We start from the raw sequence: 56,344 nt of genomic DNA on the forward strand, positions 1-56,344 counted from the left end.
CGGCGACGACCGGAGCGCGGACGGTGGCGCGGCGGCACTCGGGTGCGGGGTGCACTTCGTCGACCACTTGCCGGTGGCCGAGCGCCCGGCGGGACTGCGGCCGGTGCTGGACCTGGCCACGTAGCCCGAGGCAACCACCGGGTGGTGCCGCCCGCCTCGGACGATCCCCCGTGTCGCCCGAGGCAGACGGTAGCCGGAGCGGCCCTTGGGGCCCCTCCGTCTGCGCCGAGTATAGTTGGCTGGCAGCCAGTCAACGCAGGAGTACAGCATGTCCCCGCGCAGCGCCTCGGTCAATGAAGAATTGCGGCGGCGCTCGAAGGAGCGTCTCCTGCAGGCCGCCGTGGAGCTGGTCGGCGAGCGCGGGTACGAGGCGACCACGCTGGGCGACATCGCGGACCGGGCGGGCTCCGCGCGGGGCCTGGTCTCGTACTACTTCCCCGGAAAGCGCCAGCTGGTGCAGTCCGCCGTGCACCGGTTGATGCACCGCACCCTGGAGGAGGCCCTGGAGCGCGAGCCGCGCACCGCCGACGGGCGTGAGCGGCTGGCGCGGGCCGTCGACGCGATCCTGGGGCTCGCCCGGGACCGGCCGGTGCTCATGCGCCAGCACATGGCGGGCCTGCTCCAGGCGGAGGTGGGCTTCGTGCCGTGCCCGGAGCAGCGGAGGCTGGCGGAGCTGCTGCGGGACACGGTGGCCCGGCACGGCTCGCGGGACGTCGACCGCGACTACCCGATGCTGCGCGCACAGCTGATGGGCGCCGTCTTCGCCGCTCTCGTGCCCGGGGTGCCGATGCCGGTGCCGGAGCTGCGCGCCGAGTTGTTCGAGCGCTACCGGCTGGACTGGAAGCTGGGTGTCCCGCCGGACTCCGAAGCGCCCGGCGGGACGACGTGCGACCCGGACCTGTCGCGGTTCTTCGCGACCGGCGTGCCCGACCGGCGGGACCGGACGGACCGGAGTCCTCAGTCGAAGTAGTCCGGCTGCGTCTGCGTGTTCAGCTCCCGCAGGTGGACCCGCTTGGCCGGGTCGGTGCGCCGGTCGCTGAGCTTGAGGACGTCGAAGCCCTTGGCGATGTCGTTCGAGTAGATGTAGCCGTTGTAGTAGTACGCCGACCAGGAACCGCCGGTGGTCATCGTGTCGGTGGTCAGCGGACCCCGCTCGAAGTAGGCGATCTCCTTGGGCCGCGAGGAGTTCGTGAACTCCCAGACGGAGATGCCGCCCTGGTACCAGGCCTGGACCATGATGTCCTTGCCCCTGACCGGGATCAGCGAGCCGTTGTGGGCCACGCAGTTCTCGGTGTCCGCCTGGTGGCGGGGGATCTTGAAGTAGCTGCGGAAGACCAGCTTGCGGTGGTCGCCGCGGCCGACGATGTCGTAGATGCCGTCGGCGCCGCGGTTCGGGCCGATCTCCGCGTTGCAGGTGGCGGCGCCGCCGCCGCCCAGCTCGTCGGTGAACACGACCTTGTTCGCGCGCTGGTTGAAGGTCGCCGAGTGCCAGAACGCGAAGTTCACGTTGTCCTGGACGCGGTCGATGACCTTCGGGCGCTCGGGGTCCTTGATGGAGAACAGGATGCCGTCGCCCATACAGGCGCCGGCGGCCAGGTCCTCGGAGGGCAGGACGGTGATGTCGTGGCAGCCGGTGGTCTTGGAGACGCCCGGGTTGGTGGGTCCGCCCGGGTTGCCGCCGCCGTCGGGGCCCTCACCGGGGAACAGCACCGGGAAGCCCACGAGGGCCGCCCGCTCGGGTGCCTTGCGCGGCACCTTGATCACGGAGATCCCGTCGTGCGGCGGCTTGCAGTCGGGGTAGGCGGCGTTCGGCGAGTACGAGGAGACGTAGATGTAGACGTTCCTGCGCTCGGGCACCAGCGTGTGGGTGTGCGAGCCGCAGGCGGTCTCGACGGCGGCGACGTACTTCGGGTTCCGCTTGTCGCTGATGTCGAAGACCTTCATGCCCTCCCAGGAGGACTTCTCGGTCGCGGGCTGCGTGGTGCTGTTGCAACTGCTGTCGCTGCGCGAGGAGTCGGTGGACAGGAACAGCAGGTCCCCGGAGACGGAGATGTCGTTCTGCGAGCCGGGACACAGCACCTGGGCGACGGTCCTCGGCTTCTTCGGGTTCTTGATGTCGAAGATGCGGAAGCCGTCGTAGTTCCCGGCGAAGGCGTACCGGCCCTGGAAGGCCAGGTCCGAATTGGTGCCGGGCAGTGCGTCCTTGGGGATGTTGGCCAGGTGCTCGATGTTGTCCGAGTGGACGATCTCGTCCTGGCCGGGTATGTCACCGCTCTCGATCGCGTCGCGCACCTCGGCGCGCGCGCTCTTGGACACCTCCTTCGACGTGGCCGGAGCGTCCCCGGGGTCGGGGGTCGCCACGGCAGGGCCGGCGGTGAGCAGCGCGGACAGGAGTCCGGCGGCGGCAGCCGCGACTCCCAGGCGTCTGCGCCGCGTTCGCGGGTCGCTCAACAGGGTCACTGTTTCCTCCCAACGTCCGTTCCCGTCGGAACGGTTCACGCACCCCGCAGTATCGTCTTCGCCATGCACATACCAACAGGGGGCAACAAACTCGCAATGAAGTTTTTTGATCAGTGACGCGCGGAAGCGTGCTAGGACGGTCATCGCACCCACAAGGTGCGCCGCCTCCCTCCACCCAGAGGGGCACCCGCAGCCACCGGAGGTCGTTGTGTCCTTTCGCCCCGCGATGTCCCGCGCGTCACTTGTCACGGCCTCGCTGACCGCGCTGGCCGTGCTCGGGCTGGGAGCCTGCGACTCGGGATCGGACACCGGTTCGGCGGCCGCCGCCGGACCCTCGGTGATCGCGCCGGGCAAACCGGGCGAGGGCAACCGCACCCTGTCCGCCGAGGACGCCGAGAAGCAGCGCGCCGACGACGACTCCCCCAACTCCGCGGACGTCTCCTATGCGCGGATGATGATCCAGCACCACGCCCAGGCGCTGAAGATGACCGAACTGGCGCCGGAACAGGCCGAGTCCGGCCAGGTCAAGAAGCTGGCGGAACGGATCTCGGCCGCGCAGGGGCCGGAGATCAAGGCGATGGAGGGCTGGCTCGAGACGCACGGCGAGAAGGTGACGGGCGGCGGGCACGACCACGCCGCGATGCCGGGCATGGCGACCGAGGCACAGCTGAAGCAGCTGTCCGCGGCCGAGGGCAAGGCCTTCGACCGGCTCTTCCTCACGCTGATGATCACTCACCACGAGGGGGCGATCAGCATGGCCACGGACGTGAAGTCCGGGGGCAACAACGTGCTGATCGAGGAGATGGCGGACGACGTGGTCGCCCAGCAGACGAGCGAGATCTCACGCATGCGCGCGATGCTGTGACGACGCGGAGGCCCGGTGCCGGGACGCGCCCGCGCAGGTGTCTCAGCGGCGCGCGCGACGGGGCGCCAGGAACCCCTCGTCGCGCGCCTGGCCGATCAGCCTGAGCGACCTGCGCCTGCTGTGCCCGGTCGCGCGCATCACCGCGAGGACCGGATCGCCGCCCTCTTCCCGGGCCGTCCGGTACTCCTGGGCGACGAGTCTGCGCCCCTCCCGCCCGCGCGGCCACGCGGTCCGGGCCCGCCGCGGCGCGGCGGGCGCGCCACGCGCGGGGGCCGCGACGCAGGCCTCGAAGAGTGGATCCTCCAGCCACTCGGCCAGTACGGCCAGGTCGTCGAGGGACAGCGGCGGCCGGGCCCGTACGTCCTCGACCCGCACGTCCGCACCGGACAGCACGGCGAGCGCGTCCACCCGGGCGCCGTCGGCGAAGGCCAGCCGGACGTCGAACCACGAGGTCGTGGTGGAGCCCTCGCTCACCACCCAGGCGTGCCGCACGGACATCTCACCGTCGTCCGGACAGCGGTCGGAAAGCTGAAGAGAACGATCAACGAAGGATGCTTCGAGCACATACGCAACGTAACCGAATGATCACATTCCATACGAACGGAACACGCTTCGCTCATCGGGTTCGTTCATCGGGTTCGTTCATCGGGGTTCGTTCATCGGGGGTTCGGCACCCTGTCGGCGCAGCGGGTCGTGCCGGTCCGCGGCGGCCTGGCGGGCGGCCGCGGCCAGCAGGGCGTCGAGCAGCCCCGGGAACACGATGTCCAGATCGTCCCTGCGCAGGCCGTTCATCTTGGCCGTGCCCCGGTAGGTCTGCCGGATCACCCCGCTCTCGCGCAGCACCCGGAAGTGGTACGTGGTGGTGGACTTGGTGACCGGCAGGTCGAAGTGCGAGCAGGAGAAGAGTGCGCCGCTGTCGGCGGCGAGATCCCGCACGATCCGCAGCCGCACCGGGTCAGAGAGCGCGTGCAGCACCCCCTCCAGCCGGATCTCCTCACGCGTCGGATGCGGCAGCTCGCGGGTGCCGGCGGCAGTGGCGGCGGGGGTCACGGCGACTCCAGTTCGTCCGGGGGTCCCACCGGTCAGGAGGGGTTCCCATTGTACGAAGGACACCGTAGTTTGACACTCGACGTACTACGAGAGTTACCGTACGAGTCGTCCCGACCCGCCGCGACCCAGGAGCAGCCCGCGATGAGCACCCTCTTCGAGCCCCTCCGACTCCGTGACACCACGATTCCGAACCGGATCTGGATGCCGCCGATGTGCCAGTACTCCGCGGCACCGGAAGGCCCGTCGGCGGGCGTGCCCGGCGACTGGCACTTCGCGCACTACGGCGCCCGCGCGGTGGGAGGCACCGGCCTGATCGTCATGGAGGCCACCGGCGTGTCACCCGAGGGGCGCATCTCCCCGCAGGATCTCGGGCTGTGGAACGACACGCAGGTCGAGGCGTTCCGCCGGATCACCGGCTTCCTGCGCTCCCAGGGCACGGTCCCCGCGGTCCAGCTGGCCCACGCGGGGCGGAAGGCCTCCACCGCGCAGCCCTGGAAGGGCGGGGCGCCGGTGGGGGCGGACGCGTACGGCTGGCAGCCGCTGGCCCCGAGCGCGCTCGCGTTCGACCAGCGGCATCCGGTACCGACCGAGCTGACGGCCCCGCAGATCCAGGAGGTCGTCGGCCAGTTCGCGGACGCCGCGCGCCGGGCACTGGCCGCCGGATTCGAGATCGCCGAGATCCACGGTGCCCACGGCTACCTGATCCACGAGTTCCTGTCGCCGCACTCCAACCACCGCACCGACGCCTACGGCGGCTCGTACGAGAACCGCACCAGGTTCGCCCTGAAGGTCGTGGACGCGGTACGGGAGGTCTGGCCCGACGACAAGCCGCTGTTCTTCCGCGCCTCGGCGACCGACTGGCTGGAGGAGGGCGGCTGGACGCCGGACGACACCGTCCGCTTCGCCCGCGACCTCGAGGCCCACGGCATCGACCTGCTCGACGTGTCCACCGGCGGCAACGTCCCGCGCGTCCGGATCCCGACCGGGCCCGGCTACCAGGTCCCGTTCGCCGCGCGCGTGAAGGCCGGGTCCACGCTGCCGGTCGCCGCCGTCGGGCTGATCACCGAGGTCGGTCAGGCCGAGAAGATCCTGGCCAACGGCGAGGCCGACGCGGTGCTGCTGGGCCGCGAGTTGCTGCGCAATCCGTCCTGGGCCCAGCACGCGGCGCGGGAGCTGGGCGTGGACGCCCGGATGCCGGACCAGTACGGCTGGGGCATGTGAGGCGGACTGCCGCCCGAGCCGTTGACTAGAAAGCGCTTACCCTCTACGGTCCGTTCATCAGCATGACCGTCGCGAACGCTGCGGCCCCACCCTCCCCACACGTGCGGCCGCGCGTTCGCGTTCTCGGTCATGGTGACGCTCGACGTTCACGTACATGTTCCGTTCCACCCCCACTCCCTATGGAAGGGACCAGAACATGACCCCTGTGACACGACCGCGGGCGCGGCGCGCGGTGACCGGCGCGCTGGGCGCGCTCAGCCTCTCGGTTGGCATGCTCATGACTTCCGGGGCGCCCTTGGCCCAGGCCGCCACCTGGCCGACACCCAACGGCAGCGAAGGCGTCTCCTCCACCATCTCGGTCTCCGGCACCAAGGACTACGGGATGAAGCGCCTGTACGGCACCGGCGACCTGGGCTCCGGCGGCCAGGACGAGGACCAGGGCCCGATCCTGGAACTGGCCCCCGGCGCCGTCCTGAAGAACGTGATCATCGGCGCCCCGGCCGCGGACGGCGTGCACTGCAAGGGCAGTTGCACGCTCCAGAACGTCTGGTGGGAGGACGTCGGCGAGGACGCGGCGACCTTCCGGGGCTCCTCGTCGTCGAACGTCTACACGGTCTCCGGCGGCGGCGCCAAGGAGGCCGACGACAAGGTGTTCCAGTTCAACGGCGCCGGAACGCTGAACATCTCCGGCTTCGCCGTCAAGAACTTCGGCACCTTCGTCCGGTCCTGCGGCAACTGCTCGACGCAGTACGAACGGACCATCAACCTCAGTGGCATCGAGGTCAACTGGAAGGGCGGCCGGATCGCCGGCATCAACACCAACTACGGCGACAGCGCGACCCTGCGCGACATCACGATCGTCGGGGACGGCGGCAAGAAGATCGTCCCGTGCCAGAAGTACATCGGCAACGACGACGGTGACGAGCCGGACTCGAACGGTTCCGGCGCCGACGGCACGTACTGCAAGTACTCCTCGTCCGACATCACCTACGAGTGACCCCTCGGGTCCGGGTGCCGCCGTGCGCCCGGACCTGCCCGGACTGCTCCCGCTGATAGCGCGCGTAGGCGTCCCGCAGGGCCGTCCCCGGCCAGTCGGGCGGCAGCAGCTCCGGGGGCAGTACCGGGTCGGCGAGCAGGTGCCGCACGACGGCCGCGAAGGCGGTGAGCCGCCCGGCCGGGCGCCGGGCCCGGTCGACCTGGGCGAGCAGTACCCGTGCCGTGTCCGCCCAGGAGTCCAACGGCCACAGCCGGGCGGCCAGTTCACGGGCGGGGGCCTCGGGGCGTGAGACGAGCCGCTCGGTCACCCGGTCGAGAGCGGCGGGCAGCGGGCGGTCGAGGTTGGCGGGCCGCAGCCAGACTCCCTCGCGCAGTTCGGCCAGACGCAGGGCGGTCAGCCCGGTGCGCAGCTCGGCACGGGCGGCGGGACCGCGCCCGGTGGCGGTGACCACGAGCACCTCCCAGTCGCCGTCCCACGCGCGCGTGTGCGGACGCACCGCCTCGTCCTGGCGCCGCTGGCGCTCCAGCAGCCGCTCGCTGAGCCGGTAGCCGGTGTCCGTGCGGCGCAGGTCCCCGGCGGCGGCCATCCGGCTCAGCGCCGCGCGCGCGGTGGAGGCGCCGACGTCGAACCCCGCCACGAGCCGCACCAGGTCCCGCGCCGGCAGTTCCGGCGGGTGGGTGCCGAGCAGCAGGCTCAGGACGACCGACCGCGCGGACAGCGGACGCAGCTCCTGAGCGCCGGGGGCCTCGGAACCGGTCATCCGTGCGCGGGGGTGTCGTTCGTCCACATGAGCACGTACTGTACGTGCGCCCCCCGTGTTGCACTATTGCTGCGGTCGCAGAAATGGTGCAACACTCGGGGTATGACGACACTCGCGCAGGAGCCGCCGTACGAGTCCTACGAGCCGTCCGAGGAGCCCTGGGGCCGCCCGGAGGGGTATGCGACGCACGACGTCATCAACCAGCCCCCTCCCCTGGCCCCCTACGACGCGTCCGACGACACGGTCCTGCTGGAGGGCCTGCGACGGGAGGGCGCCGGCTGGGCCGAGGACGGCTTGCGACGGCTCGGCCGCCGGGCGGGCAGCGCGGAGGCGCAGGACTGGGGCGACCTCGCGAACCGCCACGAGCCCGTGCTGCGCACCCACGACCGGTACGGCAACCGGGTCGACGAGGTCGAGTACCACCCGAGCTGGCACCACCTGATGCGGGTGGCCGTCGGCGAGGGCCTGGCCGGCGCGCCGTGGGCCGACGAGCGTCCGGGCGCCCACGTCGCGCGGACCGCCGGCGGACTGGTCTGGAGCCACACCGAGGCGGGGCACGGGTGCCCCACCTCGATGACGTACGCGGCCGTCCCGGCGCTGCGCGCCCAGCCGGAACTGGCGGAGGTCTACGAGCCGCTGCTGACCTCCCGGGAGTACGAACCGGGGCTGCGGACGCCCACGGACAAGCGCGGGCTGCTGGCCGGCATGGGGATGACCGAGAAGCAGGGCGGCTCGGACGTCCGGACCAACACCACGACGGCCACCGCGACCGCCGAGCCCGGCGTCTACACGCTGCGCGGGCACAAGTGGTTCACGTCGGCGCCGATGTGCGACGTGTTCCTCGTGCTGGCCCAGGCGGCCGGAGGGCTCTCCTGCTTCCTGGTGCCCCGCGTGCTGCCCGACGGCACCCGCAACACCTTCCGCGTCCAGCGCCTCAAGGACAAGCTCGGCAACCGGTCCAACGCCTCCTCGGAGCCCGAGTTCGACGGGACGGTGGCCTGGCTGGTCGGGCCCGAGAGGCAGGGCGTCAAGACGATCATCGAGATGGTCAACTGCACCCGGCTGGACTGCGTGATGGCCTCGGCGACGCTGATGCGCAAGACCCTCGTCGAGGCCGGTCACCACGTACGGCACCGCAGCGCGTTCGGCGCCCGGCTGGTGGACCAGCCGCTGATGCGCAACGTCCTGGCCGACCTCGCGCTGGAGTCCGAGGCCGCCACCACCCTCACCCTGCGGCTGGCCGGCGCGGCCGACCGCGCCGTGCGCGGCGACGAGGGGGAGGCGGCGTTCCGGCGGATCGCCACCGCCGCCGGGAAGTACTGGGTGACCAAGCGGGGGCCGGCGTTCACCGCGGAGGCCCTGGAGTGCCTGGGCGGCAACGGCTACGTGGAGGAGTCGGGCATGCCCCGCCACTACCGGGAGGCACCGCTGCTGTCGATCTGGGAGGGCTCGGGAAACGTCAACGCCCTCGACGTGCTGCGGGCGCTGGGCCGCTCCCCCGCCGCCACGCACGCGCTCTTCGGTGAACTGTCGTTGGCGCGCGGGGCGGACGCCCGGCTGGACGCGGCGGCGGACCGGCTTCGGACGGGGCTCACCGAGGCGTCCGAGACCGGTGCCCGCCGTCTGGTGGAGCTGATGGCCCTCACCCTCCAGGCCTCCCTCCTGGTCCGGCACGCCCCGCCCGCCGTCGCCGACGCCTTCTGCGCCACCCGGCTCGGCGGCGACTGGGGGCACGCCTTCGGCACGCTGCCGGACACGGCCGACCTCGACGGGATCCTGGCGCGGGCCCTTCCGGGCGAGGGCTGAGCGGGCGGCGGCAGGAAGCCGCTCCGGACCCGACACCACCGTCCTGACCTGCGCCGACACTCCTTCCGGGGGTGACTGTCAGTGCCTGGGTGCAGACTGGCCCGTGTCCGAGACGAAGGCGTCGACGAGGACGCCGCGGAGGTGATCGGCATGACCGAGATTCTGCTCGCCGTGGGCACCCGCAAGGGCCTGTTCATCGGGCGCCGGCGAGGTGGCACCTGGGAGTTCGACGAGAGTCCCTACTTCAACGCACAAGCGGTCTACTCGGTCGCCCTCGACACCCGTGGCGACACCCCGCGCCTGCTGGCCGGCGGCGACAGCGCGCACTGGGGGCCGTCGGTGTTCCACTCCGACGACCTGGGCCGGACCTGGACCGAACCGGCCGCGCCCGCCGTGAAGTTCCCCAAGGACACCGGCGCCTCCCTGGAGCGGGTGTGGCAGCTGCACCCGGCGGCCGCCGAGCCGGACGTGGTGTACGCGGGCACGGAACCGGCGGCGCTGTACCGCTCGGAGGACCGCGGTGAGAGCTTCGAGCTGGTCCGCCCGCTGTGGGAGCACCCCACCCGGTCGAAGTGGGTGCCGGGCGGTGGCGGCGAGGGGCTGCACACCGTCCTCACCGACGCGCGCGACCCCAGGTCCGTGACGGTCGCCGTCTCGACCGCGGGCGTCTTCCGCACCACCGACGGCGGCACGAGCTGGGCGCCGTCCAACTCCGGCGTCTCCGCCGTCTTCCTGCCGGACCCCGACCCGGAGTTCGGCCAGTGCGTGCACAAGGTCGCGCGCGACGCGGCCACGCCCGACCGCCTGTACCTCCAGAATCATTGGGGGGTGTACCGAAGCGACGACGCCGGAGCGCACTGGACGGACATCGGCGAGGGCCTGCCCTCCACGTTCGGTTTCGCGGTGGCCGCCCACCCGCACCGCGGCGACACGGCGTACGTCTTCCCGATCAACGCCGACGCCGACCGGGTGCCCGCGGACCACCGCTGCCGGGTCTTCCGCACGTCGGACGCGGGCAGGAGCTGGGAGCCGCTCTCGGCGGGCCTGCCCCAGGAGGCCCACTACGGCACGGTGCTGCGCGACGCGCTGTCCACGGACGACGCGGAGCGGGCGGGCGTGTACTTCGGCAACCGCAACGGCGAGGTGTTCGCGTCGGCCGACGACGGCGACAGCTGGCGGCAGTTGGCCTCCCACCTCCCCGACGTGCTGTGCGTGCGGGCAGCGGTCGTCGGGTGAACCGGACCGGGGGGACCGGCCTTGGCCACCGGTTGATCGGCGTCACCCGTGCGGCAGTAGGGTGACGCCCGTGGCACCACGACCCTTGAATGAAATCGTCGAAGCGGGCTGGGCGAAGGCCCTGGAACCCGTCGCCGGACGGATCACCTCGATGGGTGAGTTCCTGCGCGCGGAGATCGCCGCCGGACGCACCTACCTCCCGGCGGGGGCGAACGTCCTGCGGGCCTTCCAACAGCCCTTCGACGACGTCCGGGTCCTGATCGTCGGACAGGATCCCTACCCCACTCCGGGGCACGCCGTCGGACTGTCGTTCTCCGTCGCGCCCGAGGTACGCCCGCTGCCCGGCAGTCTCGTCAACATCTTCCGGGAGCTGAACACCGACCTGAATCTCCCGCAGCCCGCCAACGGGGACCTGACGCCCTGGACGCAGCAGGGCGTGCTGCTGCTCAACAGGGCGCTCACCACGGCCCCGCGCAAGCCCGCGGCCCACCGCGGCAAGGGCTGGGAGGAGGTCACCGAGCAGGCGATACGCGCGCTGGCGGCACGCGGCAAGCCGATGGTGTCCATCCTCTGGGGCCGCGACGCCCGCAATCTGCGGCCGCTGCTCGGCGATCTGCCGGCCCTGGAGTCCGCGCACCCCTCCCCCATGTCGGCCGACCGGGGCTTCTTCGGCTCCCGTCCGTTCAGCCGGGCCAACGACCTGCTGGTGCGCCTGGGAGGTCAGCCGGTGGACTGGCGCCTGCCGTGAGCACCGGCTTCCTGGCCGTGGACTCCGGTGGCTCGGGGCTGCGCGTCGTCGTCGGCGCCGTCGGCGACAGCGGCGGCGGTCACGGCCCGCTCGGCCGGCGGGTCTCGCGGGAGCCCGTCCGCACCGGTGCGCGCGGGATCGACCCCGAGCACCTCTTGGGGCAACTGCTTCCGATGGCCAGGGCGTTGACCGCCGAAAGCGGCGTCACCCGGATCGACACCGTTGTCGTCGGGGCCGCCGGGCTGGCCACGCTGGGCGACGCGCTGCGCGCCGAACTGCCGGGCGCACTGGCCCGGGAGCTGGGCGTGCGGACGGTCGCCCTGGCCGCCGACGCCGTCACCGCGTACGTGGGCGCCCTCGGGCCACGGGCCGGAGCGGTGGTGGCCGCCGGTACCGGTTTGATCGCGGTCGGCACCGACCTGACCCGCTGGCGCCGGGCGGACGGCTGGGGGCATCTGCTGGGCGACTGCGGCGGCGGTGCCTGGATCGGGCGGGCCGGTCTGGAGGCGGCGCTGCGCGCCCACGACGGGCGGGAGGGCGGCTCCGCTCCGCTGCTGGCCCGCGCCGAGGAGCGTTTCGGCCCGGCGGCGGGACTGCCCGGACAGGTGTATCCGCGGACCGACCGTCCGGCCGTCCTGGCCTCCTTCGCACCGGAGGTGGCGGCATGCGCGGCCACCGACCCCGTCGCGGCGGAGATCCTCGGGGCCGCCGCCCGGCACCTGGCCGACTCGGCCGCCGCGGTCTGTCCGGCCGCCGGCGAGCCCCTCGTCGCCGTTACCGGCGGGCTGACGCGGATGGGCGATCCGCTCCTCGTACCGCTGGGGGACGAGCTGGCGAAGCGCCTGCCGCAGGCGCGGTGGACGGCCGCCGAGGGTGATCCGCTGGACGGCTCGGTCCGGGTCGCGACCGACCTGGCAAGCGATTCGTTCACGCTTCCGAGTGGCGACAGGATGCTGTGGGTGACGACCGTGCCGGACGGCTGAGAACCGGTCCGCCGACGAGGTGAATCATGCCGATGTCGGCCGATCCGTACATCACTCATCAGACAAAACCGGACGGATACCGCTCACCTGCACCCTCCCCGAACAGGGAAACCCCGGAAACCAGTAACATGCGGCGCCATGAGCTCCCCCACTGGGCCCGCGTCCGGCCTGCCCGTACGAATGCCGCGCCCCCGCCAGCCCGGACGGCACCGCCGTCCCGAACCCCTGGTGGCTCCCGAGGGCGCGCCTGCGCTCGTCCTCGCGGTGCCGGGGACGCCCAGCAGCGCCACCCGGGGCCTCGCCGACGAGGTCATCAGCATCGCCCGTTCCGAGCTGCCCGGGCTCGACGCCCGGATCGGCCACCTCGACGGGGACGACGAGGCCGAGTTCCCCTCCCTGACCACCGTGCTCGTCCGGGCCGCCGAGGAGCGCGCCGCCCGCTTCGAGCAGGCGCGCGCCGCCGGACTGGACGTGAAGGAGCCGGAGGGCCCCGTCGCGGTCGTCGTGCCGCTGCTCGCCGGGCCGGACAACGCGCTGCTGCGCCGGATCCGGCAGGCCGTGATGGACAGCAAGATCGCGGCCGAGCTGACCGACGTTCTCGGGCCGCACCCGCTGCTCGCCGAGGCGCTGCACGTGCGGCTCTCCGAGGCCGGTCTCGCCCGGGCCGACCGCGCCCGGCTGTTCACCGTGGCGACCGCCGCGGACGGCATCATCCTCGCCTCGGTCGGCGGTGACGAGGCCGTGCAGGCGGCCGGGATCACCGGCATGCTGCTCGCCGCGCGCCTGGCCGTGCCGGTGATCGCGGCGGCGCTGGACGAGGAGGGTTCGATCGCGTCCGTCGCCGAGCAGCTGCGCTCCTCGGGCTCCCAGCAGCTGGCGCTCGCGCCGTATCTGATCGGTCCGGAGATCGAGGCGTCCGTGCTGGAGGAGGCGGCCAAGGAGGCGGGCTGCTCCACCGCCGAGCCGCTCGGCCCGTACCCGGCGATCGGCAAGCTGGCGCTGGCCAAGTACACGACGGCACTCGGGATCTCGCCGCAGCAGGCGCAGGGGGCGCCGGTTCGGTGAAGGGCGCGTGCGCTTGCTTTTCCAGGCCTGTGTGAAGGGGCCCGCTCCTGGTGAGGAGCGGGCCCCTTCGGCGTGACCGCGGGGCACGGGGCGGCGCTTGCGGGGCACCTGCCAGGCCGTTCGGGCACTGGGGGAGGCACGACTGCCCGCGAGCTGGGGCGGGACGGCTGCCTGCAGTTACGCGGGGGCGAAGATCACGCAGGAGGCTGCTGGGACCGCGAGGGTGCCGGTGCGGCGGGGGATGCCGGTGGTCGGGTCCAGGGCGAACCAGGTCACGTCTCCCGAGCGCTCGTTGGCCGCGTACAGGAAGCCGCCGGACACGGCGATGTCGCGGGGCCAGTGCCCACCGCATGGCACGGTGGCGGACAGCCGCAGGCCGTCCGGTTCCACGACGAGCACGGACAGGACGTCCTCGCCGCGGGTCGCGGTCCACACGAAGCGGCCGTCGGGCGACACGGCGATGCCGGACGGGTAGGCGTCGCCCGCCGGGGCCCCCGGCAGCAGCGGCACCTCGGTGAGGGGCTTGAGCACGCCGTCGTCGGCGTCCCAGTGGCAGACGGTGACGGTGGGCGCCAGTTCGTTGACGACGTAGGCCTGGGAACCGTCCGGATGAAAGGCCAGGTGCCGCGGTCCCGACCCGGGCCGCAGCGCGACCTCCCGGTGCACGGCGGGGGCACCGTCGGTCAGGGTGCAGATCCGCACGGAGTCGGTGCCGAGGTCCACGCTGACGGCCCAGCGCCCGCTGGGGTCGGGCCGCACCTGGTGGGCGTGCGGTCCCTGCTGACGCTGGGCGTGCGGGCCGGAGCCGGTGTGCCGCAGCACGCCGGACGCGGAGCGGGCGAGGGTGCCGTCGGCGCGGACCGGTACGGCGGTGACGGTGCCGGAGCCGTAGTTGGCGGTCAGCACGTGCCCGGCGTACAGGCTGAGGTGGGTCGGTCCGTCGCCCTCGACGGGCACCGGCCGTCCGATGGGCTCGGGCCGGTCCCCGCTCACCCGGTAGGCGGCCACCGCGCCCTCGGCCGTCTCGCTGACGGCGTAGAGCGTGTCCCCGTCGGGCGCCAGGGCCAGGTAGGAGGGGTCGGCCAGACCGTCCGTACCGCTCACGACCGTGAGGGCGCCGCTGTCGGGGGCGACGGTCGCCGTCAGGATCCCCGGGCCGCCGGCCGCCGTGAACGACCCGATGTATGCCCGCCGCTGCCGCCTGCCGCCGTCCGTCACCGCTGCCCCTCTCGTCCTGCTTCGTCTGCCTGCTTCGTCTGCCTGCTTCGTCCTGCGCCGCGTCGAGTGCCGTCCCGGTCGCCCGGCCTGATCGTCCGCCCGGGAGCGACGGTAGCAGTCGATCACGCGCGGTCTAGACCAAACGGGTGTCGCGGGGGCGGCGGGCGAGCCGGGTCAGGCGCCGGCCAGGCGCGAACCGGACGGGGTGCGCAGGGGCGCGGCGAGTTCGGCGAGGGCCTGTTCCAGGTCGTGGAGGTGCGCCAGCGCGGGTTCGGCGGCCCGCGGCCCGCCCGCACGGGCGGGGACCGCGCCGCCGCCGGTGAGTGCCTCGACCGCGGCCTCGACACGCCAGCAGGCGGCGGCCAGCCGTGCGTCGTGGGAGGCTTCGGGGTCGGCGGCCACGGCGACCAGGCCGCGGATCTCCCGGGCGCAGTCGTCGAGCAGGTCCAGGACCCGGCGGGCCCGCCGCCTGCGGCCGGGCATCGGGCTCAGCGGGTGCACGAGCGGGGCGACCGACAGCCGTACCCGGCCCAGCAGCTGCTCCAGCTCCGCCACGCGCGGCGCCGGATCGGCGCCCTCGGTGCCGGCGAGCCGTGCGGCGGCCTCCGCGGTGCAGGCGTGCACGCAGCGCAGGGCGCGCTGGATCCACACGTCGGTGACGGCGTGCGTGGTGACGGGCAGGACGAAGAGCACGGCGAGCACGGCGCCGAGCGCACCCACGCCGGTCTCGGCGATCCGCAGCGCGAGCAGGCCGGGGCCGAGGACGCCCAGGAGGCCGTAGAGCAGCTCGGCGAGCAGGGTCACGCAGAGCATCATCCAGGTGTAGGAGACCGCGGCGGTGTAGAAGATGCCGAAGACGCAGGCGGCGGCGAGTACGGCGGTGGGCACCGGCGCTCCGGCCACCGGCACGGCGATCAGGAAGCCCAGGCCGATGCCGACGACCGTGCCGAGGACCCGGCGGAAACCGCGCACCAGCGTCTCGCCGCGCGAGGTGGTGTTGACGAACACCCACCAGGCGGCGCCGACGGCCCAGTACCAGCGGTCGCCGGACACCAGCTGGCCCACGACCAGGGCGAAACCGGCGCCGCCGGTCGCCTGCACGGCCTGCCGGGTGGTGATGCGGGCCAGTCGGGTGCCGGCGGGCGGCGCGGGGACGGCGGGCGCGGGGCGGCGGCGCTCGTAGCACCACAGGCCGAACCGCACCGTCGCGGCGGTGGCCACGGACAGCAGGACGGCGGCGAACATCTCGGGCAGCCGGTCCGTGGTGGCGTGCAGGAACTGGGCGATGAAGAAGGTCATGAAGGCGAAGACGCCGAGGCTGTGCCCGCGTGGGCCCCAGCGACGCGCGTACACACCGGCGCCGACGACGGCGAGGAAGGTGAGGTCCCGGGCCACCGGGAGGTCGTGCAGCGCGGCGGCGGCGGTGAGCACCGGCAGCCCGGCGACCGGCAGCAGCGCGGTGGTGACGGCCTGGCCGCGCACGGTGGCGTCGGTGACGGTGAAGAGCGCGAGCAGGGCGGCGAGGCCCCCGATGATCGCGCCGACCAGGGAGGTACCGGCCAGCCCGCACACCACGACGGCCAGCCCGATGCCGAGGACGGCCCGGGCGGCGAACCGCAGCCGGGACCGTCCCGGGTCCGGGCTCACGAACACCTTCTTCAGCACTGATTACCGCCCCCTCGCTCGCTCACACCCACCGGCGCGGAAGTCACCGCACGCAAAAGGCGCCGCGGGGTCCGCAGCGCCATCGACACCTCTATAGGAGCATCTCGGCCGCCAGTGGCTCAACAGGCTGCCACCGGAGTGGGCCATTGGTACTGTGATCACGGCATGCCTGCGGCCACCGGAGAGCCAATGGCCGACTGGAAGGGGCCGGACCCGCGATGGCCGTCGACGAACTCGACACCCGCATCCTGCGGCTGCTGCTGGAGCAGCCGCGCACCAGCGTGCGCGAGTACGCCCGCGTCCTCGGGATCGCCCGCGGCACCCTCCAGGCCCGCCTCGACCGCCTGGAGCGGGACGGCGTGATCACCGGTACCGCTCCGTCCCTCTCCCCCGCCGCCCTGGGCCACCCGGTGCTCGCGTTCGTGCACATCGAGGTCACCCAGGGCCATCTGGACGAGGTGGGCGAGGCGCTGGCGGCCGTGCCGGAGATCGTCGAGGCGTTCTCCATCACGGGTGGCGGGGACCTGCTGACCCGCGTCGTGGCCCGCGACAACGCGCACCTGGAAGACGTGGTGCAGAAGCTGATCAGCCTGCCCGGCGTGGTCCGCACCCGCAGCGAGGTGGCGTTGCGCGAGCGCGTGCCGCACCGGTTGCTGCCGCTGGTGGAGTCGATCGGGCGCTCGGCCGGCAGGTGATCCTTGGCATCCTGGACACCATGAGCACCAAGGGCCCGCTGGGCGGCATCTCGGTCATCTTCGATCTCGACGGAACGCTCGTGGACAGCGAGCCGAACTACTACGACGCGGGCCGGCGCACCCTCGCCGAGTACGGCGTCCCGGACTTCACCTGGGCCGACCACGAGGCGTACGTGGGCATCAGCACCCAGGAGACGGTCGCCGACTGGAAGCGGCGGTACGGGCTGCGGGCCACGGTCGAGGAACTGCTCGCCGTGAAGAACCGGCACTATCTCGGGCTCGCCCGCACCTCGGCGCGCGCGTATCCCGAGATGCGGAAGTTCGTCGAGCTGCTGGCGGGCGAGGGCGTACCGATGGCGGTGGCTTCGGGTTCCTCGCCCGAGGCCATCGCGACGATCCTGGCGCGCACCGGCCTGGACGCACACCTGCGCACGGTCGTCTCGGCCGACGAGGTGGCGCGGGGCAAGCCCGCCCCCGACGTCTTCCTGGCGGCCGCCCGCCGGCTGGGCGCGGAACCGGCCCGCTGCGTGGTGCTGGAGGATGCCGCCCCCGGTGCCGCGGCCGCACACGCGGCCGGGATGCGCTGCATCGCGATTCCGTACGTCGCGGGGCAGGCGGACGCACCGGAGTTCGCCACCGCGGAACTGCTGGTGCGCGGTGGCCAGGAGGAGTTCACCGCGCGGGCGGCACACGACTGGCTGCGGACCGGCGGAAACGATAGGAGGGAAACAATATGAGCGAGTGCTCGAAACGGTGATCAGATCGCTGCTCGTATCCGTATCTCCTGGTGTCCGAGCCTGTCTTCGCCCCAGGAGGCACGATGCGCATCACGCGCACCACGGCAGGGACCGCCTTCGTGGCCGGTGCCCTGGTCCTCACCCTCACCGCCCTCGCCTACCCGGCCATGCTCGGGGTACAGAACGCGGGCAGTGACCAGGCCCGGGTCGTCACCAACACGCGGTACGGGCCGCTCACCGAGCAGGACCGGGACTTCGTGGTGAAGGTGCGTGCCGCGGGGCTGTGGGAGCACCCGCTCGGGCTGATGGCCATGGAGCGGGGGACGACACCGGAGATGCGGGAGGCCGGTGAGCACCTGGTCGTCGGCCACTCCCGGCTGGACGACACCTGCCGCAGGATCGCACCGGAGCTGGGCATCACCCTGCCCAACCTGGCCTCACCGCAGCAGCAGCAGTTCGTCTCGACCGTGAACGGGACGACGGGCAAGCAGTTCGACACCACCGCGGTCAACATCATGCGGATCACGCACGGCCAGATCTTCCCGGCCATCGCCAAGATCCGGGCCAACACCAAGAACTCCCTGGTGCGGCAGCTCGCCGACCAGGCCAACGACACCGTCCTCGACCACATCACCGTGCTGGAGAAGACCGGGCTGGTCAACTTCGACCAGGTCAACTTCCAGCAGACCGCACCCCCGAACCTGCCCAAGGCGCAGCTCACGCCGCCGGCCCCGCAGCCCGGCGAGCCGGTGCTCTCGCTCACCGCGCCGCCCGGGCTCGAGGTCAACACCTCCGCACCGACGCCCAGTCCGACGGTCCGCTGACGCGCCGGGGGCGGGCGACGGGTCGGCCGTGGCCGGTCTGCCGAGGACCGGCGGTGGCCGGCCCGCCGTCGGGGTCAGCGCTGACGGGGCCTGCCGCCGCGTCCGCCGCCCTTGCCCTTGCCGCCGCTCGCGCCCCGGTGGCCGCCGCCGGTGCCGCGCCGGGCGCTCCCGGTCTGCTTCCCGCCGGTCTTGCCGCCGGCGGCTCCGCCCGTCCTGCTGCCCGCGGCTCCGCCCGTCCTGCCGCCCGCCTTCCCGGCCGCCGGTTTGCGATGCGCGGAGGGGGTCCCTTCGGTGCGCCCGCCCTTGGAGCGCGCCGGTTCCGGCTGTCGGCCCCGGGTGCTGTTGACGGTCCGGCCCCGGACGATGCCGATGAAGTCCTCGACGCGGTCCGTGTGCGCGTCCTCGGGCCAGGACAGGGCCACGCTCGACTCCGGGGCGTCCGTGACCGTGCGGTACGTGAGGTCCTTGCGGTGGTGCAGGCGGGCCAGCGACAGCGGCACGAGCAGCACCCCGATCCCGGCCGCCACCAGTTCGACGGCGTCCGCGGTGGTGGCCGGGCGTTCGAGCGCGGGCCTGCCGGGCAGCCGCTCCCAGTCGAGGACGTCGTCCAGGGGGTGCAGCACGATCTCGTCGGCGATGTCCCCGACGCTCACCTCGTCGGCCGCGGTGACGAGATGGTCCTTGGGGACCAGCACGACCGTGGTCTCGGTGTAGAGGGGGATGGCGCTGAGCGCCGTACGGTCGACGGGCAGGCGTAGGAGCCCGGCGTCGGCGCCGCCGCCCAGCAACACGCCGGCCGCTTCGGCGGCGGGGACCTGGGTCAGGGCGAGGGGGACGTCCGGCAGCCGCTCGTTCCAGATGCGCACCCATTTGTCGGGCGTCACCCCCGGGACGTACGCGAGCCGGAACGAAGGGGGAGCTTCCGAGCCTGTCACCCGGCCAGGTTACCGGGCGTGGTCGGGAGCCACTCACACGATCGATACCCTTGGGCGCATGACGTCGCACCAGAACACCCAGACCATGAAGCCCGCGACCGCGGCGAAGAAGCTGGGTGTGTACCTCGAGGCCACACCCGCCGAGTTCCGGGAGGGCGTCGTCACGCGTGCCGAGCTGAACGCGCTCCAGGCCGACCCGCCCGCGTGGCTGCGCGAACTGCGGCGCGACGGTCCGCACCCGCGGCCGGTGGTGGCGGCGAAGCTGGGCGTCTCCATCGCGGGTCTGCACCGGGGCGGGGTCGCCGAGCCGCTCACCACGGAGCAGATCGACGCGCTGAAGCAGGAGAGCCCGCAGTGGCTGGAGCGGGAGCAGGCGGTCCAGGCCGACGTGCGCAAGGAGACGGCCCGGGTGAAGAAGCTCCACGCCGAGCGGGCCGAGCGGACGGAGCGCGCCGAGCGCGACTGACGGGCGGCCCGGCCCGGCGGCCACCCGGTCATTCCTCGGCCTTCTGTGCCGTCAGGCTCCACGCGTACTGCAGCCAGTCCGACACCACGACCGCGCTCAGGCCCGCGCACACCAGCCGCGCCGCCCTGGGCGCGACGGCGTAGGTGCCCACGAGCCCGCCGGCCACCCAGGCGGAGGTGCAGAACGGGCAGGAGATCAGGTCGCCGACGGCACGGCGCAGACCGGTTCCGCGCCCGGCGTCCATCACCTCGTTGGCGTTTCCCTCCCGTTCGCGGCGGGTGAAGGGGGCCCGCAGGAAGCTGGTGACCTTGTCCTTGGCCAGCAGCCGGGAGGCCTTGAACGTCGCCGTTCCCAGCAGGACCACGTCCCAGGCGGGGACGGAGGCGGGCAGTCGGACCCCACGGCGCCACGCCGTCACCGTGAACGCGCCGGCACCGGCCGCGAAGGTCGTGGCGAGCGCCGCGTATCCGAGGAGGGGTGTCTCCTCCCCTTCGGCGTAGCGCTGCTCAACGTCCGTCATGGGTGTCTCCTCGGTCTCGGTGGCCTGTCTCCGAGGCCCGCTCTCAGTGGGGTGCCGGGCCGCCGAAGAGGTCGGCGCAGTCGGCGGGCAGGCGGGCCAGCAGCCGGTCGACGCGTTCGCGAGGCACGGCCTCGGCGAGGGTGGACAGCACGGCGCCCGCGTCCCACTCGGCGGTGCGCGGCCGGGCGCCGGTCTGCTGGGCCACCCGCCGGAGGAACTCCTCGCGCCCGAAGGTCTCGGGGCGCCCGCGTTCCAGGCGCAGCGCGTCGTCCAGGGGTGCGGGCAGGTCGCGGGCCAGGTCGGCGGCCTCACCCGGTGGGATGCGGGACGCGACCACCCACAGGACGGCCGTGGCGACCTGCTCGGCCTCGTCGTCGCCGTGGAACTCACCGCGGTCGCGGACCCTGGTGAGGAAGTCGTCGAGCCGCACGGCGTCGCCTCCTTGTGCCGGTTCGCGCCCCGGGCGGGTGCCCTGTGCGCGTCCGGGAAAACGGACGGGCTCTCCCCCTCGGTCGACCCCTCGGTCGCCCCCTCGGTCGCCCTTTCGCTCCCCCGTGCTCGCGGCGCTCTCTCACCGCCGTACGCCCGCACGTGCGGCGTCGGCGAGGTCGGTCACCCGTGTCAGGGCGTCCGCGTTGCCGGTGAACAGAGCGCGTCCGGCGGCGATCCGCCGGCGCCGGTCCCGGCCGGGTGCGGTGAGCCGCGCCAGGGCTTCGAGCAGCGCGGTCCGGTCCTCGGCGACCTCGGAGACGCCCAGCGCGGCCATCCGCCGGACGCCGTCCGCGCCGTGACCGGGTATGGGGCGGTGGCCCACGACCGGCAGTCCGGCCGCGAGCGCCTGTACGGCGGTCTGACCGGCCGCGTTGTCGATCAGGGCACGAGCGGCGTGCAGCAGGCCCGGCATGTCCGTCACCCAGCCCAGGGCGAGGACGCCGGGTGTGCCGGACAGCGTGCGGCGCAGCCGCTCGTTGTCGCCGCAGAGCACGACCGGCAGATAGCCGTGGTCCGCCAGCAGCCGGACGGTGGCGTCCAGGTGCGAGCCGACGCCCCAGGCACCGGCGGACAGCACCACGGCGGGCCGCCCGGGGCCGAGCCGGTCGAACGTCTCCCGCCACTGGGCCGCCCCCGGAACGTGGCCGGCGGAGAACTCGGGCGCCACGACGGGACCGCACGTACCCGCCGGAGTGCCGGTGCTCCCCCTCACTTGGCTCGCCGCTTCCTCGGTGAGACACAGGCAGTGGTCGTTTCCGGGGTGCAGCCACTGCCGGTGGAGCTCGAAGTCGATCACGAGGACGACGCTGGGCACGGGCAGCAGCCCGCGGTCCCGGAGGTGGCCGGTGAGCTGGGCGCCCAGGTGGAAGACGGGCACGACCACGTCCGCGCCGGTGCGTGCGGCCAGCTCGCGCAGCCGGTCTCCGGCGAGCCGGGCCAGGGGCGTCCCGCTCGGCCGGCGTCCCGCGCCGGGCCGCAGGAAGAGGCGGTACAGGGCGGCGTACGCCCACGGGAAGTGCCGTACGGACCCGCGGTAGAAGCACCTGAGGACCGTGCCCAGGCCATACGGCAGGAGGGCGAGGACGTCGACGGTCTGGGCGGTGTCGCCGCGTTCCCGGGCCCGCCGGACCAGTTCGGCGGCGACCGTGTCGTGGCCCGCGCCCATGCTCGCGCTGATCACCAGCAGGCGTCTGCCGCCCTGTGGGCCGCGCGGGGCGCCGGGGCGCCGGGGCACTGATGAGCTGCGAGGATGCACGACGGGCCAAGTTGCCGATGCCACGGGTTCCAAACCATCGCACAAGCGGGCGTTTCGGGCGGGCCCTGGGGGATACTCCGTGACCGCCCGTCCGGCCGGACGCCGGAGCCCGACCGTCAGGTCGGCCGCTTCCCGGTGCCCGCCCCGAGCCAAGGTGGTCCCCATGGTCCATGCGTTCTCCCGTCCCCGGTCCGTCCCCGGACCGCAGGTCGTCGCACCCGACGCGGACCACGCGAGGCCCCGGCGGCAGCCCGTAGGGCTCCGGGACCCGCGGACCCGTACGGCGCTCGTGACGGGGGCGTCCTCCGGCATCGGCGCGGCCGTGGCCCGCCGCCTGGGCGACGAGGACGGCTGGCGGCTGGTGCTCACGGGCCGTGACCCGGTGCGGCTGCGCCAGATCGCCGACGACACGTCGGCCACCGCGTTCGCCGCGGACCTCACCCTCCCCGGCGCCGGCCGGCAGCTCACCGACTTCACGCTGGCCACGGCGGGCCCGGTGGACCTGCTGGTGGCGGGAGCCGGGGTCGGCTGGGCCGGGGAGTTCCTGGACATGCCCCCGCGCACCATCGACGAGGTGCTCGACATCAACGTGCTGGCCACGTTGCGGCTGGTGCGGCTGCTGCTGCCGGGGATGGTGGCGGCGGGGTCGGGGCGGGTGGTGCTCATCGGCTCGCTGGCGGGCAGCGTCGCGGTGCGCGACGAGGCCGTGTACTCCGCCGCCAAGGCCGCGATAGGCGCCTTCGCGGACTCGCTGCGCTACGAGTTGCGGGGCACGGGCGTCGGCGTCACACACGTGGTGCCGGGCGTCGTCGACACCCCGTTCTTCGAGCGCCGGGGCGCCCCCTACCGGCGGTCCAGGCCGCGCCCGGTGCCTCCGGAGCGCGTGGCCGACGCGGTGCGGACCGCGGTGCTGCGGGGCCGGGACGAGGTGTACGTGCCCTCGTGGCTGCGCCTGCCCTGCCGGGTGCGGGGCGCGGCCCCGGGACTGTACCGGCGGCTGGCCGCACGGTTCGGATGACCGGGAGCACGCCGCGGTGAGTGTCCTCACCGTCGTCCTCGCCCTGTTCGCGGCGCTGTCCAACGCGGCGGCGTCGGTACTGCAGCGCAGGGCCGCGGCGCAGGACGAGGACCGGGCGGGGGCCCGGCACACGATGCTGCGCTCACTGCTGCGGCTGGTGCGCGACCGGTACTGGGTCGGCGGGGCGGCGCTGCTCGCGCTGACGACGGTGCTGCAGGCGGCCGCGCTGGCGGTGGGCAGTCTGGCCGTCGTCCAGCCGCTGATGGCCACCGAACTGCTGTTCACCCTCGTGGTCGGCAGTGCGGTCTTCCACCGGCGTCCGGACTCGCGGACGTGGCTGGCGTTCGTGGCGCTGGCCGTGGGGCTCGCGCTGTTCCTGGGCTCGGCCGCCCCGGCGCCCGGTCACGACACCGCCACCGGGGGCCGTTGGGTCTGGGCGGGCCTGGCGCTGTTCGTCCTGATGACGGTCCTCGCCTCGGTCGGCAGCCTGGTGCACGGGGCGCCCCGCGCGGCGCTGTTCGGATCGGCGTCCGCGGTGGGGTTCGGCGGTACGGCGGCGCTGCTCAAGGAACTGACCGGGCGGCTCTCCCAGGGGGTGGGCGAGGTGCTGACCCAGTGGCCGCCGTACGCCACGGCCGTCCTGGGCGTGGCCAGCTTCCTGCTGCTGCAGAGCGCCCTGCGGGCGGGGACCCTCGCGGCCTCGCAGCCCGCGCTGACCCTCGGCGACGCGCTGACCAGCGTCGCCCTGGGCTGGGCCCTGTTCGGCGAGGAGATCCTGCTCGGGGTGCGGGTGCTGCCCGAGCTGATCGGCGTGGCGCTGATCGGCATCGGCAGCGTCGGGCTGGCCCGGGCACCGTCGGTGCACGGCGCCTGGGACACGGCCCCGGCGGCTCGGGACGGTCCCGCGCGGGCCGGGAAGCGGTGAGCGGCGGCACGAGCGAGGACGTAGTGCACGAAGACGTAGCGCAGGAAGACGCAACGCACGAGAACCTTGAACGAACCAGGACCTTGAACGAACCAGGACGGAGCACAGTGAACAGACCGGAGGCACCACGGATGCGTCACGGGTTTCCCACCGGCCGGGCGGTGTACGCCGTCGCTCCGGTCGTCGCCGTCGCGCTGGCCCACATCGGTCCGGCCGCCACCTGGCTGCCGGAACTGCGCCGCCGACGGTTCCCCGGCCTGGCCGGCCGGGGCAGCCCCGGCCACGTGGCGCTCACCTTCGACGACGGCCCGGACCCGGCGTCCACGCCGCAATTCCTCGACGCGCTGGACGGCCTGGAGGTACGGGCCACGTTCTTCGTCCTGGGCGAGAACGCCGTACGCCACCCCGCGCTGACCCGTGAGCTGGTCCGGCGCGGACATGAACTCGCCGTCCACGGCTGGACGCACGACCGTCCCTGGTGGCCGTCGCCGGCACGGGACACGCGCGAGTTGCTGCGTGCCGTCCGGGTGGTGGACGAGGTGTCCGGACGTGTGCCGCGCTGGTACCGGCCGCCCTACGGGATCCTCACCTCCGGTCGCTGGGCTGCCGCCCGGCGGGCCGGGCTGCGGCCCGTGCTGTGGACGGCGTGGGGCAAGGACTGGCGGCACGACGCCACGCCCGCCTCGGTACGCGCGAGCGTCGCGGCCGATCTGTGCGGGGGTGGCACGGTCCTCCTCCACGACACCGACCACGCCTGCGCCCCGGGCAGCTGGCGGGCCACGCTCGGCGCGCTGCCGGACATCGTGCGCGACTGCCGCGAGGCGGGGCTGTCGGTGGGCCCGCTGGGCGAGCACGGCGGGGACCGCTGGGACGGCGGCGTCGTTTCGGTCACCGGCGCCGGGATAGCCGTAGCGTCATGAACGACAGCGACGATCGGCGCACGGCGGCACCGGACACGTCCTGCCCGCCCTGGGCGCTGCGCGAGTACGCCGTGCTCGCCGACGGTGAACGAGGTGCGGTCCTGGATCCCCGGGGCCGGATCGTGTGGCTGTGCGCCCCGCGGTGGCACGACGACGCGGTGTTCTCCGCGCTGATCGGCGGGGCCGGGCACTTCACGGTGGAGCCCGCGGACCCCTGGCACGTCTGGGGCGGCTCCTACGAGGAAGGCACGCTGATCCGGACCAGCCGGTGGGTGACCGCCGACTGTGTGATCGAGTGCCGCGAAGCGCTGGCCCTGCCGGCCCGCACGGACCGGCTCGTGCTGCTGCGCCGCATGCGGGTGGAGCGGGGCGAGGCGCGCCTCAACCTGGACCTGGACCCGCGGCCCGGCTTCGGGCAGGTCCGGATGCGCGGCCCCCGGCGGGAACACGGGGTGTGGACGGCCGGGGCGCAGGGGCTGCGGATGCGGCTCGCCGGGGCCCCGGACGCGGTGTGGCGCGACGAGGCGGGGCTGTGCGGCGAATTCCGGCTGCGCGAGGGCGAGAGTCACGACCTCGTCCTCGAACTGTCCGCGGGACCGGAGACCGAACCGCTGGACGCCGACGCGCTGTGGGGGGCCACGGAACAGGAGTGGCGGCGGGCCGTGCCGGACTGCTCCCGGCTGGTCGCGCCCCGCGACGCCCGGCACGCGTACGCCGTCCTGCACGGGCTGACCAGCGTCTCGGGCGGCATGGTCGCCGCCGCGACCACGTCCCTGCCGGAACGCGCCAACAGCGGGCGCAACTACGACTACCGCTACGCGTGGCTGCGCGACCAGTGCTACGCGGCTCTCGCGGTCGCCGCGCACGGGCCGCACCCGCTGGTCGACGACGCCGTGCGCTTCGTCGCCGAGCGCATCCTCGCGGACGGCGACCGGGTGCGCCCCGCCTACACGGTCGACGGGCGGCCGGTCGGGAAGGAGCGTTCCCTGCGGCTGCCCGGCTATCCCGGCGGCAACGACCACGTCGGCAACGACGCGGGCGCCCAGTTCCAGCTGGACACCTTCGGCGAGGCGCTGCAGTTGTTCGCGGCGGCGGCCGCGCACGACCGCCTGACCGACGAGGCGGAACGGGCCGCCGCCGTCGCCGTGGACGTCGTCGAGCGGCAGTGGCTGAAGCCGGAGGCCGGTCTGTGGGAGCTGGAGGACCGGTGGTGGACCCACTCCCGGCTGAGCGTGGTGTGCGGTCTGCGGCGGATGGCCGAGGTGCTGCCCGGGACCGCGGGGCGCCGGTGCGCCGACCTCGCCGACACGGTGCTGCGGGAGACCCGGCGCCGGTGCCTGCACGCGGACGGCCGCTGGCGGCGGGCCGAGGACGACGACGGGCCCGAGGCCGCGCTGCTGGTGCCGATGGCCCGCGGCTGCGTCTTCGGGGACGACGGCGACGCGGCCACCCGCGCGTATGTCGAGTCCCGCCTGTCCGAGGACGGATACCTGTACCGCTTCGAACATCCCGGGGTGCCGCTGGGCGAGGCCGAGGGCGCCTTCCTGCTGTGCGGCTTCGCCATGGCGCTCGCCACGCACCGGGTCGGCGACCGGGTGGACGCGTTCCGCTGGTTCGAGCGCACCCGGGCGGCCTGCGGGCCGACCGGGCTGTTCGCCGAGGAGTATGACGTGCGCCAGCGCCAGCTCCGCGGCAACCTCCCGCAGGCCTTTGTGCACGCCATGTTGCTGGAGTGCTCGGTGCGCCTGGCCGGCGAGTCGGCGCTGCCCTGAGCCTCCTTCCCGGGCGACTGCCCTGTCGGATTCCTCAGGCAGCCGCCTTCCCTTCTTCAGGCAGCCGTTTTCCTCGCCTTCTCCTCGGGCGGCCGCCCCGTCGCCTCCCGGTGGATCGGTGCCGCCCCGCCGGTCAGCGGGACGCCCGTACCGCCACGGCGGGCCGCGACGATCTCCGCCGCGATGGACAGGGCCGTCTCCTCGGGGGTGCGGGCGCCGAGGTCGAGGCCGATCGGTGAACGCAGCCGGGACAGCTCGTCCTCGCTCAGGCCGGCCTGGCGCAGCCGGCGGTCGCGATCCTCGTGGGTGCGGCGCGAGCCCATCGCGCCGACGAACGCGACCGGCATCCGCAGCGCCTCCGCCAGCAGCGGCACGTCGAACTTGGCGTCGTGGGTGAGCACGCACAGCACCGTGCGCCCGTCGGCCGGGGTGTCCCGCAGGTAGCGGTGCGGCCAGTCGACGACGACCTCGTCTGCCTGGGGGAAACGGGCCCGGGTGGCGAAGACGGGCCGGGCGTCGCACACCGTGACGTGGTACCCGAGGAACTTCCCGGCCCGCACCAGCGCCGCGGCGAAGTCGACCGCGCCGAAGACGATCATGCGGGGCGGCGGCACACTGGTCTCGACCAGCAGGGTGAGCCCGCCGGGGCAGTGCGAACCGTCCTGCGAGAGTCCGACCGTGCCGGTGCGCCCGGCGTCCAGCAGGGCACCGGCCTCGGCGGCCGCGGTGCGGTCCAGGTCGGGGTGACCGCCCAGGCCTCCCGTGTGCGAGCCGTCGGGCCGGACGAGCAGGGCCCTGCCCAACAGCTCGGGCGGACCCTCGACGACCCGGGCGAGGGCCGCGGTCCCGCCCCGGGCGGCGGCGGCCAGCGCGGCCCCGAGCACCTCGCGCGAGGGCGCGTCGGCGCCGACCGGCGTGACCAGTACGTCGACGATCCCGCCGCAGGTCAGACCGACCGCGAAGGCGTCCTCGTCGCTGTAGCCGAAGCGTTCGCGCAGCGTCTGCCCGGTGCGCAGGGCGTCGGCGCACAGGTCGTACACCGCGCCCTCCACACAGCCGCCGGAGACCGAGCCGATCACGGTGCCCCCGCTGTCGACGGCGAGGGCGGCGCCGGGACCGCGCGGCGCGCTGCCGCCCACGGAGACGACGGTGGCGACGGCGAACTCCCGGCCCTCGGCGAGCCAGCGGTCCAGCTCCTCGGCGATGTCAAGCATCCGCCGCTCCCGCGCTCGCGGGCACCGCCGACAGCACCCGGTCCGGCCGGATCGGCAGGTTGCGGTGGCGGACGCCGGTCGCGTGCCAGACGGCGTTGGCGACGGCCGCCGCGGCGCCCACGATGCCGATCTCGCCGACGCCCTTGATACCGACCGGGTCGTCGGGGTCGGGGTCGTCCACCCAGTCGGCCTGGACGTCGCCCACGTCGGCGTTGGTGGCCACGTGGTAGCCGGCGAGGTCGGGGGCGTAGAGGCCGCCGCTCGACCGGTCCCGTACCGCCTCCTCGTGCAGGGCCATGGAGATGCCCCACACCATGCCGCCGACGAGTTGGTTGCGGGCGGTGAGCGGGTTGACGATCCGGCCGGCCGCGAAGATGCCGAGCATGCGGCGCACCCGCACCTCGCCGGTGGCGGTGTCCACGGCGACCTCGGCGAACTGCGCGCCGAAGGAGTGCCGTTCCTTCTGTGCGAGGGTGCCGAGCAGGGCGGTGGTGTCGGACCGTACGGTGATGCCCTGAGGCGGGATCGTCGTGCTCAGGGCCAGCCGCTCCCGCAGTTCGCGGGCCGCTTCCCTGATCGCCCAGGCCCAGGACCGCGTGCCCATCGAGCCGCCCGCGATCATCGCGGGGCCGAAGTCGCTGTCACCGATGCGGACCCGGACCCGGTCGGGCGCGACCTCGAGGGCGTCGGCGGCGACCAGGGTGAGCGCCGTACGGGCGCCGGTGCCGATGTCGGCGGCGGCGATCCGGACCGTGAATCCGCCGTCGGCCTCGGCGGTCACGACGGCCGTGGAGGGACCGGCGCCCGAGTGGAAGGAGGCGGCGGCGGTGCCCGTGCCCAGCAGCCAGCGCCCGTCACGGCGCACGCCGGGTCGCGGGTCGCGCCCGGCCCAGCCGAACCGCCGGGCTCCCTCGCGGAAGCAGGCATCCAGGTTGCGGCTGCTGAAGGGCAGACCGGAGACCGGGCCGACCTCCGGTTCGTTGCGCAGGCGCAGTGCGATGGGGTCGATGCCGCCGCGCTCGGCGAGTTCGTCGAGGGCCGACTCGATGGCGAAGGAGCCCGGTGCCTCGCCCGGTGCGCGCATGAACGTCGGCGACGGCACGTCGAGGGGCGCGACCTCGTTGGCCGTGTGGTGCGCCTCGGCGTCGTACATCACCCGGGCCACGCCCGCGCTGGGCTCGACGAACTCGTAGACGGTGGACGTCTGGTTCAGCGAGCGGTGCTCCAGGGCGCGCAGCCGGCCGTCGGCGTCGGCGCCGAGCCGGACGCGCTGGACGGTGGGGCTGCGGTAGCCGGCCAGCGAGAACATCTGCCGCCGCGTCATGACCACGCGCACCGGCCGCTGCAGTTCGGTCGCGGCCATCACGGCGGCGACCTGGTGGGCGCGCAGGCCCTTGCTGCCGAAGCCGCCGCCGATGTGCTCGGAGCGCACCCGCACCGCGGCGGCGTCGAGGGAGAACAGGCTGGCCAGTTCGGTCTGGATCCAGGTGGTGCCCTGGTTGGAGTCGACGACCTCCAGCCGGCCGCCGTCCCACCGGGCGGTCGCGGCGTGCGGCTCCATCATGCTGTGGTGCTCTTCGGGAGTGGTGTACTCCTCGTCCACCACGACGGCGGAGGCGGCGAGGCCGGCCGCCAGGTCGCCCTTGGCGGTCTCGCCGGGCATGACCCCGCCGGCCGGGTGGGCACCCGGGTGGCCGGCGGTGAGGGCGGTGTCGTGCGGTTCCTCGTCGTAGGCGAGGACGAGGGCCTCGGCGGCCTCCCGGGCCTGCTCGGACGTCTCGGCGACGACGAGGGCGACCGGCCAGCCCACGTGGTGCACCCGGTCCTGCTGGAAGACGGCGGCGGTGGGGTCCGGCGGGATGCCGAGCAGGCCGACGTAGTCGGTGTCGACGCGCGGGGCGTTGCCGTGGTGCAGGACGGTGAGCACGCCGGGCATGGCGAGGACGGCCTCGGTGTCGAGGGAGCGGATGCGGCCGCGCGCGACGGTGGAGAGGACCAGCCACCCGTGCGCGAGGTCGGCGAAGGGGATCTCGCCCGCGTAGCGGGCCGCTCCGGTGACCTTGTCGCGGCCCTCGACGCGGGTGTGCGCGGTGCCGACGACGCCCCGCAGCGCCGTACGGCCGGTCGTGGCGGTGGTCATCGGGCGGTCTCCTCTGCGAGTTCGGTCAGGACGGCCACCGCGAGGTTGCGCATGAGGGTCACCTTGTATCCGTTGTCGGGCAGCGGCCTGGCGGCCGCGAGTTCGGCGTCCGCGGCGGCGGCGAAGGTGTCGCCGTCGGCCGGTGCGCCGGTGAGGACGGCCTCGGCCGCGCGGGCCCGCCAGGGCCGCGCGGCGACCGCTCCGAAGGCCAGCCGGGCCTCGCGCACGACGCCGTCCTCGATGTGGAGCGCGGCGGCGACCGAGCCGATCGCGAAGGCGTACGAGGCGCGCTCGCGCACCTTGCGGTAGCGGGAGCGGGCGGCGACCGGGGCGGGCGGCAGGGTGACGCCGGTGATCAGCGCGCCGGCCGGCAGTGCGGTCTCCCGGTGCGGGGTGTCCCCGACGGGGAGGTAGAAGTCGGCGAGCGGCAACTCGCCCGGACCGTCGAGGGTTTCGTAGCCGACGACGGCGTCGAAGGCGGCGAGGGCCACCCCCATGTCCGAGGGGTGCACGGCGACGCAGTGGTCGGAGGCGCCCAGGACGGCGTGGTTGTGGTGTTCGCCGGTGACCGCGGAGCAGCCGCTGCCGGGGGCGCGCTTGTTGCAGGGCTTGCTCAGGTCGGTGAAGTAGCCGCAGCGGGTGCGCTGGAGCAGGTTGCCGCCGACTGTGGCCATGTTGCGCAGCTGGCCGGAGGCGCCGGCCAGGACCGCCTGGGTCAGTGCCGGGTAGCGGCGGCGCACTTCGGGGTGGGCGGCGAGGTCGCTGTTGGTGACGGTGGCGCCGATGCGCAGTCCGCCGTCCGGGGTCTCCTCGATGGCGTCCAGAGGGAGTTCGCGGACGTCAACGAGCCGGGCGGGGCGTTCGACGCCGGTCTTCATCAGGTCCACGAGGTTGGTGCCGCCGCCGAGGAAGCGGGCGTCCGGGTCGGCGGCGAGCAGCGCCACCGCGCCGGAGACGTCGTCGGCGCGCTGGTATCCGAACTCCCTCATGCGGCCGTCTCCTCGGTGTTCTCGTCCCGGTCGTCCCGGTCGTCCCGGTCGGCACGGTCGGCGCGGTCGGCACGGTCGCCGTCGTGGGCCGCGGCCCGGTGGGCCTCGGCGGCGCGGGTGACGGCCTGGACTATGGAGACGTAGGCGCCGCAGCGGCACAGGTTGCCGCTCATCCGTTCGCGGATCTCGTCCGGCGTCAGCGGTGGCGGCCCGGCCTCGGGGCGGACGTCCTCGGTGGCGGCGCTGGGCCAGCCTGCCGCGTGCTCCTCGATGACGGCGATCGCCGAGCAGATCTGCCCGGGGGTGCAGTAGCCGCACTGGTAGCCGTCGAGGTCGAGGAAGGCCTGCTGGACCGGGTGCAGCCGGTCCCCCTCGGCCATGCCCTCGATGGTGGTGATCTCACGTCCCTCGGCCGCGACGGCGAGGTTCAGGCAGGACACGGCGCGGCGCCCGTCGACCAGGACGGTACAGGCGCCGCACTGCCCCTGGTCACAGCCCTTCTTGGTGCCGGTGAGGTCGAGGCGTTCGCGCAGGGCGTCGAGCAGGGTGGTGCGGTGGTCGACGGTCAGCTGGTGCTTCTCGCCGTTGATGTTCAGGGTGACGGCGCTGGACGTCGACGAGGGCGCTGGGGCCATGATCAGCCTTCTTTGGTGTCTGGTGACCGGGAAAACTGGCTGTAGGCATCGGGTTCATGGGCGGGCGGGGCCATCGGCCGCTTTCCGCCGGTAGAGTGGGCACAACCGGACAACTGTCCACTCACTGAAAACGTAACGGACAGCTGTCCGCTTAGCAAGGCCGGGATTCGGCCACGAACCCGGAAGGGGGACGAGTGTCGCAGTCGAAGAAGGACAAGTCGGACACTCCCATGCGCTCGGACGCCCAGCGCAACCGCGAGCGCATCCTGGCGGTGGCCACGGAGGAGCTGACGCACTGCGCGAACGCCCCGTTGAGCGCCATCGCCAAGAAGGCGGGGGTCGGGCAGGGCACCTTCTACCGCAATTTCCCGAACCGCGAGGCGCTCGTCCTGGAGATCTACCGTCACGGGATGCAGCAGGTGGCCCAGGCCGCGCCCGAGATGCTGGCCACCCGGGAACCCGACCTCGCCCTGCGCGAATGGATGGACCGCCTCGCCGAGTTCGCCATGACCAAGGCGGGTCTGGCGGACGCGATCCGGCTGGTCACCAGCGCACCCGGGGCGCCGGAGAAGCCGCGCCCCACCCCGCTGGAGGACGCGGCCGAGCTCCTGCTCCGCGCCAACGACGAGGCCGGCACGATCCGGCCCGGAGTGACCGGGGACGACTTCTTCCTCGTCCTCGGCGGCCTGTGGCTGATCGGCCCCGGTGAGGACCGGCAGCCGCGGGTCACCCGGTTCCTGGACTTCGTCATGGACGGCCTGCGCGCCGGAGCGCCGGGCCGGTGACCGCGCCCCGGAAGCGGTAGCGGCGCTCGGGGCGTCCCGCGACCCCGTAGCGCAGGGACACCTCCGCGCTGCCCACGGTGTGGAAGTGCTCCAGGTACCGGCGGGCGCTGACCCGGGAGATGCCGGTCAGCGCCGCGCACTCGCTGGCGGACAGGGTGCCGTCGGCCTCGCGCAGCGCGCGCTCGACGAGTTCGGCGGTCTCCACGCTCATGCCCTTGGGCAGCCCGGGGGCCGGCCCGGCCTGCGCCGCGGCCCCGGCCAGTACGCGGTCGACGTCGGCCTGGCTGCGCACCACCGTGCCGAGCAGCCGGCCCCGCTGGACCGCGTAGCGCTCCAGCCGGACCCGCAGGTCCTCGAACTCGAAGGGTTTGAGGAGGTAGTCGACCACGCCGTGCCGCACGGCGCCGCGCACCGCGTCCGCCTCCCGGGCGGCGCTGATGACCATGACGTCGCAGTCGTGGCCCGCGGCGCGCAGCCGTGGGATCACGTCGAGGCCGAAGACGTCCGGCAGGTACAGGTCGAGCAGGACCAGGTCGGGGCGCAGCTCCCCGACGGCGGCCAGCGCCTGCTCCCCGGTACCCGCGACCCCGAGCACCCGGAAGGGCTCGACCCGTTCGACGAACGCGCGGTGGACGCGGGCCACCATGAAGTCGTCGTCGACGACGAGCACGCCGATCGGGGCGGCGCCCGGGGACGTCTCCAGGGGTGCGGCGGTCGGGGCGGTCGCGTCGGGCGTGCCGCTCGTAGCCGTCATGGTGCTGCTCCTTCCGCCACCGCGTCGGTGAGGTGGCTGACGGTCATGCGTGCGGTGAACACCGCCCCCTCGGGGGTGTTGGTCACCGAGATCTCACCGCCGTGACGTTCGCAGACCAGCCGGGTCAGCGCCAGGCCGATGCCGCGCTCGCCCTGCCGGGCGGCCTTGGTGGTGAAGCCGTGGGAGAAGACCTCCCGGGCCAGTTCGGGCGCCACACCCGGCCCGGAGTCGCGGACCACGATCTCGACGCTGGCTGCGTCCTGCCGCAGCTCGACCTCGACCCAGGCCTCGTGCGCGTCGCCCAGGGCCGCGGCGGCGTCCACGGCGTTGTCGACGAGGTTGCCGACCACGGTCGCCACGTCGGCGGCGTCCGCCGGCTCCAGCCGGTCCAGCGCCGTGCGGTCCGAGACGCGCAGCGCGACCCTGCGCTCGGCCGCGAGGGAGGACTTCGCGGTGATCAGCGCGGCCACGGCGGTGTCCCGGACCCGGCGGCTGAGGGTGACGTCCAGGGACTGGCGGCGCTGGTTGAGCCCGCGGACGTAGCGCACCACCTCCTCCTGCTCGCCGATCTGGATGAGCCCGGAGATGGTGTGCAGTTGGTTGGCGAACTCGTGGGCCTGGGCGCGCAGCAGCTCCGAGGTGCTGCGGAAGGAGCCGATCTCCCGCTCCAGGCGGGCCAGTTCGGTGCGGTCGCGCAGGGTGGTGACCGAGCCGAGCGGGCGGCCGTCCTTGGTGACGGTCATCCGGTTCATGACCAGCACCCGGCCGCGGCGGACGACGACCTCGTCGCGCGGCTCGGCGGCTTCGCGGGCGGCGCCCGCGAGGACGTCGCGCAGCCGCCCGTCGATGCCGAGGCCGTCCAGGCTCTGGCCCACGCAGTCGGCGGGCAGGTCGAGCAGCCGCCGGCCCACCTCGTTGACCAGGGTGAGCCGGTGCTGCGGGTCGAGGGCGACGACGCCCTCCGCGATGCCGTACAGCATGGCCTCCCGGTGCTCGGCGAGGCCGGCGATCTCGCGCGGCTCCAGGCCGAGGGTCTGCCGCTTGACCCGCCGGGCCAGCAGCCAGGAACCGGCCACGCCCAGGCCGCTGGCGATGCCGAGGTAGGCGAGGAGGTAGGAGGAGGCGCCGCTGAGGCGCTGCCACACCGTGGGATCGGCCTCGCCGACCATCACCGTGCCGAGGTGGCGGCCGAGGGTCTGCCGGGTGGCACCGAGCACCGGGACCTGGGCGACCAGTTCCCGGCTGCCCTGCACGGTCAGCGGCCCCGACCAGCCGCTCGTGACACCGGCGCCCTCTCCGCGTGGCAGCCGGGCGCCGATCAGCGTGGGGTCGGTGGAGCTGACGACCCGGCCGTCGGCATCGGCCACCGTGACGGAGGTGACCCCGGACTGCGTCTGCGTGGAGTTGACCAGCGGGGCGAGGGCCTCCTGCGGCACCGGGCGCAGCAACTGGCTGCGGACCAGCGGCGTGGCGGCCAGCTGCTCGGCCAGGGCCGTGACCCGGCGGCCCTCGACGCGATTGAAGGTGGCCTTGGACTGGGCGAGCGAGACGGCGGCCACCGCGAGCAGGACGACCACGACGATGGCGAGCTGGAGGACCAGCATCTCGCCCGCGAGGGTCTGACGGCGGAAGGTGGGGGCCACGGCGGACTCGTTCTCGGCTCACGGGGGGGGGGCGGGGGTGCCGGGTCGCCATCATGGCGCCCACCTGCGGCGAGGGAAAGGGATGTGCCTGCTTCGCAATGAACCGGCGATCCGACAGCGATGTGACGCCCTGAATCGGTCACACGTTTCCGACGACCGCAATGAACACAACCTCCCTTGGTTCCGCAAGGAAGACACGGGACAGGCGCGCGGGCACCATGTGGCCCACGTCACCCTCCCCCACAGGGCTTCCCGTAACGAACTACCCAACCGACAGGTGGTGTCATACGTGCGCCTGCGCACCCCCCTCGCCCTGCTAGGGGCCGCCGTGCTCGTGCTGGCGGGACCGCCGTTGCTCTCCTCGGGCGACGACTCGGATTCCGGCACCCAGATCCCGGGCCTGCGCTTCATGGTCCCCAACACGCCCGGCGGCGGTTACGACATCACCGCCCGCACGGCCGCGAAGAACGCCGAGGACGCCGGGCTCACCCACAACATCGAGGTGTTCAACCTGCCAGGCGCGGGCGGCACCGTGGGCCTGAGCCGGCTGGTGAGCGAGCACGGCAACGGCAAGCTCGCCATGTCCATGGGCCTCGGCGTCGTGGGCGCCGTCCGCTCCAACCACGCACCCAAGACCCTCGCCGACACCACGCCGATCGCGCGGCTGACCGAGGAGCAGGACGTCGTCGTGGTCGCCAAGGACTCGCCGTACAAGACGATCGACGAGCTGGTCGACGCCTGGAAACAGGATCCGGGGAAGATCCCGGTGGGCGGTGGTTCGTCCCCGGGCGGGCCCGACCACCTCGCGCCGATGCTGATGGCGCAGGCCGCCGGGATCGAGCCGAAGTCGGTCAACTACATCCCCTTCGACGGCGGCGGCGAACTGCTCGCCTCGATCCTCGGCAACAAGGTCGGCTTCGGGGTCTCCGGCGTCGGCGAGTACCTGGACCAGATCAAGGCGGGCGAGCTGCGGGTGCTCGCGGTGACTGGCCCCGAGCGGGTGGACGACCTGAAGGACGCGCCCACGCTCAAGGAGTCCGGCTACGACGTGAACTTCACCAACTGGCGGGGCATCGTCGCCCCGCCCGGCCTGTCCGAGGCGCAGCGCGACAAGCTGACCCGCCTCTTCGAGGAACTGCACGACTCCCCCGAGTGGAAGAAGTCCATCGACCAGAACGGCTGGGACGACGCCTTCCTGACCGGTGAGGAGTTCGGCGACTTCCTGGACGCACAGGACAAGCGTGTGGTGTCGGTGCTGAAGGAGCTGGGACTGTGACGACGCCGACCGAACTCCCCGAGGACCGCGAGAAAACGGCCTCCGGCCGGCACTCGTGGCTGCGCGAGCACTCCGAACTGGGCGTGTGCGTCCTGCTGCTGGCGCTCGGCGTGCTCGTCCTGACCGACGCGCTCACCATGGACGTCGACATCACCCAGCGCGGCCCGGTCGGCCCCAAGACCGTGCCGGTCGTGGTGGGCATCGGCCTGCTGGTGATAGCCGCGCTGCTCGCCGTCGACGTGCTGCGCGGGGGCCGGGGCGAGGCCGAGGGCGGCGAGGACGTCGACCTGTCCGAACCGGCCGACCTGCGCACGGTGCTGCTGCTGTCCGGGATCTTCCTCGGTGCCGCCGCCCTGATCGAGCCGGCCGGCTTCCCCGTCGCCGGGGCACTGCTCTTCTGGGGCGCCGCCTTCGCCCTCGGCAGCCGCCGCGTGGACCGCGATCCGCTGATCGCCGCGGTGCTGTCCCTGATCACCTATGTCGTCTTCGACAAGCTGCTCGGCGTGCCGCTGCCCGGCGGTCCGCTGATGGGAGTGCTCTGACATGAACGCCCTCAACTCCCTCATGGACGGGTTCGGCACCGCTCTGACCCCGCTCAACCTGCTGTGGGCCGCCCTGGGTGTGCTGCTCGGCACGGCCATCGGCGTGCTGCCCGGCATCGGCCCGGCGATGGCGGTGGCGCTGCTGCTGCCGGTGACGTACGGGCTGGATCCGGTCGCGGCGTTCATCATGTTCGCGGGCATCTACTACGGCGCGATGTTCGGCGGTTCGACCACCTCCATCCTGCTCAACACGCCGGGCGAGAGCGCCGCCGTGGTCGCGGCCATGGAGGGCAACCCGATGGCCAAGGCGGGGCGCGGCGCGCAGGCGCTGGCCGCCGCCGCCATCGGCCACTTCGCGGGCGGCATGATCGGCACGGTCCTGCTCGTGGCCCTCGCCCCGACGGTCGCCGACCTGGCGGTGGACATCGGTGCACCGGACTACTTCGCCATCATGGTGCTGGCGTTCATCGCCGTGACGTCGGTGCTGGGTTCGTCGCGGATCAGAGGCCTGGCCTCGCTGCTGATCGGGCTGACGATCGGCCTGGTGGGCCTGGACCAGATGACGGGTCAGCAGCGGCTGACCTTCGGTTCGCTGCAGCTCGCCGACGGTGTGGACGTGGTGATCGTGGCGGTCGGTCTGTTCGCGATCGGCGAGGCGCTGTGGGTGGCGGCCCATCTGCGGCGCGGGGCGGCCGAACCGATCCCGGTGGGCCGTCCCTGGCTCGGCCGCGCCGACGTGAAGCGCACCTGGAAGTCCTGGCTGCGCGGTCCGATCATCGGCTTCCCGTTCGGCGCGATCCCGGCGGGCGGTGCGGAGATCCCGACCTTCCTGTCGTACGTCACGGAGAAGCGGCTGTCCAAGCACAAGGACGAGTGGGGCAAGGGCGCCATCGAGGGCGTGGCGGGTCCGGAGTCGGCGGCCTCCGCCTCGGCCGCGGGCACGCTGGTGTCCATGCTGACGCTGGGCCTGCCGACCACCGCGGTCGCGGCGGTCATGCTGGCCGCCTTCCAGCAGTACGGCATCCAGCCGGGCCCGCTGCTCTTCGAACGCGAGCCCGAGCTGGTGTGGGGTTTGATCGCCTCGCTGTTCGTGGGCATGGTGCTGCTGCTCGCCCTGAACCTGCCGCTGGCACCGGTGTGGGCGAAGCTGCTGCGGATCCCGCGGCCGTACCTGTACGCGGGGATCATGTTCTTCGCCGCGGTCGGCGCGTACGCGGTCGGCGGTGAGGTGGTCGACCTGGTGATCCTGCTGGTCATCGGTCTGATCGGGTTCGGCATGCGGCGCTACGGGCTGCCCATCCTGCCGGCCGTGATCGGCGTCATCCTCGGCCCGAACGCCGAGCAGCAGCTGCGCCGCGCCCTGCAGATCAGCGACGGCAGCGTGTCGGGCCTGGTCAACACGCCGTTCTCGGTGACGGTGTACGCGGTGATCGTACTGCTGCTGGCCTGGCCCCTGGTGAAGCGGCTGGTGGTCCGGGGACGGACGCGCGCGGACACCTGACCCCCGGCAGTCCGGTCCGGTTCGGCGGACTTGATCCCCGGCCGTCCGGCCCGGTTCGGCGGCCTTGATCCCCGGCCCGGTCCGGCGGCGCGTCCGCCCGGTCGGGTGTGCTGTGTGCGGCCCGGTACGTCGACCCCGTACCGGGCCGCCTCGCGGTAGAGGGCGGCGCGGCTCATACCGCGCGGCCTGCCGGACACCACTGGTGCGCCGTTCGCGTCCGGGTAACGTGTGGAGAGACCTTGCGGTGGGGGTGGCACGGGGAGGCGCCGGGTGAAGGTGCTTGTGGTGGGAGTCGGGGACTTCTCCGAGCCCTACGAGACCGAGGATGAACAAGCCGACGGGGTGGAGGGGTTCGCTCCGTTGCCGGCGCTCACCGAACCGGTGCGGGAGATGGCGTCTGCTCTGGAGCGGGCCGGTGCCGCACGGAGCAGAGAGCTGCTGCTGGAGAGCGATGCGCCCGAGTTGCTGCAGCGGTGGAGGGACCTGCGCCGACAGGCCGGGCCGGGAGAGCCGCTCGTCGTGCACTTCGCCGGTCACGGCGTCCGGGCGCGAACCGGAGGTCTGTATTTGGCCGCTTCGGGCGGCCAAGCACAGGAGGAGCTGCTGTCCGACACCTGTGTCAGCTTCGGGCAACTCCTGGAGACGGCCGAGAACAGCGGGCACCCCGTGCTGTTCCTCCTGGACGTGTGTGCCGCCGGCCAGGCCCTCGTCCAGCAGCATCTCGCCGACCTCGCCGCCCGGCGCCGCCAGGACGCACCACGCAACGTGTGGATCATCGGAGCCTGCACCAGTGACGCCATCACCTACGGCGCCCGGTTCACCGTCGCGGCCGCCGACGTCCTGCAGCAACTCGCCGACGGCGACCTGGACATCACCCCCACGCTCGCACACGTACCGATCGAGACCCTTGCCACCGCCGTCGACCGGCACCTCGCCCGCACGGACCGGGCCGCAGGACGCCCCCGGCAAAGCCTCGTCCGCACCGCACACGTCCAGGCCGACGCCGAACCACAGCCGTTCTTCCCCAACCCGGCACACAGTCGCACACCTCATCGAGACCTGTTGTCCGGAATGGATCCGAGGCTGAGGGAGTTCGCCCTCGGCTGCTCGCCCGATCTCGACCCCCTCCACTTCGCCACGCGTGCCGCCGGAACGGCCACCGCGAACGACATCCTCTTCTCGGGCCGCCACTCCCAACTGGAGCGCATTCAGGAATGGGCCGGCAACACCGGACAGGGCCGGCTGCTGGTGGTCACCGGTGGCCCGGGGAGCGGCAAGTCCGCCCTCCTCGGCGTCACCGCCTGTGTACTCCATCCCGAACTCGAACCCCTTGGCGACCGCGTCGCCCGGGCGGTCGAGCACTTCGAACCGCGTCGGCCACAGACGGTCCTCGCCGTTCACGCCCGGCAGCTCACGCTCCAGCAGATCACCGACTCCCTGCGACATCAGTTGCGGCAGCAGCGGGAAGCCGACCCGTCCCAGGAGAGCCCGCGTGCGGAACCGGCACTGCTGCGTCACGCGTTGCGCGCCGCCGGGGACGTGCTCGTCCTGTTGGACGCCCTCGACGAGGCGGCCGACCCCGCGGCCGTACTCGATGAACTGCTCCTGCCCCTCGTGGCCCCCGGAGCCGACTGCCGCGTCCTCATCGGCACCAGGAAGTGGTGGAACTCGCTTCCCACGCTGCGGCAGCATCTGGACGAGCACCCGGACGCGGAACTCGACCTCGACCCCGCCACCGCACACGATCGAGACCTCCTCGCCGAGGATCTCGGGACCTACCTGCGCCGGCTCCTGCCGCGCCGCCGATTCCCTCGGGACGAGGTCCGCCGCACGGCCGACCGGCTCGCCCAGTACAGCGACCACGGCGCCTTCCTCGTGGCATCGCTCTACGCCAACCACCTCCTGACCACTGCTGACCGGGCCCGCGCCGCCCCGCCGTGCAGCATCACGGAGGTCTTCGACCTCCACGTCAACACGCTGGCGGAAAGGGACCCGTGGATACGCACGGTGCTGAACGTCCTGAGCCAGGCCCGCGGCCACGGCATGCCACTCGACCTCATCCACGCGGCGGCCCTGGCCCAGCAGGCAACGGACGCCACCCGGGGCGCACGTCCTCTCACCGACACCCGCCGTGCCCTCGCCAAGGCGGCGTTCTATCTCCGCACCACTCCCGAGGACGACCAGTGCCTGCTCTACCGGTACTTCCACCAGGCCCTGAGCGACCACACCAAGGACCGCACGGAGCTCGTCGCCCTCCATCACGCCCTCATCGCCGCCATCCCGACAGCTGACGACAACACACCCGACTGGGAACGCGCTCACCCGTACCTGTTGCGGCACGCCGCGGAGCATGCGACAGCGGCAGACGAACTGGCGGCACTGCTGGACCAGCCGTCCTTCCTGCTCCATGTCCGGCCCGACGACCTCAAGCGTCATCTGAACAAGGCGACAGACCCCCGCTCGGCACGCATCGCGATGATCTATCGCTCCCACACGACGCATCACCGTCACCGTCAGGAACTGGGCGCGCGCCGCAGTCTGCTGGCGTTGGACGCGGCAGCCTGGCGCGAACCGTCGCTGGCGGCCGCTCTGGGAAATCTTCCCGTCGACGGCCGAGCCACGTCGGCACTCGCCCGGTGGGCCACCAACAGCCAGGGCAGTTCCGCACGTCTGCACACGTTGGCGGGACACGCCGATTCCGTTTCGCAGGTCGCGACGGCGCTCGTGTGGGAGACGAACGGTGAGCGACGCGAAGTCGCCGTCACGGCGGGGGCGGACGGAACAGCGATCGTCTGGAACCTCGACACGGGGGAAGAAGTACGCGCTCTCCGACAGCACGCCGGTGAGATCTCCGCTCTCGCCGTGGCGCAGTGGGACCGCCGCTCGTTCGCCGTCACGGCGTCGAAGGACACAGCCACGGTATGGGATCTGGCGACGGGGCAGCGGATGCACCGTCTGGCCGGACACCAAGGGGTGGTCACGACCCTCGCGGTGGGAGAACTCGACGGCCGCCCCGTGGTGATCACTGGAAGCGAGGACAGGACGGCGAGGTCATGGGATGTCGTGACCGGATCGCATCTGCTCACTTTCCCCGATCCCCGCACGGCCGCAGAGGCGGGATCCCCGCCCGGGAGGGAGGAGGCCGAAGGGCGGACCGAGGAGAAGAAGCCGAAGATCCACAGCAAGAAGATCAACGCGATGGCCGTCGCCGAGAACGGTGGAGACCCCGGTCTGGTCACCGTGGGTGCGGACGGGAATGTCTTCGTGTGGAGCATGAGATCGGGCAGATCGTTACGTCTGCTCCGTTCCGGCCCCAAGGCCGTGGTGAGCGTTGTCGTGGTCAGGACGGCCGGCGTGGAGTACGCCGTCACGGCGAGCGAAGACAAGCATGTCGTGGCCTACGACCTGAAGTCGGGCAAGGCCTCGTACACGTGGGAGGGAGTGGCCGGCCGCCCGGAAGTCCTCGCGTCGCTCGTGGTCGGCGATGAGGTCTGGCTGGCGACGGCGGACGACAGGGTCGTCAACGTCCTGCGCCCCGGGGCGACCAAGCGGGCTCTCAAGGGCCACGTCGGCCCCGTCACGGACCTAACCCTGGCGGAGGTGTCCGCGAAACCGGTCGCCATCACGACCAGCATCGATCAGACCGCCATCATGTGGGATCTCGACACCGGGTCGTACATCCGGCAGTTCGTCGGCCACACGAAGCGTTTGACGAAGGTCGCGGTCCCCTCGTCACTCGACGGTCCGGCAGCCGTGACGGTGTGCCATGACGGCACGGGGATCGTCTGGGATCTCGCCGTGAAGGATCAACAGGTCTTCACGGCGCACACCAGGCGGGTCAACGCGGTCGCCGCCGGCCGGGTCGGCGGTCGCGCCGTCGCCCTGACCACCAGCGACGACAAGACCGCGATCCTCTGGGATCTCGACACGGCGAGACGTCTTCACACCTTCACGGCACACTCCAGCAGCATGCACGGGGCTGCCCTGGCACACACGGGGGATCGATCCCTTGCCATCACCGCGGAGAGCGACGGATCGATCGTCTTCTGGGACGCCGCGACGGGCGAGCAGCTTCACTCGGCCAGGCACCACACGGGGCTCGTGGTCGCCATCCACACCGGACGCCTTGGTTCCCGTCCGGTCGCCCTCTCCGTCAGCAGGGACAGGAGCGCTGCGATGTGGGACGTCGGAACGGGACGGTTCCTCCGCTCCTTCCACGGTCACGCCAGACCGCTGACCTCGTGCGCACTGCACTCGGTGGAAGGAGACCGGCCCCTCGCCATGACGGGCAGTGAGGACAGGACGGCAGTGGTGTGGGATCTCCTCAGCGGTGAACGACTGCACACACTGGGCGGACACCGCGACTGGGTGACCGGTGTGGCGTTCGCCCGGGCCCGCGACCGCACGCTCGCCCTCACCACCAGCGACGATTCCACCGTCGGCGTCTGGGATCCGCTCACCGGCGAGCGTCTTCAGACGCTCACCGCGCACGAGGGCTGGGTCAATGCGGTCACGGTCGTCCAGGCCGGGGACGGCGTGCGTGTGGTCACGGTGAGCACCGACAGCACCGCGGCGATCTGGGCCGTCGAGGACAGGCTCACCCTCGAAGAGGTCCTGCACCTGCCGGACGAAGGGATCGCCGTCGCGGGGACGGCGGAGTACGGCGTCCTGGTCTGCGGGCGCGAGGTCGTCTGTTGCGCCTGGAACACCCCCGGCCGCCTTGGCGGTCCGTAGGATTCCGGGACCGTCACACGTTCCGGCGCTTGCGTGGGCGACGAAATACCTTTGCACCAGGAGGACTTGAATGACGTCGATCGTGCTGGTGCATGGAGTCTTCAATCATGTTCGCAGAGCGACCCCGGACGAGGCCGCGGCGCGACGGGCCTCGGACTGCCGTCCCAGGTTGGCCGAGAGCCTGAGCGCATTCTCGGTGAAGGTCCCCGAGGTGACGATGGCCTACTACGCCGACCTGCTGCGGCGGCAGCTGCCCCTCGATGCGCAGGCGGTCCAGGGGACGCAAGGCTTCGGCGACCTCGACGCGTCGGAGCGCTCGGAGGCGGCGCAGTGGCTGGTCACCGCCGGTGCCGTGATGCCGGAGGACCCACAGAACGTGGGGCTGGCGCCGCTGCGGCAGATGCTCGGTTGGCTGGTGGACGAGCGCGCAGGACGGCTCACCGCGGCAGTGCGCGAGCAGACGATGGGCCGCTTGGAGCGCGTCCTCGTGGCGAACCTGCGCGAGGTGGAGGCTTACACGACCTGGCCGGAGCGGCGCCGCTTGGTGCGCGAACGGGTTTCGGGAGTGATCCGGCGCGAGGGGCCCGCGGTGGTGATCGCGCACTCGCTGGGTTCCTACGTGACCTACGAAGCGCTGCACGCTCACCCGGATCTACGGGTGGACCTGCTGGTGACGGTCGGCTCGCCGCTCAGGGTTCCCTCTCTGGCACGCCGCCTGGAGCCCGCATTGCGCGCCGGCCGAGGAGCGAAGCCCTCCGGTGTGAAGCGGTGGGTGAACATCGCCGGCACCGGAGACGTGGTGGCGGTTCCGCCCAAGCTGGGCCGGGTGTTCCCCGTCGACGACGACGCCGTCTGCGACACCGGGCTGGGCGTTCACGGATTCGGCGGGTACCTGGCGACCGGTCTCCTGGCCGCGGCCATCACCCCCTACCTCGCCTGAACGGCGGACATGGACGGAACCCCGCACGGCCACCGTTGCCGTCACACGGCAACACCGACTCGACGCCCCCTCGGCTACCCGAGGAACGACAACCGCACCTGACGGTCGGGGTTGTCCCGGTTGGTGTCCACCAGGCACACCGACTGCCAGGTTCCGAGTTCCAGGCGGCCGCCGATCACCGGCAGCGTCGCGTGCGGTGGTACGAAGGCAGGCAGGACGTGGTCGCGGCCGTGTCCGGGGCTGCCGTGGCGGTGCTGCCAGCGGTCGTCGGCCGGGAGCAGGGTGTGCAGGGCGGAGAGCAGGTCGTCGTCGCTGCCGGCGCCCGTCTCGATGATCGCGATCCCGGCGGTGGCGTGCGGGACGAAGACGTTGAGGAGGCCGTCGCGGCCGGACGCCGCCTCGCGCAGGAAGGACTCGCAGTCACCGGTGATGTCGGCGACCCGCTCCGCCGAGCCGGTGGCGAGGCTGAGGACTCGGGTGGTGAAGGCATCTGGCATGACCCCATCCTGACACCGGGGGAAGATCGGGGCCTGCGGCGCCGTTGGTAGAAGCGTGAACAACACACGCGAGGTCGAGGTCGTCGTCATCGGGGCCGGTCAGGCCGGACTCGCCGCCGCCCATCATCTGCGGCGCACGGGGTTCGAGCCGGAGCGCGACTTCGTGGTGCTCGACCACTCCCCCGGCCCCGGCGGCGCCTGGCAGTTCCGCTGGCCGTCGCTGACGTACGGCAAGGTGCACGGCATGCACGCCCTGCCGGGCATGGAGCTGACCGGGGCGGATCCGGCGCGGCCGTCGGCCGAGGTGGTGAGCGGGTACTTCGCGGAGTACGAGCGGACCTTCGACCTGCGGGTACGGCGGCCCGTGGACGTCCGCGCCGTGCGCGAGGGGACGGGCGGGCGGCTGCTCGTCGAGACGTCGGCCGGGTCCTGGTCGACGCGGGCGCTGATCAACGCGACCGGCACCTGGGACCGCCCCTTCTGGCCGCGCTACCCGGGGCAGGAGACGTTCCGGGGACGGCAACTGCACACCGCGCAGTACGCCGGGCCCGAGGAGTTCACCGGCCTGCGCGTGGTCGTGGTCGGCGGCGGCGCCTCGGGGACGCAGCACCTGCTGGAGATCGCGCCGTACGCCGCGGCCACCACGTGGGTGACCCGAAGGCCCCCCGTCTTCCGCGAAGGACCCTTCGACGAGGAGGCGGGCCGGGCCGCGGTGGCGCTCGTGGAGGAACGGGTGCGGCAGGGGCTGCCGCCGAAGAGTGTGGTGTCGGTGACGGGGCTGCCGCTGAACGACGCGGTCCGGGCCGGGCTGGAGTCGGGCGTGCTGGACCGGCAGCCGATGTTCGACCGGATCACGCCGGAGGGGGTGGAGTGGGACGGCGGGCGGCAGGTGGCCGCGGACGTCATCCTGTGGGCGACCGGGTTCCGTCCCGCCGTCGACCATCTGAGGCCGCTGCGGCTGCGGGAGGCCGGCGGCGGGATCCGGGTCGAGGGGACGCGCGCGGTCGCCGACCCGCGGATCCATCTCGTCGGCTACGGCCCCTCCGCCAGCACCATCGGCGCCAACCGGGCGGGACGCGCGGCCGTGCGGGACATCAGGCGGCTGCTGGCCGAGGGGGAGCCGGTCGCCGCGTGACGCCCCGACCGGTCACTTGGCGGCCTCGGCCCGCTTCGAGGCGCTCCGCTGGAGGCGGTTGAACTCGTCCACGTTGCGCTGGTGTTCGGCGTAGTCGGCGGTGAAGCGCGTGTCGCCCGGTTTGACCGTGACGAAGTACAGCCAGTCACCGGGGGTCGGGTTGATCGCGGCGGTCATCGCCTCGTCGCCCGGATTGGCGATGGGGGTGGGCGGCAGCCCCATGCGCTGGTACGAGTTGTACGGACTGTCGATCTTCGTGTCCTTGGTGCTGGTCTTCAAGGTGCTCCGGCCCAGGGCGTAGTTGATGGTGGAGTCCATCTGCAGCGGCATGCCGCGTTCCAGCCGGTTGAAGATCACCCGGGCCACCTTGCCCATGTCCTCCTTGGCCGCGGCCTCCGCCTGCACGATGCTGGCGATGGTGACCGCCTGATAGACGTTCAGCGCGTTGCGCTGGGCGCCCGCGGCGACCGGCGCGCCGGTGAACTTCTTGTTCGCCGTGTCGACCATGGCCGTCAGCAGCTTCTCCGGGGTCGGGCTCTCGCCGAGCGGATAGGTCGCCGGGAAGAGGTAGCCCTCGGGGTTGCCCTCGGCGTCGTTGGGCAGCTTGAGGTTGGCCTTGGCCAGGGACTTCTTTGTGGTGCCCGCGGGCAGCGCGAGGGCTTTGTCGACGGCTCCGTAGACCTGGGTCGCGCGCCAGCCCTCCGGAATCACCAGGGACGTGGGACGGGACTCGCCCTCGTCGTCCGTCGCCAGCAGCGGCACCGCCACGGCGGTACCGGCCACGACGGCGCCGGCCGCGATCAGGGCGATACGGCCCCGACGCGTCAGCCGGACCGCTCTCCTGGGACCTCTGGGCCCTCTGGGACCTCTGAGGCTTCTGAGACTTCTGGAATCGGTGAGGACGCCGAGGCCCGTGGGGCTCCTGAGGCTCCTTCTGGGGCCTCTGGCGCTCCTGGCGCTCCTGGCGCTTCTCGCGCTCCGTGACGGAGTGTTCATCTGCATGCGGGCACGGTAACCCCCGCATGCACACAAACCCGGCATATCTTCATCTTGTCGACTCCAGTCGGGCGTCCCGGCGGACCAGCGCGGCATACCTCCCGTCCTGCGCCAGCAGTGCCTCGTGCGTGCCCTGTTCGGCCAGGCGCCCGGAGTCGAGGACCACGATCCGGTCGGCGTCGCGGACGGTGGACAGGCGGTGGGCGATGGTGATCGTGGTGCGGTTGGCCGACAGGGCGTCGATGGCGCCCTGCACGGCGGCCTCGGTACGGGTGTCCAGGGCGCTGGTCGCCTCGTCCAGGACGAGGACGGGCGGGTCGCGCAGGATGGTGCGGGCGATGGCCAGGCGCTGCTTCTCGCCGCCGGAGAAGCGGTGGCCGCGCTCCCCGACCACGGTGTCGTAGCCGTCGGGCAGGGCGGCGATGTGGTCGTGGATCTGGGCCGCCCTCGCCGCCGCCTCCAGCTCGGCGTCCGTGGCGTCCGGCTTGGCGAAGCGCAGGTTCTCGGCGACGGAGGCGTGGAAGAGGTACGTCTCCTGCGAGACGACGCCGACCGCGCGGGCGAGGGTGTCGAAGTCGAGGTCGCGCACGTCGACCCCGTCGAGGGTGACCCGGCCGTCCGTCACGTCGTACAGCCGCGGCACCAGGTGGCCGAGCGTGGACTTGCCGGCGCCGGTGGGACCGACGACGGCGAGGCTGCTGCCGGCGGGAACGGTCACGTCGATGCCGTCGAGGACCGGACCGCCCTTGCCGCCGTAGCCGAACCCGACGCTCTCGAAGCGGACCTCGCCCTTGATCTGGTCGAGGCGGACGGCGTCCTTTCGCTCGGTGATGTCGATCGGAAGGTCGAGGTACTCGAAGATGCGCTGGAAGAGCGCGAGCGAGGCCTGGATCTGCACTCCGGTCGACAGCAGGCTCACGGTCGGGCGGAACAGCCCCTGCTGGAGCGAGACGAAGGCGACGATCGTGCCGAGGGAGACGTCGGGGCCGCCGAGTCGCAGGGCGATGCCCGCGGTCCAGTAGATGACGGCCGGCATGGCGGCCATGACGATCGTGATGACGGCCATCCGCCAGCGGCCCGCCATGTTCGACCTCACCTCCAGGTCGACCAGACTCTCGGACTCGTCCGCGAAGGCGCGGGTGAGCGAGTCGGACCGGCCCATGGTGCGGCCGAGCAGGATGCCGCTGACGGAGAGCGACTCGGTGACCGTGGCGGCCATCGCGGCCATCTGCTTCTGGCGCCGGGTGGTGATCTTCCTGCGTTCCCTGCCGACGCGACGGCTGATCCACACGAACACCGGGAGCAGCAGCAGCGAGACGACGGTGAGGCGCCAGTCGAGGACGACCATGGCGACGATCGTGGCGACCACGCTGGTCAGGTTGGACACCAGCGAGGTCGCCGTGGAGGTGACGGTGGCCTGCATGCCGCCGATGTCGTTGGCGATGCGGGACTGGACCTCGCCGGTGCGGGTGCGGGTGAAGAAGGCGAGGGACATCTGCTGGAGCCGGCCGTAGACGGCGGTGCGCAGGTCGTGCATGACGCGCTGGCCCACGGTCGTGGAGATCAGGGTCTGCAGCACGCCGAAGACGCTGGTGAGGACGGCGCCGAAGATCATGCCGAGGGCGAGCAGGCTCAGCAGTCCCGTGCGCCCCTCGGGGATGGCGACGTCGAGGATCTCCCTGAGCAGGAAGGGCGTGGCGACCGACACCAGGGACGCGGCACCGACCAGCAGGCCGACGACCGCGAGGCGGCCGCGGTAGGGGCGGAACAGCTTCAGGATGCGGCGCACCTGCCGGGGCTGTTCCACGGCGTCGGCGGGTGCGGTCCAGGCGGATTCGCGATCGGGGTGCATGGGCTCCTTCGGAGGCGGCGAGGAAGGCCGGCAAAACCCTCGGACGGCAGGCCTCCCGGACCTGCGGCGGACTATCGCCGACCTTACGGATCATAGGTCATTGTTACCTATACTCACAATGAACATCATCCTGATATTGTTCCCGTATGACCGCCCCCGATCCCGACGGCCTGCTCGCCGAGCAGCTGCTGCGGCTCACCCGCAGGGTGCACCGCATCCAGAAGCGCCATCTCGAGCACCGCGACCTCGGCATCACCCCGGCCCAGTCCCGGCTCCTGCGCACGCTGGCGCACTGGGGCTCGCCGCCCCGGATGGCCGACCTGGCCGAGCGGCTGGAAGTCGTGCCCCGGGCGGTGACGACCCTGGTCGACGGGCTGGAGGCGGCCGGGAAGGTACGCCGCGTCCCGGACCCCGCCAACCGTCGGGTCATCCGGATCGAGCTGACCGACGACGGGCGCGCCGCCCTGCGGGAACTGCGCGGTGCGCGCCGCTCAGCCGCCGAGGAGATCCTTGCCCCGCTGACGGACGAGCAGCGCGCGGTGCTGGGCGGACTGCTGGACACCCTGATCGACGGGCCCGACCCGGGCGAGGGCCGCCGGACGGCATGACCCCCGGCCCGCCGCGGGCTCTCATGCCTTGAGGTGCGCCCTGTCTCCCATCACCACCACCGGGTGCTGGTCCGGGTCCAAAGTGCGCAGCAGGTACTCCATCGCTGGCTTGGGCAGGCTGACGCAGGCCGACGTACCGCTGCCGTGGTCCATGTGCAGCCAGATCGAACCGCCCTTGGACGTACCTTCGGGGCGGGTCGGGTCGTTCGGCGGGGTGCCCTTGACCCGGTTGTAGTCGATGGCGATGACGTAGTCGAAGTCGTGCCAGTACGGCTTCGCCCACCACCGCGGTGCCGCGAAGCTCGCGGACCTGCTGTACGGCAGCCCTGTGCCGGGGGCCGGATCCGGGTCCGGGAGCACGCCGCCCGCGTCGCTGAGCGTGAACACGCCGACGGGGCTGCGCTTGTCGTTCTCGTGGTGGTCGGTCGTCCACCCCTTCGTGCCGTTGTGCCCCGCCCAGCTCCGGTCGCGGTGCCAGGCGGAGCCCTGCTTCGTGTAGAGCACGACCGTGGAATCGGCGGAATCGCTGCCGTCCCCGTACACCGCGACGACCTGGCGCGAGTCGCCCGGGATGCGCGTCCGGAGCCGGTCGCCGACGCCGGGGATCCGCGTCGGGTCCGCCGAGGCACTGCTCCGGCCCGCCTCGCCCGGGGATTCGCCCGCCCGGGCGTCCCCGCCGTCCGCCGACCGGCCGCCGCAGGCGGACAGCGCCGTCCCGGCCAGCAGGGTTCCAAGGGCCGCCATCGCGACCGCCGTACGCCGTCCACCACCACGTGCCATCCGTCCATGGTCCCACTCCCCTCGGACATGCCGTCAGGACGGCCGCGAAGCAGCGCACGCACCGCGGCGGGTGGTGTGGAGGCCGTGTGGCGGACCGCAGCCGGATTCGTACCCCATCGCGGAAAACCGCTTGATTTTGGGCACGTCGCGACGCGAACCTTTCACGGTTTGCAGCCTCTTGATGCCGCATAGCAACGGCACCCCCTGACACGAGCCACTGGGACGTCATGCAGATCCAAGACCTTCCGTATCCCGACCCGGGTGTGCCGGACGCACGCTCGGGCCCCCGATTCCTGTGGTGGCTGTTCCGCAACCAGCTCGGTGGGCAACTCAAGTCACTGGCCTGGGGCCTGCTGCACTTCGCCTCCGTCTCCGCCCTGCCCTTCTGCGTCGGTCTCGCCATCCAGGCGGTCGTCGACCGCTCCGGCAGCCGGCTCGCCCTCGCGGGCGGCGTCATGGTGCTGTGCTGTGTCGGCAACGCGCTCGGCGACACCTTCCTGCACCGCGCGGCCGTCACCAACTGGATCACCGCCGCCGCCCGCGTCCAGCAACTGCTGGCCCGCAAGACGGCGCTGCTCGGCTCTGCACTGACCCGGCGCGTCGCGGCCGGTGAGGTCGTGGCCGTGTCCACCGGCGACGTCGAGAAGATCGGCTGGTTCGTGGAGGCCGTCTCCCGCTTCACGGCGGCCGCGCTCACCATCGTGCTGGTCTGCGTGGCGCTGGTCGTCTACCAGCCGGCGCTCGGGGTCGTCGTGGTCGTGGGCCTGCCGGTGCTGGCCCTGGCGGTACTGCCCCTGCTGCCCCGCGCCACCCGGCGGGCCGACGTCCAGCGCGACAAGGCCGGACGCGCCACCGAACTCGCCTCGGACACCGTCGCCGGACTGCGCGTGCTGCGCGGCATCGGCGGCGAGGAACTCTTCCTCGACCGCTACCGCGACGCCTCCCAGGAGGTGCGGCACGCCGCCGTGCGCAGCGCCCGCATGTGGTCCTTGATCTCCGCCATCCAGGTGCTGCTGCCCGGCCTGCTGCTGATCGCCGTGGTCTGGCACGGCGTCCACCTGGCCCGCGACGGCCGTATCGACGTCGGCGAACTCGTCACCGTCTACAGCTCCGTCATGATCCTCACCTACCCGCTGCGGCACTTCGAGGAGATCGCCATGGCGTACTCCTTCTCCCGGCCCTCGGCCAAACGGGCCGCACGGGTGCTGGCCCTGGAACGCACCACGGACACCGCTGGTTCGCGCGCCGCCGAGACCCCCACCGGCGACCTGTACGACCCCGGCACCGGTCTCCTGGCTCCGGCGGGCCGGTTCACCGCCGTGGTGTGCGGCGACCCGGACGCGGCCGGGCGGCTGGCGGAGCGGCTCGGCGGGCACCCCTCGGAGGAGGGCACGTCGGCCCTGCTGGGCGGGGTGCCGCTGGACGAGCTTCCCCTGAAGTCCGCGCGCACCGCCGTCCTGGTGCAGGACAAGGACCCGGTGCCGCTCTCCGGAACGCTCCGGGAGCTGCTGGACGTGCCCGCGTCCGGTGCCGTCGACGCCGAGGACGCGCTGACCGCCGCCCAGTGCGGTGACGTACTGACGGCGCTCGCGCAGGGCTCGCTCGGCGCCGACGACCCGATGGACGCCCGCATCACCGAGCGTGGCCGTTCGCTGTCGGGCGGCCAGCGCCAGCGACTGGCGCTGGCCCGGTCCCTGATCACGGACCCGGAGGCGCTGGTCCTGGACGAACCGACCTCGGCCGTCGACTCGCACACCGAGGCGCGGATCGCGGAAGGCGTACGGGCGCTGCGCGCGGGGCGCACCACGGTGGTGTTCACCTCCTCGCCGCTGCTGCTGGACCGTGCGGACCGGATCGTGTTCCTGCACGAAGGTGAGGTCGCGGCGGTCGGAGCGCACCGGGAACTGCTGCACACCGAGCACCGGTACCGGGCCGTGGTGACCCGCGAGACCGACGAGGAGACCGCGGCGCACCCGGACGCCGTACCGGCCCGGGGGAAACCGGTGAAGCCCCTGACCGACGACGGCCGCGCCGAGGACCGGGACGGCTCCCTGAGCGACGACGACGTACTGCACCGACTGGAAGAGATCGAGGAGACGGCATGATCGGCGTCGCCCCACCGTCCTACGACCCGGCGGCTCCCACGACGGCGAACACCCTGCCCGTCGGCGCGCGCCCGACCGTGCGCGCCTACGTGGGAGAACTGCTGCGCCGGCACCGCGGGGCCTTCCTCTTCCTCGTCACCGTCAACACCGTCGCCGTGATCGCCTCGATGGCGGGCCCCTACCTGCTGGGCGGGCTCGTGGAGCGGGTCTCGGACGACGCGCGCGAGCTGCGTCTCGGCCTCACCGCCACGCTCTTCGTGCTCGCCCTCGTCGTGCAGGCCGTGTTCGTGCGCGAGGTGCGGCTGCGGGGGGCCGTGCTCGGCGAGCGGATGCTGGCCGATCTGCGCGAGGACTTCCTCGTGCGGTCGGTCGGACTGCCGCCCGGCGTGCTGGAACGGGCGGGCACGGGCGACCTGCTCTCCCGGATCACCACGGACATCGACCGGCTCGCCAACGCCATGCGCGAGGCCGTGCCCCAGCTCGCGATCGGCGCCGTGTGGGTGGTGCTGCTGCTCGGTGGCCTGGTGGTGACGGCGCCGCCGCTGGCGCCCGCGGTACTGATCGCGGTGCCGCTGCTGGTGATCGGCTGCCGCTGGTACTTCCGCCGGGCGCCCGCCGCCTACCGCTCGGAGGCCGCCGGGTACGCCGCGGTGGCCGCCGCGCTGGCCGAGACGGTGGACGCCGGGCGCACCGTGGAGTCGCACCGCCTCGACGCCCGTCGCATCGAGCTGTCCGAGCACCGGATCAGGGAGTGGACGGCCTGGGAGCGCTACACCCTGTGGCTGCGGTCGGTGCTCTTCCCCGTCATCAACGTCACCCACGTGACCGTGCTCGCCTCCGTCCTGCTCATCGGCGGTGTGTTCGTCCTCCAGGGCTGGATCGGCGTCGGTCAGCTGACCACGGCCGCCCTGATCGCGCAGATGCTCGTCGACCCGGTCGGCATCATCCTGCGCTGGTACGACGAGCTGCAGGTGGCCCAGGTGTCCCTGGCCCGGCTGGTGGGCGTGCGGGACATCGAGCCGGACGCCGGTGACGCCACGCTGGCCCCCGACGGACGGGACGTGCACGCCGACCGGGTGCACTTCGGCTACCTCGAGGGCGTGGACGTCCTGCGCAAGGTGTCGCTGGAGGTCGCCCCGGGCACCAGGCTCGCCCTGGTCGGCCCCTCGGGCGCCGGCAAATCCACCCTGGGCAGGCTGCTCGCGGGCATCTACGGTCCCAGGGAGGGCCGGATCACCCTGGGCGGGGCGGAACTCTCCCGGATGTCCGCGGAACGGGTCCGCTCGCACGTCGCCCTGGTCAACCAGGAGCACCACGTCTTCGTGGGTTCCCTGCGCGACAACCTCCGGCTCGCCAGGACCGGCGCCACCGACGCCGAGCTGTGGGCGGCGCTGGGCGCGGTCGACGCGGACGACTGGTCCCGTGGGCTGGACGAGGGCCTGGACACCGAGGTCGGCTCGGGCGGCTTCGCGCTGACCCCGGCGCAGGCCCAGCAGATCGCGCTGGCCCGCCTGGTGCTGGCCGACCCGCACACCCTGGTGCTGGACGAGGCGACGTCCCTGCTCGACCCACGGGCCGCACGCCATCTCGAACGGTCCCTGGCCCGGGTCCTGGACGGTCGCACGGTGATCGCGATCGCCCATCGCCTGCACACCGCCCATGACGCGGACGTCATCGCCGTGGTCGAGAACGGCCGGATCAGTGAGCTGGGCAGCCACGACGAACTCGTCGCGGCGGACGGTGCCTACGCGGCACTGTGGCGCTCCTGGCACGGGTAGCCGCGTCACACTCTTCGAGAGCGAGAGCGAGAGGGGTCCGGGGCGGGCGGCGGTGGCGGGCCCCGGACCGGCCGACGAGGACCGGAGAGGGCCGGACGGGGGCCGGCACCGGCCTCGTCGGCGTGGGCCGGAGGGGGCTGTGCAGCCGGACGGGACGGTGCAGCCGCAGGGGAGCCCGGCCCGGCGGGCACCCCGACGGCGTCCGTGCCGTTGCGCGGTCCCGAACGGGAGTGGAAGGCTTGGAGAAGGCACCGGCTCGAGGCAGGCCCGGGAACCGCGCGGTTCTCCGACGGGTGAGGCCTGTGCCCCGTGCAGCGGCGGCCCGCCGCGGTCCACGGTGAGAAGGGGCCGGTCCCCACCCCCGGGAGGTATCCGTGAACAGCGTCGACGGATGGGGAGATGACGTCTACCAGCCCGACGGATCCGAGCAGCGGGAGGACACCGGCCTGCTCGACAGTGAGGACACCCTCGAGGAGGACGGTGTCGACGATCCCCTCGACCGGGGCTGGTCCCCGCCCGAGCGCCCCTGGGCGGTGGAACACACCGGCGTGACGGCCGCCGAACGCCGCCGCGGTGAAACGCTGGACGAGCGGCTCGCCGAGGAGCGGCCGGACGAGCTCGCGCCCGACGGCGACGGGCTGGGCGATTCCGACGGCACCGACGGGGAACTGCTGGACAACGAGGTCGGCGCGGACCGCTCCGGCCGGCTCGTGGCACCCGACGAAGGGGTGCACGAGGACGAGGAGCCGGCGCTGGTCGCCATGGACGTGGGCATCGACGGCGCGGCCGCCTCCGCCGAAGAGGCCGCGATGCACGTGGTCGACGAGGACTCCCTGCCCGGCTGACGCCACTCGCGACGGCAGGCACCTGCCGGCGCCCCGATGAACCGTGCCGTACGAGGAGCAGCCATGCAGCAGGACAAGCATCCCGACTACCGGCCCGTCGTCTTCCGTGACCGCGGTGCCGGGTACGCCTTCCTCACCCGGTCCACCGCGGTCAGCGACCAGACCATCATGTGGGACGACGGCGAGACCTACCCGGTGGTGGAGGTGGAGATCTCCTCGGAGAGCCACCCCTTCTACACCGGCAAGGCGCGAACGGTGGACTCGGAGGGGCGCGTCGCCCGCTTCGAGCGGCGTTACGGCGCGGGCGAGGGACGGGACACCGGCGAAACCGGCTGACCCGATCGGCGGCGGGTCGCTCAGATGAAGTTGAGTGCCGCCGCGCCGCCCACTCCCCCGAGCAGCATGAACACCGGCATCAGCACCTTGAGCTCCACCCAGCTGCCCGCCCGGAACCGCATCATCTTCGGCGGGCCGATGGGGTACCACCGCTTGCGGCCCACCGGTATCGGCCAGAGTATCGGGCAGCCGGAAACGGTCAGCGCGTCCCCGATGTCGTGCACCAGCGCGCCGAGCACGATCGGCAGCCCGAGCCACAGGTACTCCTGGCCCGGGGCGGTGAACAGCCAGTCCGCGCCACCGTCGGGCTTGTCCAGGATCCCGGCGAGGATCCATGCGCTGGTCCCGGCCAGCAGCCAGACCAGCACGTCGCTGCTGGAGCCGCGGGTGGCCCGCCAGAGCAGGCCCTCGATGGCCAGCACCATGTGCACGAAGAGGATCGCCAGGACCGCCCACCGGCCACCCGTGATGGCCAGGACGGAGGTGCCGCCGCCGATCAGGACCGCCCACAGCCAGGTGTGCGTCAGCGTGCGGTGCCCGCCGGTGCGGCGCGGGTCGCCCCGCTTCTTCGTGGCCTTGTAGACGGCGTAGGACAGCTTGTCCACGATCTCGCACAGCCCCCGTGAGACCGGTCCGAAGGCCCGGGAGATGGTGGCCGCCTTGTGGTCGAGGTCGGGGGCGAGTGCCGCTCCGGCGCAGATCAGGGCTCCGGCGAGCAGCACCGGCCAGGGCATCGGCTGTCCCGCGGCGGCGGTCGCCGCCCCGACGCCGAGCCACGCCGCGGCGCCCGACAGTGAGTGTGCTGGTCCCATCATCGCCGTTGCCCGCCCCATTCCTCGTGTGCCGCTGTGCAGTTGTCCGCGTCCGCGGTTTCCGCGCCGGCGACCCAGCGTAGCGTTCGTGATCTTCATGCGGACAGCCGATTCCCCCATCACGACCCGGGACAGGCAAGATGGGGGCGTGACCCTCATCGATCAGCTGCCGCGGACCGCCGACCCCGATGCCCTGTACGAAGCCTTCGAGGCGTGGGCGCAGGAGCGCGGTCTCACGCTCTACCCCCATCAGGAGGAGGCGCTGATCGAGGTGGTCTCCGGCGCGAACGTGATCGTGTCGACTCCCACCGGTTCCGGCAAGAGCATGATCGCGGCGGGCGCGCACTTCGCCGCCCTGGCCCGGGACGAGGTCACCTTCTACACGGCCCCGATCAAGGCGCTGGTGTCGGAGAAGTTCTTCGAGCTGTGCAAGATCTTCGGCACCGAGAACGTGGGCATGCTGACCGGCGACGCCTCGGTGAACTCCGACGCCCCGGTCATCTGCTGCACGGCCGAGGTCCTGGCGTCCATCGCGCTGCGTGACGGCAAGCACGCGGACATCGGCCAGGTCGTCATGGACGAGTTCCACTTCTACGCGGAGCCGGACCGCGGCTGGGCCTGGCAGATTCCGCTGCTGGAACTGCCGCAGGCCCAGTTCGTCCTGATGTCGGCGACCCTTGGTGACGTCTCCTTCTTCGAGAAGGACCTCGCGCGCCGCACCGGCCGTCCCACCGCGGTGGTCCGCTCGGCCACCCGTCCGGTGCCGCTGTCCTACGAATTCCGCTACACCCCGCTCACCGAGACGCTCACCGAT

Annotated in this window: 52 protein-coding genes (2 of these 52 running past the window's edge); 31 read left to right on the plus strand and 21 right to left on the minus strand. The window is 72.8% G+C overall.

Features of this window, described 5'->3' with window-relative positions:
• Both ACFV9J_RS06780 and ACFV9J_RS06785 read left to right on the plus strand, forming a co-directional pair.
• Window positions 1-124 carry the end of an HAD family hydrolase gene (locus tag ACFV9J_RS06780; protein WP_385350849.1) on the plus strand. 566 nt of this gene lie to the left of the window's left edge, so 124 of the gene's 690 nt are visible here — the last part of the coding sequence; its start codon lies off the left edge, out of view; the stop codon is at window positions 122-124.
• A gap of 144 nt (window positions 125-268) precedes the next feature.
• Window positions 269-970, plus strand: a complete 702-nt coding sequence (locus tag ACFV9J_RS06785; protein WP_385350852.1) for a TetR/AcrR family transcriptional regulator — start codon at window positions 269-271, stop codon at window positions 968-970.
• Here ACFV9J_RS06785 and ACFV9J_RS06790 read toward each other — a convergent pair.
• Window positions 958-2,460 (minus strand): LVIVD repeat-containing protein, encoded by a 1,503-nt coding sequence (locus ACFV9J_RS06790; RefSeq protein ID WP_385350855.1) that lies wholly within the window; start codon window positions 2,458-2,460, stop codon window positions 958-960. The two genes, ACFV9J_RS06785 and ACFV9J_RS06790, sit on opposite strands and share 13 nt — an antisense overlap.
• 208 nt (window positions 2,461-2,668) lie before the next feature.
• Between ACFV9J_RS06790 and ACFV9J_RS06795 the strand changes: the two genes are divergently transcribed.
• Window positions 2,669-3,325 (plus strand): DUF305 domain-containing protein, encoded by a 657-nt coding sequence (locus tag ACFV9J_RS06795; RefSeq protein WP_385350858.1) that lies wholly within the window; start codon window positions 2,669-2,671, stop codon window positions 3,323-3,325.
• 42 nt (window positions 3,326-3,367) lie between these two features.
• Here ACFV9J_RS06795 and ACFV9J_RS06800 read toward each other — a convergent pair whose 3' ends face one another.
• Complete coding sequence (locus tag ACFV9J_RS06800) at window positions 3,368-3,823, minus strand: DUF6214 family protein (protein ID WP_385350860.1); 456 nt, start codon at window positions 3,821-3,823, stop codon at window positions 3,368-3,370.
• A gap of 144 nt (window positions 3,824-3,967) precedes the next feature.
• Complete coding sequence (locus ACFV9J_RS06805) at window positions 3,968-4,375, minus strand: ArsR/SmtB family transcription factor (protein ID WP_385350863.1); 408 nt, start codon at window positions 4,373-4,375, stop codon at window positions 3,968-3,970.
• Window positions 4,376-4,516: 141 nt separating this feature from the next.
• Here ACFV9J_RS06805 and ACFV9J_RS06810 point away from each other — a divergent pair, with 141 nt between their 5' ends.
• Together ACFV9J_RS06810 and ACFV9J_RS06815 are read left to right on the plus strand one after the other, a co-directional pair.
• The gene (locus tag ACFV9J_RS06810; RefSeq protein WP_385350866.1) at window positions 4,517-5,596 is read left to right on the plus strand and encodes an NADH:flavin oxidoreductase/NADH oxidase; all 1,080 of its coding nucleotides are present in this window, start codon (window positions 4,517-4,519) and stop codon (window positions 5,594-5,596) included.
• Between the two features lie 196 nt (window positions 5,597-5,792).
• Entirely contained in the window at window positions 5,793-6,593 is an 801-nt protein-coding gene (locus tag ACFV9J_RS06815; protein WP_385350869.1) for a pectate lyase, read from the plus strand.
• Here the strand turns inward: ACFV9J_RS06815 and ACFV9J_RS06820 are convergent.
• A complete protein-coding gene (locus ACFV9J_RS06820; protein ID WP_385351331.1) occupies window positions 6,580-7,353 on the minus strand; it encodes a PaaX family transcriptional regulator C-terminal domain-containing protein in 774 nt (257 codons plus the stop codon). The genes ACFV9J_RS06815 and ACFV9J_RS06820 overlap by 14 nt on opposite strands.
• A gap of 102 nt (window positions 7,354-7,455) precedes the next feature.
• On the opposite strand from ACFV9J_RS06820, the gene ACFV9J_RS06825 reads away from it, so the two are divergent.
• From ACFV9J_RS06825 to ACFV9J_RS06845, 5 genes are all read left to right on the plus strand, one after another.
• Window positions 7,456-9,159, plus strand: a complete 1,704-nt coding sequence (locus ACFV9J_RS06825) for a DNA alkylation response protein (RefSeq protein ID WP_385350872.1) — start codon at window positions 7,456-7,458, stop codon at window positions 9,157-9,159.
• An 81-nt stretch (window positions 9,160-9,240) separates the two neighbouring features.
• The gene (locus ACFV9J_RS06830; protein WP_385350875.1) at window positions 9,241-10,395 is read left to right on the plus strand and encodes a WD40/YVTN/BNR-like repeat-containing protein; all 1,155 of its coding nucleotides are present in this window, start codon (window positions 9,241-9,243) and stop codon (window positions 10,393-10,395) included.
• Window positions 10,396-10,465: 70 nt separating this feature from the next.
• Window positions 10,466-11,143, plus strand: a complete 678-nt coding sequence (locus ACFV9J_RS06835; RefSeq protein WP_385350878.1) for a uracil-DNA glycosylase — start codon at window positions 10,466-10,468, stop codon at window positions 11,141-11,143.
• A complete protein-coding gene (locus tag ACFV9J_RS06840) occupies window positions 11,140-12,126 on the plus strand; it encodes an N-acetylglucosamine kinase (protein ID WP_385350881.1) in 987 nt (328 codons plus the stop codon). Before ACFV9J_RS06835 ends, ACFV9J_RS06840 begins: the two co-directional genes overlap by 4 nt.
• Before the next feature lie 138 nt (window positions 12,127-12,264).
• Entirely contained in the window at window positions 12,265-13,191 is a 927-nt protein-coding gene (locus ACFV9J_RS06845; RefSeq protein WP_385350883.1) for a sirohydrochlorin chelatase, read from the plus strand.
• Between the two features lie 177 nt (window positions 13,192-13,368).
• Here ACFV9J_RS06845 and ACFV9J_RS06850 read toward each other — a convergent pair whose 3' ends face one another.
• Together ACFV9J_RS06850 and ACFV9J_RS06855 are read right to left on the minus strand one after the other, a co-directional pair.
• Window positions 13,369-14,409, minus strand: a complete 1,041-nt coding sequence (locus ACFV9J_RS06850; RefSeq protein WP_385350886.1) for a lactonase family protein — start codon at window positions 14,407-14,409, stop codon at window positions 13,369-13,371.
• A 174-nt stretch (window positions 14,410-14,583) separates the two neighbouring features.
• On the minus strand, window positions 14,584-16,074 hold the full coding sequence (locus ACFV9J_RS06855; protein WP_385350889.1) for an FUSC family protein: 1,491 nt from the start codon (window positions 16,072-16,074) through the stop codon (window positions 14,584-14,586).
• Between the two features lie 218 nt (window positions 16,075-16,292).
• Between ACFV9J_RS06855 and ACFV9J_RS06860 the strand changes: the two genes are divergently transcribed.
• From ACFV9J_RS06860 to ACFV9J_RS06870, 3 genes are all read left to right on the plus strand, one after another.
• A complete protein-coding gene (locus ACFV9J_RS06860) occupies window positions 16,293-16,769 on the plus strand; it encodes an Lrp/AsnC family transcriptional regulator (RefSeq protein ID WP_385350892.1) in 477 nt (158 codons plus the stop codon).
• 20 nt (window positions 16,770-16,789) lie between these two features.
• A complete protein-coding gene (locus tag ACFV9J_RS06865) occupies window positions 16,790-17,506 on the plus strand; it encodes an HAD family hydrolase (RefSeq protein WP_385350895.1) in 717 nt (238 codons plus the stop codon).
• Window positions 17,507-17,589: 83 nt separating this feature from the next.
• A complete protein-coding gene (locus tag ACFV9J_RS06870) occupies window positions 17,590-18,330 on the plus strand; it encodes a DUF4142 domain-containing protein (protein WP_385350898.1) in 741 nt (246 codons plus the stop codon).
• A 74-nt stretch (window positions 18,331-18,404) separates the two neighbouring features.
• Here ACFV9J_RS06870 and ACFV9J_RS06875 read toward each other — a convergent pair whose 3' ends face one another.
• Window positions 18,405-19,265, minus strand: coding sequence for a LysR substrate-binding domain-containing protein (locus ACFV9J_RS06875; protein WP_385350901.1), 861 nt, complete (start codon window positions 19,263-19,265; stop codon window positions 18,405-18,407).
• Window positions 19,266-19,323: 58 nt separating this feature from the next.
• Here ACFV9J_RS06875 and ACFV9J_RS06880 point away from each other — a divergent pair, with 58 nt between their 5' ends.
• A complete protein-coding gene (locus tag ACFV9J_RS06880; RefSeq protein WP_385350904.1) occupies window positions 19,324-19,731 on the plus strand; it encodes a DUF5997 family protein in 408 nt (135 codons plus the stop codon).
• A gap of 28 nt (window positions 19,732-19,759) precedes the next feature.
• Here ACFV9J_RS06880 and ACFV9J_RS06885 read toward each other — a convergent pair whose 3' ends face one another.
• From ACFV9J_RS06885 to ACFV9J_RS06895, 3 genes are all read right to left on the minus strand, one after another.
• Window positions 19,760-20,251 carry a DUF1360 domain-containing protein gene (locus tag ACFV9J_RS06885; RefSeq protein WP_385350907.1) on the minus strand — a complete coding sequence of 164 codons (492 nt, stop codon included), beginning with the start codon at window positions 20,249-20,251 and terminating at the stop codon, window positions 19,760-19,762.
• 43 nt (window positions 20,252-20,294) lie between these two features.
• Window positions 20,295-20,681 carry a DUF2267 domain-containing protein gene (locus tag ACFV9J_RS06890; RefSeq protein WP_115740804.1) on the minus strand — a complete coding sequence of 129 codons (387 nt, stop codon included), beginning with the start codon at window positions 20,679-20,681 and terminating at the stop codon, window positions 20,295-20,297.
• Window positions 20,682-20,822: 141 nt separating this feature from the next.
• Window positions 20,823-21,908 carry a galactosyldiacylglycerol synthase gene (locus ACFV9J_RS06895; protein ID WP_385351334.1) on the minus strand — a complete coding sequence of 362 codons (1,086 nt, stop codon included), beginning with the start codon at window positions 21,906-21,908 and terminating at the stop codon, window positions 20,823-20,825.
• 253 nt (window positions 21,909-22,161) lie between these two features.
• On the opposite strand from ACFV9J_RS06895, the gene ACFV9J_RS06900 reads away from it, so the two are divergent.
• The 4 genes from ACFV9J_RS06900 to ACFV9J_RS06915 all read left to right on the plus strand — a co-directional run bounded on the left by ACFV9J_RS06900 (window position 22,162) and on the right by ACFV9J_RS06915 (window position 26,633).
• A complete protein-coding gene (locus ACFV9J_RS06900; RefSeq protein ID WP_385350911.1) occupies window positions 22,162-23,016 on the plus strand; it encodes an SDR family NAD(P)-dependent oxidoreductase in 855 nt (284 codons plus the stop codon).
• Between the two features lie 16 nt (window positions 23,017-23,032).
• Window positions 23,033-23,941, plus strand: coding sequence for a DMT family transporter (locus ACFV9J_RS06905; protein WP_385350914.1), 909 nt, complete (start codon window positions 23,033-23,035; stop codon window positions 23,939-23,941).
• Window positions 23,942-24,072: 131 nt separating this feature from the next.
• Entirely contained in the window at window positions 24,073-24,861 is a 789-nt protein-coding gene (locus ACFV9J_RS06910) for a polysaccharide deacetylase family protein (RefSeq protein WP_385350917.1), read from the plus strand.
• A complete protein-coding gene (locus ACFV9J_RS06915) occupies window positions 24,858-26,633 on the plus strand; it encodes a glycoside hydrolase family 15 protein (RefSeq protein ID WP_385350919.1) in 1,776 nt (591 codons plus the stop codon). The genes ACFV9J_RS06910 and ACFV9J_RS06915 overlap by 4 nt, the downstream gene beginning before the upstream one ends.
• Before the next feature lie 56 nt (window positions 26,634-26,689).
• On the opposite strand, the gene ACFV9J_RS06920 is transcribed toward ACFV9J_RS06915, so the two are convergent.
• From ACFV9J_RS06920 to ACFV9J_RS06935, 4 genes are read right to left on the minus strand one after another with little or no spacing between them, the layout of a single operon-like run.
• Window positions 26,690-27,847, minus strand: coding sequence for an XdhC family protein (locus ACFV9J_RS06920; RefSeq protein WP_385350922.1), 1,158 nt, complete (start codon window positions 27,845-27,847; stop codon window positions 26,690-26,692).
• Entirely contained in the window at window positions 27,840-29,987 is a 2,148-nt protein-coding gene (locus tag ACFV9J_RS06925; RefSeq protein ID WP_385350925.1) for a xanthine dehydrogenase family protein molybdopterin-binding subunit, read from the minus strand. The genes ACFV9J_RS06920 and ACFV9J_RS06925 overlap by 8 nt, the downstream gene beginning before the upstream one ends.
• The gene (locus ACFV9J_RS06930; protein ID WP_385350928.1) at window positions 29,984-30,976 is read right to left on the minus strand and encodes an FAD binding domain-containing protein; all 993 of its coding nucleotides are present in this window, start codon (window positions 30,974-30,976) and stop codon (window positions 29,984-29,986) included. The genes ACFV9J_RS06925 and ACFV9J_RS06930 overlap by 4 nt, the downstream gene beginning before the upstream one ends.
• Window positions 30,973-31,611 (minus strand): 2Fe-2S iron-sulfur cluster-binding protein, encoded by a 639-nt coding sequence (locus ACFV9J_RS06935; RefSeq protein ID WP_385350931.1) that lies wholly within the window; start codon window positions 31,609-31,611, stop codon window positions 30,973-30,975. The genes ACFV9J_RS06930 and ACFV9J_RS06935 overlap by 4 nt, the downstream gene beginning before the upstream one ends.
• Before the next feature lie 194 nt (window positions 31,612-31,805).
• Here ACFV9J_RS06935 and ACFV9J_RS06940 point away from each other — a divergent pair, with 194 nt between their 5' ends.
• Entirely contained in the window at window positions 31,806-32,396 is a 591-nt protein-coding gene (locus ACFV9J_RS06940) for a TetR/AcrR family transcriptional regulator (protein ID WP_385350934.1), read from the plus strand.
• Here ACFV9J_RS06940 and ACFV9J_RS06945 read toward each other — a convergent pair.
• On the minus strand, window positions 32,359-33,150 hold the full coding sequence (locus ACFV9J_RS06945; RefSeq protein WP_385350937.1) for a response regulator: 792 nt from the start codon (window positions 33,148-33,150) through the stop codon (window positions 32,359-32,361). The genes ACFV9J_RS06940 and ACFV9J_RS06945 overlap by 38 nt on opposite strands.
• A complete protein-coding gene (locus ACFV9J_RS06950) occupies window positions 33,147-34,793 on the minus strand; it encodes an ATP-binding protein (RefSeq protein ID WP_385350940.1) in 1,647 nt (548 codons plus the stop codon). Before ACFV9J_RS06950 ends, ACFV9J_RS06945 begins: the two co-directional genes overlap by 4 nt.
• A 289-nt stretch (window positions 34,794-35,082) precedes the next feature.
• Between ACFV9J_RS06950 and ACFV9J_RS06955 the strand changes: the two genes are divergently transcribed.
• From ACFV9J_RS06955 to ACFV9J_RS06975, 5 genes are all read left to right on the plus strand, one after another.
• Window positions 35,083-36,069, plus strand: coding sequence for a Bug family tripartite tricarboxylate transporter substrate binding protein (locus tag ACFV9J_RS06955; protein ID WP_385350943.1), 987 nt, complete (start codon window positions 35,083-35,085; stop codon window positions 36,067-36,069).
• Entirely contained in the window at window positions 36,066-36,611 is a 546-nt protein-coding gene (locus tag ACFV9J_RS06960) for a tripartite tricarboxylate transporter TctB family protein (protein ID WP_385350946.1), read from the plus strand. Before ACFV9J_RS06955 ends, ACFV9J_RS06960 begins: the two co-directional genes overlap by 4 nt.
• A 1-nt stretch (window position 36,612) precedes the next feature.
• Window positions 36,613-38,112, plus strand: coding sequence for a tripartite tricarboxylate transporter permease (locus tag ACFV9J_RS06965; RefSeq protein ID WP_385350949.1), 1,500 nt, complete (start codon window positions 36,613-36,615; stop codon window positions 38,110-38,112).
• Window positions 38,113-38,397: 285 nt separating this feature from the next.
• Window positions 38,398-42,846 carry a hypothetical protein gene (locus ACFV9J_RS06970; RefSeq protein ID WP_385350952.1) on the plus strand — a complete coding sequence of 1,483 codons (4,449 nt, stop codon included), beginning with the start codon at window positions 38,398-38,400 and terminating at the stop codon, window positions 42,844-42,846.
• A gap of 70 nt (window positions 42,847-42,916) precedes the next feature.
• Window positions 42,917-43,786, plus strand: coding sequence for a hypothetical protein (locus ACFV9J_RS06975; RefSeq protein ID WP_385350955.1), 870 nt, complete (start codon window positions 42,917-42,919; stop codon window positions 43,784-43,786).
• A gap of 74 nt (window positions 43,787-43,860) precedes the next feature.
• On the opposite strand, the gene ACFV9J_RS06980 is transcribed toward ACFV9J_RS06975, so the two are convergent.
• Window positions 43,861-44,283, minus strand: a complete 423-nt coding sequence (locus ACFV9J_RS06980) for a YjbQ family protein (protein WP_030181955.1) — start codon at window positions 44,281-44,283, stop codon at window positions 43,861-43,863.
• 55 nt (window positions 44,284-44,338) lie between these two features.
• Here ACFV9J_RS06980 and ACFV9J_RS06985 point away from each other — a divergent pair, with 55 nt between their 5' ends.
• Complete coding sequence (locus tag ACFV9J_RS06985; protein WP_385350959.1) at window positions 44,339-45,418, plus strand: NAD(P)-binding domain-containing protein; 1,080 nt, start codon at window positions 44,339-44,341, stop codon at window positions 45,416-45,418.
• A gap of 12 nt (window positions 45,419-45,430) precedes the next feature.
• On the opposite strand, the gene mltG is transcribed toward ACFV9J_RS06985, so the two are convergent.
• Window positions 45,431-46,246 carry an endolytic transglycosylase MltG gene (gene mltG / locus ACFV9J_RS06990; RefSeq protein WP_385351336.1) on the minus strand — a complete coding sequence of 272 codons (816 nt, stop codon included), beginning with the start codon at window positions 46,244-46,246 and terminating at the stop codon, window positions 45,431-45,433.
• Between the two features lie 217 nt (window positions 46,247-46,463).
• Window positions 46,464-48,266, minus strand: a complete 1,803-nt coding sequence (locus tag ACFV9J_RS06995; protein ID WP_385350962.1) for an ABC transporter ATP-binding protein — start codon at window positions 48,264-48,266, stop codon at window positions 46,464-46,466.
• A gap of 146 nt (window positions 48,267-48,412) precedes the next feature.
• On the opposite strand from ACFV9J_RS06995, the gene ACFV9J_RS07000 reads away from it, so the two are divergent.
• Window positions 48,413-48,874 (plus strand): MarR family winged helix-turn-helix transcriptional regulator, encoded by a 462-nt coding sequence (locus ACFV9J_RS07000; protein ID WP_385350965.1) that lies wholly within the window; start codon window positions 48,413-48,415, stop codon window positions 48,872-48,874.
• A gap of 21 nt (window positions 48,875-48,895) precedes the next feature.
• Here ACFV9J_RS07000 and ACFV9J_RS07005 read toward each other — a convergent pair whose 3' ends face one another.
• Window positions 48,896-49,654, minus strand: coding sequence for a hypothetical protein (locus ACFV9J_RS07005; RefSeq protein WP_385350968.1), 759 nt, complete (start codon window positions 49,652-49,654; stop codon window positions 48,896-48,898).
• Window positions 49,655-49,881: 227 nt separating this feature from the next.
• On the opposite strand from ACFV9J_RS07005, the gene ACFV9J_RS07010 reads away from it, so the two are divergent.
• From ACFV9J_RS07010 to ACFV9J_RS07025, 4 genes are all read left to right on the plus strand, one after another.
• Window positions 49,882-51,759 (plus strand): ABC transporter transmembrane domain-containing protein, encoded by a 1,878-nt coding sequence (locus ACFV9J_RS07010; RefSeq protein ID WP_385350971.1) that lies wholly within the window; start codon window positions 49,882-49,884, stop codon window positions 51,757-51,759.
• Window positions 51,756-53,537 carry an ABC transporter ATP-binding protein gene (locus tag ACFV9J_RS07015; protein WP_385350974.1) on the plus strand — a complete coding sequence of 594 codons (1,782 nt, stop codon included), beginning with the start codon at window positions 51,756-51,758 and terminating at the stop codon, window positions 53,535-53,537. Before ACFV9J_RS07010 ends, ACFV9J_RS07015 begins: the two co-directional genes overlap by 4 nt.
• 374 nt (window positions 53,538-53,911) lie before the next feature.
• Complete coding sequence (locus ACFV9J_RS07020) at window positions 53,912-54,382, plus strand: DUF5709 domain-containing protein (RefSeq protein WP_385350977.1); 471 nt, start codon at window positions 53,912-53,914, stop codon at window positions 54,380-54,382.
• A 63-nt stretch (window positions 54,383-54,445) separates the two neighbouring features.
• Window positions 54,446-54,718: a type B 50S ribosomal protein L31 gene (locus tag ACFV9J_RS07025; RefSeq protein ID WP_385350980.1), complete on the plus strand. Its 273-nt coding sequence runs from the start codon at window positions 54,446-54,448 to the stop codon at window positions 54,716-54,718.
• 20 nt (window positions 54,719-54,738) lie between these two features.
• Here ACFV9J_RS07025 and ACFV9J_RS07030 read toward each other — a convergent pair whose 3' ends face one another.
• On the minus strand, window positions 54,739-55,533 hold the full coding sequence (locus ACFV9J_RS07030; protein ID WP_385350982.1) for a metal-dependent hydrolase: 795 nt from the start codon (window positions 55,531-55,533) through the stop codon (window positions 54,739-54,741).
• Window positions 55,534-55,678: 145 nt separating this feature from the next.
• Between ACFV9J_RS07030 and ACFV9J_RS07035 the strand changes: the two genes are divergently transcribed.
• On the plus strand, window positions 55,679-56,344 hold the 5' end (the start) of the coding sequence (locus ACFV9J_RS07035; RefSeq protein ID WP_385350985.1) for a DEAD/DEAH box helicase. 1,848 nt of this gene lie beyond the right edge of the window; the window shows 666 of its 2,514 coding nt (coding positions 1-666); the start codon lies at window positions 55,679-55,681; its stop codon lies beyond the right edge, outside the window.

The sequence above is a fragment of the Streptomyces sp. NPDC059906 genome (assembly GCF_042730645.1).
Taxonomy (GTDB): Bacteria; Actinomycetota; Actinomycetes; order Streptomycetales; family Streptomycetaceae; genus Streptomyces; species Streptomyces rubrogriseus.

What these genes read in the sequence shown, in the direction of transcription:
- ACFV9J_RS06785 (WP_385350852.1), top strand. Translation starts at nt 269, where the DNA reads ATGTCCCCGCGCAGCGCCTCGGTCAATGAAGAATTGCGGCGGCGCTCG.
- ACFV9J_RS06800 (WP_385350860.1), bottom strand. Translation starts at nt 3,823, where the DNA reads ATGTCCGTGCGGCACGCCTGGGTGGTGAGCGAGGGCTCCACCACGACC.
- ACFV9J_RS06810 (WP_385350866.1), top strand. Translation starts at nt 4,517, where the DNA reads ATGAGCACCCTCTTCGAGCCCCTCCGACTCCGTGACACCACGATTCCG.
- ACFV9J_RS06815 (WP_385350869.1), top strand. Translation starts at nt 5,793, where the DNA reads ATGACCCCTGTGACACGACCGCGGGCGCGGCGCGCGGTGACCGGCGCG.
- ACFV9J_RS06820 (WP_385351331.1), bottom strand. Translation starts at nt 7,353, where the DNA reads ATGACCGGTTCCGAGGCCCCCGGCGCTCAGGAGCTGCGTCCGCTGTCC.
- ACFV9J_RS06825 (WP_385350872.1), top strand. Translation starts at nt 7,456, where the DNA reads ATGACGACACTCGCGCAGGAGCCGCCGTACGAGTCCTACGAGCCGTCC.
- ACFV9J_RS06845 (WP_385350883.1), top strand. Translation starts at nt 12,265, where the DNA reads ATGAGCTCCCCCACTGGGCCCGCGTCCGGCCTGCCCGTACGAATGCCG.
- ACFV9J_RS06860 (WP_385350892.1), top strand. Translation starts at nt 16,293, where the DNA reads ATGGCCGTCGACGAACTCGACACCCGCATCCTGCGGCTGCTGCTGGAG.
- ACFV9J_RS06865 (WP_385350895.1), top strand. Translation starts at nt 16,790, where the DNA reads ATGAGCACCAAGGGCCCGCTGGGCGGCATCTCGGTCATCTTCGATCTC.
- ACFV9J_RS06870 (WP_385350898.1), top strand. Translation starts at nt 17,590, where the DNA reads ATGCGCATCACGCGCACCACGGCAGGGACCGCCTTCGTGGCCGGTGCC.
- ACFV9J_RS06880 (WP_385350904.1), top strand. Translation starts at nt 19,324, where the DNA reads ATGACGTCGCACCAGAACACCCAGACCATGAAGCCCGCGACCGCGGCG.
- ACFV9J_RS06885 (WP_385350907.1), bottom strand. Translation starts at nt 20,251, where the DNA reads ATGACGGACGTTGAGCAGCGCTACGCCGAAGGGGAGGAGACACCCCTC.
- ACFV9J_RS06895 (WP_385351334.1), bottom strand. Translation starts at nt 21,908, where the DNA reads ATGGGCGCGGGCCACGACACGGTCGCCGCCGAACTGGTCCGGCGGGCC.
- ACFV9J_RS06900 (WP_385350911.1), top strand. Translation starts at nt 22,162, where the DNA reads ATGGTCCATGCGTTCTCCCGTCCCCGGTCCGTCCCCGGACCGCAGGTC.
- ACFV9J_RS06910 (WP_385350917.1), top strand. Translation starts at nt 24,073, where the DNA reads ATGCGTCACGGGTTTCCCACCGGCCGGGCGGTGTACGCCGTCGCTCCG.
- ACFV9J_RS06915 (WP_385350919.1), top strand. Translation starts at nt 24,858, where the DNA reads ATGAACGACAGCGACGATCGGCGCACGGCGGCACCGGACACGTCCTGC.
- ACFV9J_RS06920 (WP_385350922.1), bottom strand. Translation starts at nt 27,847, where the DNA reads ATGCTTGACATCGCCGAGGAGCTGGACCGCTGGCTCGCCGAGGGCCGG.
- ACFV9J_RS06925 (WP_385350925.1), bottom strand. Translation starts at nt 29,987, where the DNA reads ATGACCACCGCCACGACCGGCCGTACGGCGCTGCGGGGCGTCGTCGGC.
- ACFV9J_RS06930 (WP_385350928.1), bottom strand. Translation starts at nt 30,976, where the DNA reads ATGAGGGAGTTCGGATACCAGCGCGCCGACGACGTCTCCGGCGCGGTG.
- ACFV9J_RS06935 (WP_385350931.1), bottom strand. Translation starts at nt 31,611, where the DNA reads ATGGCCCCAGCGCCCTCGTCGACGTCCAGCGCCGTCACCCTGAACATC.
- ACFV9J_RS06945 (WP_385350937.1), bottom strand. Translation starts at nt 33,150, where the DNA reads ATGACGGCTACGAGCGGCACGCCCGACGCGACCGCCCCGACCGCCGCA.
- ACFV9J_RS06965 (WP_385350949.1), top strand. Translation starts at nt 36,613, where the DNA reads ATGAACGCCCTCAACTCCCTCATGGACGGGTTCGGCACCGCTCTGACC.
- ACFV9J_RS06975 (WP_385350955.1), top strand. Translation starts at nt 42,917, where the DNA reads ATGACGTCGATCGTGCTGGTGCATGGAGTCTTCAATCATGTTCGCAGA.
- ACFV9J_RS06980 (WP_030181955.1), bottom strand. Translation starts at nt 44,283, where the DNA reads ATGCCAGATGCCTTCACCACCCGAGTCCTCAGCCTCGCCACCGGCTCG.
- ACFV9J_RS06995 (WP_385350962.1), bottom strand. Translation starts at nt 48,266, where the DNA reads ATGCACCCCGATCGCGAATCCGCCTGGACCGCACCCGCCGACGCCGTG.
- ACFV9J_RS07000 (WP_385350965.1), top strand. Translation starts at nt 48,413, where the DNA reads ATGACCGCCCCCGATCCCGACGGCCTGCTCGCCGAGCAGCTGCTGCGG.
- ACFV9J_RS07005 (WP_385350968.1), bottom strand. Translation starts at nt 49,654, where the DNA reads ATGGCACGTGGTGGTGGACGGCGTACGGCGGTCGCGATGGCGGCCCTT.
- ACFV9J_RS07010 (WP_385350971.1), top strand. Translation starts at nt 49,882, where the DNA reads ATGCAGATCCAAGACCTTCCGTATCCCGACCCGGGTGTGCCGGACGCA.
- ACFV9J_RS07015 (WP_385350974.1), top strand. Translation starts at nt 51,756, where the DNA reads ATGATCGGCGTCGCCCCACCGTCCTACGACCCGGCGGCTCCCACGACG.
- ACFV9J_RS07025 (WP_385350980.1), top strand. Translation starts at nt 54,446, where the DNA reads ATGCAGCAGGACAAGCATCCCGACTACCGGCCCGTCGTCTTCCGTGAC.
- ACFV9J_RS07030 (WP_385350982.1), bottom strand. Translation starts at nt 55,533, where the DNA reads ATGATGGGACCAGCACACTCACTGTCGGGCGCCGCGGCGTGGCTCGGC.